This window comes from Bradyrhizobium sp. JYMT SZCCT0428, from assembly GCF_018131075.1.
GTDB lineage: Bacteria > Pseudomonadota > Alphaproteobacteria > Rhizobiales > Xanthobacteraceae > Bradyrhizobium.
In genome coordinates this window covers 1-55,793 of record NZ_JAFCLS010000051.1, presented here as the reverse complement: position 1 = coordinate 55,793, position 55,793 = coordinate 1, and the positions used below count along the sequence as shown (strand labels likewise).

Below are 55,793 nucleotides of genomic sequence, written 5' to 3'. Positions count from 1 at the left end.
ACACATGCCTTGAGCCGGCAAGCGCCTTGACAGTTGAAATGTTTCGCGCGCACATTCTTACACTAAGTAAGAATGACGACAGGGACGGAAATGCCGGAGCAGCCGAGAAGTCGGCGGCAAACGCGTGCGGCCATTCTGGGGCATCTGCTTCAGTCGGGCGGCATGTTTCGACCGCCTTTGGCCAGGGCCGTGCGCCTCTCCGAGGCGAGCCTGTCGCGCATCCTGTTTGATCTGAAGGCGGAGGGCCTGATCGAGGAAGTCAGGCGGCCGGTGCCTTACTTCGGTGGCCCGACCGCTTTGGTATCTCTCGACAGCTCGGTAAGGCTGGCCGCCATCGAGCTGACCGGCGAGCGGCTGACCGTTGGGGTCGGCGGGCTTTCCGGCGAGCTGCATTATACCGAACGTCTGCCTCTGCCGAAATCGCCGACCGTCAAATCCGTCAGCCGGCTGTTTCACCAGGCGCTGCAATCGCTGCAGGACTGGACGCGGCAGCATCGGGTTCAGCTGTCGCAGATCGGCGTTTCGGTCCCGGGGCTTGGCCGGTTGAGCGAGCTCGTCAATCCGATCATTCCGTGTGACGTCAAGCGCGTTCGCGGCATGCTTGGCGAGATGTTTGCGGACGTGCCGGTCGCGATCACCAATTCGGTCGTGGCGCATGCCACGTTTCATCGCTGCCGCACGGAAGATTATCCGTTTGCCGGCCCGCATCTGTTCGTCTTTGTCGGCCAGGGCGTCGCAGGCGCCTGGATGGACGACCCGATCGAGGCCGATGCGTTGCAGCCGGTCGAACTCGGCCACATGGTGTTCGGCGATGGCGGTCCGCCCTGCCGCTGCGGCCACCATGGCTGTATCGAGGCTTATACGTCGCTTCCGGCATTGGCCGGGCTTCTCGGTGTTGGCGAGCCGGAATTGCTGCAGCTCGGCGATGAGTGGGTGAATGCAATTTCGATCTCCGCCCGCGTGCGACAGGAACTGAGGCGCCGGCTGTTCCGGCTTGGCCTTGCGATCGGCAATACGCTGAACGTCAAGCCTTGTGCCGGCGTGGCCATCAGCGGCTGGCCGTCTGTTCTCGCGGAAGCAGATCGAAAGGCGTTGATCGACGGGATCGATGCCTGCGTGATGGGCGGGCGGAAGTTCGCCCAGGTATCACTCGCTTTCGTGCCGCCTTCGAGCGGCAATGATCCGAATGCCGCGCTGGCCTTTGCAGCCTGCTGTCTGGCTTGCCGCGGTGGCATGCCGGTCTCATCGGCGGAGGCCGCCTGACAAGCAATGAACGACGCGGCCAACGCGTCAAGGTTTTGAAACCGGGAGGAACGTACCATGCCAATGATCACAAGGCGTCGTCTGCTCGCTGGATCCGCTGCCACGCTCGCACTGCCGGCGTTTGCCCACGCGCAAGGGGCGACCAAGCCGCGCCTGACCGCGATCTCGCAATGGTCCGCGGGAAGCGATGGCGCGGCCATCACGGCGCTCGGCAAGAAATTCGAGGAGAGGGGCGGCGTCTGGCAACATTCGCCGGTTCCCGGGTTCACCACCGAAATGATGAACAAGCTGCGCGCCCAGATCATGGCCGGCGATCCGCCGGCCTGTTCGCAGCTCAAGGGACCCGAGATTGCGGCCTGGTCGAAGATCGCCCCGACGGTGAGCCTCGATGAGCTGGTCGCTGCCGCCGGCTACGAAAAGGTCGTTGCCCCGGACCTTGCGAAACTGCACAAGCCCGGCGGCAAGTGGATTGCGCTGCCGTTGCAGATCTACAGCACCAACATGCTGTTTCTGTCCAAGCGCGCGATGGACAAGGCCAAGGCCGACAAGATCCCCGTCACATGGGCAGACTTCAACGACCTGGCCGAAAAGATGAAAGCGGGCGGGGTCGCCTATCCCATCGCCAACGGCGGCACCCGCCCCGATGACGGGCAGAAGTTCGAGGCCTCCCTGGCAGGCATCAGTCCCGCCGCATACCGCGCAGCCATCATGAACCTCGACAAGAAGGCCCTCGAGGGCCCCGAGGTCAAAGCCGCCTTCGTGCAGGTACGCAAGATCGCCGACTGGATGGACCCCAACGTCGGCGCCCGGCACTTTTCGACCAACCTGAAGCGCTTCGTCGACGGCGACATGGGCATGATGATCATGGGCGGGTGGGCGCAGGGCGTGTTGCGCAATGCCGGTTTCAAGTTCGAGGACTTCATGATTGCGCCCGGCCCCAGCGACAACGGCAAGCCGGTGTTCCTGTTGAATGCCGACGCGTTCATATTCTGGCAGCGCAAGGAGCCCGACCTGCAAGCCGGCCAGGCGCTGATGGCGCAACTCGTCATGGATCCCGCCATCCAGACCATGTATTCGCAGATCACGGGATCGATACCCGTGCGCACCGATGTTGATCTTTCCGGCGAAGGCTGGTCGGACGGTCAACGCCGAACCGCAGCCGCGCTGAAAGACGCGATCGCCAGCAATCAGGCGGTTCTCAGCGTCGCGCACAACATGGCACAGGAAAACGGACTCACCGCTGCGTTGATCGACGTGATCACGGAGTATGTGAAGAACAAGACGATCAAGCCGGAGCAGGCGGTCACCCGCCTCGCCGAGGCCGTCGAGAGCGCGCGTTGACAGACGCCGCGGCACCGCGAGCAGGGCGGCCGACGACACCAGAAATGGTGCGCCGGCTGCCCGAGTATCTGACGATCTGGGTACCGCTGCTGTTATCGGCCGCGCACCTCGTTTCGTTTTCGCTGTGGACCATCTGGATCTCGTTCACGCCGTCCACGCTGGTCCCGGTGTCGGGCTGGGTCGGTTTGCGCAACTACACCTCGGTTCTGGCGTCGCGGAACTGGCAAGTCGCCTTCGACAATCTGCTGCTGTTCGGCAGTGCGTTCGTGCTGCTCAGCCTGGTGACGGGTCTCATACTCGCGATCCTGCTCGATCAGCGCATTCGCGGCGAGAACGTGCTGCGGTCCATCTTCCTCTACCCCCTGGCGGTGTCGTTCGTCGTCACCGGCACGGTCTGGAGCTGGCTGCTCAATCCCGGCATCGGGATCCAGAAGCTCGTCCACGATTTCGGCTGGACTTCCTTCCGGTTCGATTGGCTGATCGACCGCGACATGGCGATCTGGACGATCGTCATCGCTGCGATCTGGCAATCCTCGGGCTTCGCCATGGCGCTCTTCCTCGCCGGCCTCAGGTCCGTCGATGCCGACCTGATCAAGGCGGCGCAGATCGACGGCGCCGGACCGGTCCGGATGTACCGGCGCGTCATCCTGCCGACGCTCTGGCCGATCACCATAACTGTCATCGTGATCCAGCTGCAGTTCGCCATTTCGACCTTCGACCTCGTCCGCGCGCTGACCAACGGCGGCCCTGGAATCGCGACCCAGTTGCCGGCCCTTGTCGTCTACGACCTGATGTTCCAACGCAACCTGCTCGGCCGGGGGGCGGCCGCGGCCGTGCTGATGTTGCTGATTCTTCTCTCGGTGCTGCTGCCTTACGCGGCGTGGCAATATCTCCAGCGACGTCGGGCCCCCCATGCGTGATCGAACCTTCGCGCCGAGCCGCATGCTGATCTATCTCGTCGTTTCGCTGATCGCGGCGGCGTGGCTCGTACCACTAATCGTCGTCGTGCTGAATTCGCTGCGCAGCAACGAGGAAATCGTCCAGACCTCGATGATCGGCTGGCCGCGGCAGTGGGCCTTTGGCAACTACCTCACAGCCTGGTCCGACTTCTGCGTCGCGCAGACCTGTGTCGGCATCCGCCCCTACATGTTGAACTCCGCGCTCGTGACCATTCCCGCGACGATCTTTTCCACCCTGCTTGGTGCGGTCGCCGGTTACGCCGTTTCGCTCTGGCGCTTTCGCGGCGACAGCTGGATCTACGGCATCGTCACGCTGGGCATCTTCCTGCCGCAGCAGATGCGCTTGCTGCCCTGGACCATCGTGCTGCGCGATACCGGGCTGATGAACACGCTAACGGGCCTGGTGCTGATCCACACGATCCAGGGGCTCTCCTTTACCGTCCTGTTCTGCCGAAACTACTACGTTGCCATCCCGCAGGAGTTGATAAGGGCCGCGCGCATCGATGGCGCGGGGTTCTTTCGCATTTTCTGGCGCATCATTCTCCCACTCTCGCCGCCCATCCTGGTTGTCACCGTGATCTGGCAGTTCACCCATATCTGGAACGAGTTCCTCTATGGCGTGACATTCACGACCGGCCAACAGCAGCCGGTCACCGCTGCGCTGATCGCGCTCTCGGCCGCGGTCGCCGATATCCCGCATCATGGCGTGCAAAGCGCCGCGGTGATGATCGCGGCCCTGCCTACCCTGTTGATCTATCTGATCGGTGGCAAATACTTCGTACGCGGCCTTACCGCCGGCGCCGTGAAATGAAGGGAAAGTCATTGAAGGGGAAGTCATGGCAGCGTTGAGCATTCGTGGCCTATCGAAGCGGTACGCCAATCTGGAGGTGCTGAAGGGGATCGACCTCGACATCGAGAGCGGCGAATTCACCGTGCTGGTCGGACCATCCGGCTGCGGAAAATCCACCTTGCTCAACATCGTTGCCGGGCTGGACCGCCCCAGCGCCGGGACCGTGGAAATCGGCGGACGGGTCGTCAACGACATTGCACCAAAGGACCGCGACATCGCGATGGTGTTCCAGTCCTACGCGCTCTATCCGTCGATGACGGTGCGCCAGAACATCACCTTCGGCATGGAATGCCGCCATGTTCCGAAGGCGGAGCAGGAGAAGGCGCTGGCGAATGTCGCGCGCCTGCTGCAGATCGAGCCGTTGCTCGGCCGCAAGCCGTCGCAATTGTCCGGCGGCCAGCGTCAGCGCGTGGCGATGGGGCGGGCCCTGGTGCGCGATCCCCTGCTGTTCCTGTTCGACGAGCCGCTCTCCAACCTCGACGCCAAACTGCGCGTCGAGATGCGGATGGAGATCAAGCGGCTGCACCAGCGCATCGGCGCCACCATCGTCTACGTCACCCACGACCAGATCGAGGCGATGACGATGGCAACAAGGATCGCCGTCATGCATCACGGCGAGGTGCAGCAATTCGCCGATCCGGATACGGTGTACCGCTATCCGGCCAATTTGTTCGTGGCACGCTTCATGGGCTCGCCGCCGATGAACACGATGGCGGCGCGGCTCGAAGCAGAAGATGGCGGGCCGGTGGTGGTGATCGGCGCCGGGCGGCCGGACGAGGTCCGCCTTCGACTGCAGGGGTACGAGGCGGCGGCGGCCTTTGTCGGCCGCGACGTGGTGCTTGGCATCAGGCCGGAATGCATTGCCGAGGGCAGCCGCAGTTTTTCGGGCGCATCGGGCGCCCCGATCGTCGTCCAGGCGCCGGTCGAGATGGTCGAGCCCACCGGCGCAGAGACCATCGTGTTGCTGCGGCTCGGCGGGGAGCAGGTGCTGGCGCGCATCTCGCCGGACATCAGGCCTGAGCCCCGTAAGCTTGCCGCCTTCGCGCTCGACACGCGCCGGATTTGCCTGTTCGACCCGGTGACGGAGCGCCTGATCGCATGACCCATGCCCTTTACCCCAGCCTTGCAGGCCGTGTCGTGTTGATCACCGGCGGCGCCAGCGGCATCGGCGCCGCGTTCGTGCGGGCGTTCGCCGCACAACAGGCCCGCGTCGCGTTCCTCGACATCGACGCCGCCGCCGGCGAAGCGCTGGTGCGCGAGGTAACGGACGCATTCGGTTCGGCGCCGCTGTTCGTGCCCTGCGACCTGCTGGATATCGACGCCTTGCGCGCCGCGATGGCCAAGGTCCATGCCGCGTTCGGCGATGCCGCGGTGCTGGTCAACAACGCCGCCAACGACCAGCGCCAGGTGCTGTCAGAGGTGACGCCGGCGGAATTCGACTGGTCGATCGCCGTCAACCTCAAGCACGTTTTCTTCGCCGCACAGGCCGTGGTGCCGCAGATGCAGGCCCGCGGCGGCGGTTCGATCATCAACATGTCGTCCGTGGCATGGACGCGCGGCGCACCGGCGCTGCCGGTCTATGCGGCGGCGAAAGCGGCGATTGTCGGCTTCACCAATTCCCTGGCCCGGTCGGTCGGACCCGACCGCATCCGCGTCAACGCCATCGCGCCCGGCATGGTGATCACCGAGCGCCAGCGCCGGCTGTGGTATCCTGACGAGCAGAAGATCGCCGAGCTTCGCACGCGTCAGGATATTCCCGACGCAGTGACGCCCGACGACATCGCGTGCATGGCGCTGTTTCTGGCGTCCGACGAGAGCAGCCGAATTACGCGCCAGTGCTTCACGGTCGATGGCGGCCTGGGCTAGCAGGAGAAAACAGACATGGCAGGCATTCTTGAGCGCAAGGTGGCGCTGGTGACGGGCGGCGCTTCGGGCATCGGCCGGGCGACGGCGCTGGCAATGGCGCGCGAGGGCGCGCGGGTGGCGGTAGCCGACCGCACCGAGGAGAGCGCGGCCGGGACCGTCGCCCTGATCAACGCGGCCGGCGGTCAGGCCATTGCGATCGGCGGCGACGTCACCGCGGAAGCCGACGTGGCGGCGATGGTCGCGCGCACCGTGGCGGCCTATGGACGGATCGACTGCGCCTTCAACAATGCCGGCGTTGCCGGCGGATCGGTTGGCCCCGGACGCCAGCGCCTGCACGAACTCAGCCAGATCTCGTTCGACACCATGCTGGCGATCAACCTTACCGGCGTGTGGCTCTGCATGAAGCACGAGATCGCGCAGATGCTGGCGCAGGGCGGTGGCGGCGCCATCGTCAACACCGCCTCGATCGCCGGGCTGATTGGTCTGGCGACATCGGGGCACTATGTGGCGGCCAAGCACGGCGTGGTTGGGCTGACGAAGACCGCGGCGATCGAATATGCGCAGGACGGCATCCGCGTGAACTGCGTCAATCCCGGCTACATCACCACGCCGATGACCAAGGAGGTGGTGGAGACGCGGCTCGATGCCACCTTGGCGAAGGTGCCGATGAACCGCATGGGCGTGCCCGAGGAGATCGCCGAAGCCGTGGTCTGGATGTGTTCCGACAAGGCGTCGTTCATGACCGGCGCGTCGCAGGTCGTCGACGGCGGGTATTACGCGGCGTAGGATCGGCAAAATACCGGGAGGCTTCTTTGAAAGTCTGGCAAGTCGCACGCGAATGGTCGATCGACGCCTTGGAACTGGTCGATCGGCCGGAGCCGGAGCCCGGCCCCGGTCAGGTCGTCGTCCGGATGCGCGCGGCATCGCTGAACTATCGCGACCTGATAACCGTGCAGGGCCAGGGCGGCGCGTACAGGCTTCCGCTGATCCCGTTCTCCGACGGCGCCGGCGAAATTGCCGCCGTGGGACCGGGCGTGACCCGGGTCTCGGTCGGGAATCGCGTCTGCCCGATGTTCTTTCAATCCTGGTTCGACGGCGGACCTTCGGCCGCCGGCCGCCGCCTCGCGCTTGGCGGCACGCGCCCGGGTGTGCTGCAGGAATTGCTGCTGCTTGACGCCGAAGGCGTCAGCCGCATTCCCGATCATTTGAGTTTTGTGGAGGCCGCCACCTTGCCATGCGCGGGGCTCACCGCCTGGCGCGGGCTGTTCGATGAAGCCAATCTCCGGCCGGGCCAGACGGTCCTGGTGCAGGGCACCGGCGGGGTTTCGATTTTCGCGCTGCAGTTCGCCAAGCTGGCGGGCGCCACTGTGATCGTGACGTCGTCGAGCGACGAAAAGCTCGAACGCGCGAAAGCGCTGGGCGCGGACCATACGATCAACTATCGCAGCGTCGCCGAATGGGGCAAGGCTGCCGCGGACTGGACCGGCGGCGGCGTCGATCACATCGTGGAAGTCGGCGGCAAGGACACTTTTGCGCAATCGCTCGAGGCCGCGCGCGTCGGCGGCACCATCCTCGTGATCGGGGTGCTGTCGGGCTTTTCCCAGCAGGTCTCGATCCCTACCCTGTTCAGCAAGAATCTGCACGTGATCGGGCTCTCCGTCGGCAGCCGAAAAATGTTTGAGAACATGGCTGCCGCGATCGGGCAGAACCGCATGAAACCTGTGATCGACCGAACGCTTGGCTTCACCGAAGTGCCGGACGCGCTGCGGCTGATGCAGCTGGCCGGCCATTTCGGCAAGATCACGATCGCGTTTCCGTAAGCTGACGATCGTGGTGCTGCCCGAGAGTCTGCGGTCGAACCTGGCTTTGATCGTCGTCCTTTGCGTCGCGCCCGCCGGTTCACGCCGGCGGGCTTCTCCAATTGGACGGAACGGCTTTGCCTGTCACGCGGCAGTCTTTACCGCGCCAGAGGCACCGATCTGTGTGAGCATTGTCAGTAGGTCGAAGTAGTGCGCGGCGCTCTTGGCCTTACCACCCTCGACCTGGACGATCTGGCAGGCCGGCACCTCGATCCGCTTGTTCGAAGGCGGAATGGTACCTGCTGGTGTCTGCAGTGGGCCTGTGTGAGTGCCTCTCCACACAAGCTCGAGCACCGCGGTGTCCCCGCTGGCGAACTCGCGCACGAATGTGGCTTTCGAATCGGGGAAGGCCCTGGCCCAGCCCTGCCAGGCCTCGATGATCTCGCCGGCGCCCTTGATGCGACGGTTCGTTCCCTTCTCGTCGTACACGGCGTTGGCAGCCAGGATGTCCCTGGCCTTGCTCCAGTCCTTTTCGTTGTATGCGACGACTGCGGCCTTTGCGATATCGAGTACATTCGCCATGATCATGCTCCCTTATGAGTGAGCCGGCGCCGATCGGCGCTGAGCATTGCAAACCCCCAGCACGCCAAATTCTAGCACTTCGAGGCGAAGAGGCGAGCGAGAACCGGCTCGATTGAGCTGAAAAACGATAGCGCAATGTCCGCTGAGGGGAATAGCCGCTGCTGGCGCAAAGCAGTTGTTTCGCAAGCGAATCGGAAAAAGCCGCGCTGGACCGTGCACTTAGATTTGAATCGCCTCCCGCCAGCTCGCCGTCTATGGTGCTCGCATGTCTCGCTTCGTGTTTGCATTGATTGCTGTTGTCCTGTCACTCCTGCCGGTCGTCGCGCCGGCTGCCCCGGCTCATAAGCGGCCGGCGCCACGCTGGCAGGGCTACGGCTTCCTGCCGGGCTACCACCAGCCGCCGAACAACAGCCGCCCGGCCTACACCCAGAGGGCCGCGGTTTTGCGCGCCGCACGCCGCAACCAGCGTCCCTGGTATATCGATCCGGTCCCAAGTTATTACGGGCACGACGGCGCCTGGCACTATTTCGGCCGACCCGGCTTTTACGGCGGCCGCTACAATGGCGGCAGTTTTGGGCCTTGCTGGACACGGACGCCGGTCGGAGCGGTCTGGAACTGCGGCTGATCAAGTCATTGCCTGCAAACCCCGCCCGCTGTCGGTCAAGTGCCAGGGAATACACGTCCCCTGCCTTGAGTCGTCCACATTGACGATGGATAAGCAGCCGGATTATGGCGCCGGTTTATTGAACAATGGGCATTTGGGGGACAATGACGCGACGCGCCGTTGGCGGATTGGCCGCAGGCTTTCTGCTGCTGGCGGCGCCTGCGATGGCCGCCGAGTCGCCGGCTGACCTGATCTCCGGCTTTCGGCTCAAGCATGGCCAGGTCCGCGTCGTGCGCGATGCGACCCTCGATCGCATCGCGATGGATCAGGCGCGGGCGATGGCGGCGAAGAATGAGCTCAGCCACGATGTACTCGGCCCGTTCACCAAACGGGTCGCGCCGGCGGGTGCGGGTCGCGCCGCCGAGAACATTGCCTATGGATACGAGAGTTTCGAGAAGACGCTCGGCCAGTGGATCGACTCCTCCGGGCACCGCAAGAACCTGCTGTTGCAGAATGCGTCGCGCGTCGGAATCGCGAGCGCCAGGGATGCCAGCGGCAAGCGCACCTATTGGGCCATGGTGATCGCCGGCGATTACGAGCCAAAGCGCCCCAAGGGCAAGAACAAGAAAGAGACGGAGCCGCTCGTTGCTGTGAAACGGGATGCCGCACCCGCATCCAAGCCAAAATCAAGCGACTGCCGCATCAAGATACTCAGCCTTTGCATTTGAAGCGGAACGCGGCGGCGACAGCGTTGCCGCGAGCCTGGCACGGAGTGGAAATACTTCGAGCCGGCAGGGGAAGAAATCGTACCAGATCGCCTCAACAAACCGGCCGCTGAGCGATAGGATCGCCCGGTCATTCGAAGGCCACGTTCATGGCAATTTGTGCTTCCCCGCGTATCGCTCTCCGCTTCACGGCCGGAGCGATTTCGGCGATCTGGACGATTCACGCCGCGCTTGCGGCACCGGACCAAGTGTCGCTCAGTGAGCAGACGATCCATTGGAGCACCGTCAAATACGCGACCTCCGAACAGAACGGTTTCGTCAACGGATCGCTCGACAAGAACACCATCGTCGATCGTAAATTCAAGGGCCGGGTGCTCGAGAACCGTTATCTGAAGGTCGTGCTGTTACCTGAGTTCGGCGGGCGTATTCTTTCCATCATCTACAAGCCGACCGGCCACGAACAGCTGTATCGCACCGAAGTCGGCGTGCCCTACGGAATGGGCGAAGGCAACTTCTATTACGACTGGCTGATGGTGTATGGCGGCATCTTTCCCACCTTTCCGGATGCCGAGCACGGCAGGACGTGGGCAAAGCCGTGGGATTTCAGGGTTGTGAAAGAGAGCGCCGACGAGGTGACGGTGTCGATGTCGCTGACGGATAATTTCGAATATGCGGCGGCACCGGGGAAGTTCAGGAAGGGATCGAGCGGCATCGAAGCGACTTACTTTGTGACGCTGAAGGCCGATCGTGCCGCGGTCGATGCACGCCTGGTGCTGAAGAACCCAAGCGACAAGACAATCCCGTACGAGTACTGGACCTGCACGACGCTGGCGCCGGGATCGGATCCGAACAATCCGAGGACCACCGGGGGCGCCGAGATCATCGCGCCGGTCGCAGCCTACCGCACGCCCGCATGGTCGAAGAATATATCCGAGGGCGACGCGAGTGCCGGCGCAGGCACCAGCCGATTCGAAAAGCTGCGCCACTTCAGGAACTGGCCGACGATGGGAATCGCCTATGCGGCGCCGGACATGCAGGGCGGCAATTTCTGGCGTGATCAACCACGACAATGAAGAGGGAATCATCCGCATCGCCGACAACACGATCACGCGCGGCCTGAAAATGTGGACGTGGGGATTTGCATCGTTCACGAACGAAACCGACCAGCGCAGGGATCCAAACCCGGCGCGGCCTTATGTCGAATTATGGGCGGGGGTGTCGGACGAGTTTTTCCACAGCGCCGAATTTCCGGCGCGGAGCGAGGTGTCGATTCCGGAAACCTATAGCCCGACCATCGGCATGAGCAATGTGACGCATGCCAACGCGAGTATCCTGATCAATCTTGTCGCCGAGGCGTCCGGCGCCAGCCTTCAGTTCTTCAGCATTGAACCTGTGACGCCGCTGCGCATCATCATGAAACGCGGCGACGCTGTCTTGTTCGACGATGCCGTGACGGCCGACCCGAAAAACGGCAATCGCATTTTTGCGCCGATTCCTGCAGGCGGCAGCGCCGAACCGGTCCAGCTGACGATCAGGACCTCGGACGGCAAGGAGCTGATCGCGGCCGCGGCCGGGATAGAAGCAAGGACAAAATGACGCCGGTGGTCGTCGTGGGCGAAGCCGGGCTGGTTTTGCTACCGATGAGCGCTGCGCTCTGCTAACGATGGCCATCAACGCGATTGAAGCAGGCCGGCATCTTTGGGTACCGGCCTTCAGCAGTGGAGGCACTAAGCTATGATTGAAACGATTGGCATCATCGGGGCGGGAACGATGGGTAACGGCATCGCGCAGGTCTGCGCGGCGGCGGGACTGAAGGTGACGATGATCGACATCTCGGACGCCGCAGTGGCGCGGGGAATGGCGACGTTGACCGGCAGCCTGGAGCGCCTCGTCAACAAGCAGAAGATGACCGATGCCGATCGGCAGGCTGCGTTGGCGCGCATCACCGCGACGACGGACAATGCAAAGCTTGCCAATTGCGACCTCGTGATCGAGGCCGCGACCGAGCGGGAGGATTTGAAAATCAAGATCCTCAAGGACCTTTGCGCGACGCTGAATCCGCGCGCGATCGTCGCGACCAACACTTCCTCGATTTCGATCACCAAACTCGCTGCCGCGACCGACCGTCCGGACCGCTTCATCGGCATGCACTTCTTCAACCCGGTGCCGCTGATGGCGCTGCTGGAGTTGATCCGCGGTTTGCAGACCTCCGACGACACCCACGCCTTGGCTGAAGAGTTTGCAAAACGGGTCGGCAAGGTGCCGATCACGGCGAAGAACAGCCCGGGCTTTGCGGTCAACCGCATCCTGTGCCCGATGATCAACGAGGCGATCTTTGCGCTGCAGGAAGGCATCGCCACCGCCGAGGATCTCGACGCCGGCATGAAGCTCGGCTGCAACCACCCGATCGGTCCGCTGGCGCTGGCCGACATGGTCGGCCTCGACACCATGCTGTCGGTCATGGAGGTGTTCTACGAGGGCTTCAACGACCCGAAATACCGGCCAGCGCCGCTGCTGAAGGAAATGGTCGCCGCTGGCCATCTCGGCCGCAAGACCGGCAAGGGATTCTATAATTACGGCAAGTCCGCATAAGCGGTTCTTGCCTGCGTGATCGCCGATGGTCCGCCTGATCGCGGGCCATCGGCGGGGTTTGGTACGTCAGAAAATCTCCCAGGCCCCGTTTCAATGTGACTCGCGTCACTGCGACGATCCGTGCCGCCGCATAAGGTTTTGCGAACGGCAGCAAGTCCTTCGCCGGGACAAGGGAGAGACCGACATGATCGCGACCAACCACGAGACCCGCGAACTGAGCCTGCAGGAGCTCGATATCGTTGCCGGTGGCGGACTTGCGTCGCCCAAGGGCAGCATCATCATCTTCGGCTACGGCATCCAGTGGAACGATCGCAGCATCTGCATCGTCACGCCGACCCAGGACACCATCATCAACCGGCCCAAGTAACGAGTCGTTGACGCTGACTTCATCGCGGTGACGGTGGTTGCTAAAACTCCGAATGCCCCTGCGGATCGACCAGCCGGTTGATCCGTTGCGCCGCGGCCATCGCGAACCGCACGGTCATCAGTTTGCGGGTCGGCGCGGCCAGGCGATGCTCGGGCGCCTCGCAGTGCAGATGGGCGCCATAGGCATCGGCAACGATCAGGCCGGTGCCCTCAGGGAAAATCTCGCACGGCAGATCCTGCGTGAAGGCAAAGAACAGCCGGTCGCAATGCATCCGGTAGTCCTGCCATTTCTGGTCGGCGCGCAAATCCTCCACCGACGACTTGATCTCGATGATCCAGATCTCGCTTTTCTCGTTCAGCGCCACCAGATCGGCGCGCCGGCCGGACGGCAAAGGCAACTCGCTGATGCAGGAAAAACCCAGTGTTCGCAGCATCCTGGCGGTGCCGCGCGCGATCGCGAGCGCGGTCTCCGACTGGCGGCGGTCCGGCGGCGGTACGAGGCTGACCTGGCGGGCAGGCGATTCCATGCTCCCTAGCCTACCCGATTCCGTGACCGTCGCCATCCGGGCTGCGGCGCGGAATGCGCCGCAAATTCGTACCCAAGCCGCCTTGATTTGGACCACACGCCACCGCGAAGGCGATGGAACCTGAGTTCCGAGGGACGGAACACATGGAGGAGAAACCATGAAGCAACGCTTCAGGGCTCACGGCACCACGCTTCGCTCGCTCGCATTCGCTCTCGCTACCCTACCCCTTTCCGCCGGCCTGTCGCAGGCCATCGCCAAGCCCACGGTCGAAGTCGCCTTCGTTTTGGACACCACGGGCTCGATGGGCGGCCTGATCGAAGGCGCCAAGCGCAAGATCTGGTCGATCGCTACCGCAATCGTCGATTCCAATCCCGACGCCGAGATCCGTATGGGCCTCGTCGCCTACCGCGACATCGGCGATGACTACGTGACCAGGAAGGTCGAACTCACCGGTGACATCCAGGATCTCTACGCCAATCTCCTGGAGCTGAAGGCCCGCGGCGGCGGCGACTGGCCGGAAAGCGTCAACGAGGCGCTCGATGTCGCCGTCAACAAGATGCAATGGACCGATGGCGGCGACGTCAGGCGGATCGTGTTCCTGGTCGGCGACGCGCCGCCGCATATGGACTACGCGCAGGACACCAAATATCCGGTGACGCTGAAGGTGGCCAAGCAGAAGGACATCATCGTCAACGCGGTGCTCGCCGGCAACGCCGTCGACACCGAACGGGTGTGGCGCGATATCGCCCAGAACGGCAATGGCCGCTTCATTCCGATTCCGCAGGACGGCGGACAGGTGGTCGTGATCGAAACGCCGTATGATGAGGACATCATCATCCTGCAGCGCGAGATCAACGGCACCGTGATCCCCTATGGACCGCGCGCCATGCAGAAGCGCACCGAGGACAAGACAAAGCAATTGTCGCAGGTCGCCGCGGCAGCGCCCTCGCAGGCGTCTGAAATGGCGAGCTACATCAACAAGCGTTCCAAGGCGACGTCGGAAGCCGTCACCGGCGACGGCGACCTGGTCGCCGACGTTTCGGCCGGCCGCAGCAGCTTTTCCTCGATCAAGGAGGAAGACCTGCCGGACAATCTGCGCGCGATGAAGCCCGAGCAGCGCGTCGACGAAGTCAACAAGCAGATGAACCAGCGCAAGGCGCTCAACGAGAAACTCGGCGCATTGGTGGCGAAACGCGACAAGTATGTCGCCGATGCGCGCGCCAAGGTACCGCCGAAGGCGTCATCGTTCGACCGCGTCGTCGAGGATACGCTGAAGGCGCAGATCAAGCGGTAAGGCCGGCACCGTAACCCCTTGCGTGTCGTCGCGGCCTGGTGCCATCGCGCACCGGGCCGGGACGGCGGGCCTTCGGCGGGATACGCTGGCCGCAAAGGCCGCCGCCGCCCGCGCCGCGACGATTTGACCGGCGGCCGGTTCCGGCCGGAAGCACGATTCGCGCGCCCCTGCCCCGATAGGCTTGCGAATAGACTTGGGATCGTGGGCCCGCCCGGCTATCGTGATCCGCAGGGGGTAGAGCTCGTGGTCGAGTTCAGTTTTTTCTCGAACTCTTCGGGCTTGAGCGTGGCAGAGATTGCCGCGCTCACGAGAGCAAACCCGTGTGCGGGCGCCGACCTGTCCCGGATCATCACCGGCATCGCGCCGATCGACCGCGCTGGCGCTGATGATCTGACCTTTGTCAAAGACGCACAATATGCCGAAGCGCTCGCCACCAGCCGGGCCGGCGCCGTCCTGACCACCGAACGGTTCGCCCACCAGGCCCCGGCCGGGGTCGTCACATTGAACGTTCGCAAGCCCTATGAGGCCTTCGTCACGGTCGCGCGCCAAATGTATGGCAGCGCGCTGCGTCCGGTCTCGGCGTTCGGCACGCAGGGTATCGCGCCGAGCGCGGTGGTGCATCCCACGGCGCAGATCGGATCTGACGTGACGATCGATCCGTTCGCGGTGATCGGACCCTCCGTCACAATCGGCGCCGGCACGCTGATCGCTGCGCACGCCATGATCGGCGAACGGGTTCAGATCGGGACCGACTGCGCCATCGGCGCCGGCAGCACCATCACCCACGCCGAGGTCGGAGACCGGGTGGTGATCCACCCCGGGTGCCATATCGGCCAGGACGGCTTCGGCTACGTGTCGGACGGCAAGGGACACATCAAGATTCCGCAGATCGGGCGCGTCGTCATTCACAACGACGTCGAGGTCGGATCGGGCACCAAGATCGACCGCGGCGGATTGCGCGACACCATCATCGGCGAAGGAACCAAGATCGATAATCTGTGCCAGATCGGGCACAACTGCATGATCGGCCGCCATTGCATCATCGTTGCGCAATCGGGCTTGAGCGGCAGCGTCACAAGACCTGATCGGCGGCCCTGTTCGCCTGATGCGCAAATCCCCCGCCTAATCTTTTGCTTGGCGAGAGGCCAAAAATCGGCAATCTGGCGCCATGACCCAGGAAAACCAGAACCAAAATCAGAACCAAAATCAAGACCAGAATGAAACTCCGCCGAAGGCCGGCGCGATCATCGTTCCGGTGACGCTGTTCGAGCAGAACTGCACCATCATCTGGCATGAGCCTTCGAAGAAGGCCGTGGTGATCGACCCCGGCGGGGACGTGCCAAAAATCCAGGCCGCGATCCAGCAGACCGGCGTCACGGTCGAGAAGATCTGGCTGACGCACGGCCATATCGACCATGTCGGCGGCGCGGCCGAATTGCGCGACGCGCTGGGCGTGAAGATCGAGGGGCCGCACATCGCCGACAAATATCTGCTCGACAATGTCGTCTCGAGCGGCGAGCGTTTCGGCATGACCGGCGTGCGCAATTTCGGGCCCGACCGCTGGCTGGACGAGGGCGATCAGGTCTCGATCGGCGATCTGACCTTCGACATCCTGCATTGCCCCGGCCATTCGCCGGGCAGCGTGGTGTTCTACAACAAGGAATTGCGCTTCGCCCATGTCGGCGACGTCTTGTTCGCCGGTTCAGTCGGACGCACCGATCTGCCCGGCGGCAGCCATGCCACGCTGATCAGCTCGATCAGGGGAAAGCTGCTGCCGCTCGGCGACGATGTCGGCTTCGTCTGCGGCCATGGCGCCGGCTCCAGCATCGGCCAGGAGCGAATGACCAATCCGTTCCTCACCGGCGAGATGTGAACCGCAATTGATCGCTATTTCATCAGGCCCGCGGCGGTCAGCGCGCGGGTGATGACTTCACCGACATCAATGCCGCGGCGGCGCGGAGACTGCACCCTTTTGGCGTGGTGAATCCGCGTTGCGCGCGGCACCAAATCCGTGGCCAGTTCCGGCTCGGGTGCAGGCACCGGAACCGTCATCGCGATGACGCCGGCGCGTTCGCGCGAGATGCCCGTCGGGTCGACCGGAATGGCCTTGGAAACGGTCTTGGAAGCGGCCTTTGAAGCCGCATGAGGCGCTGTCCTGGGTTGACGAATTTGGTCGGTCAGGCCGAAGAAATTCGCAATGTGATAGGACGACGAGATGCCTGCCTCGATCAGGAAGGCACCTTGCTCGCCATAGCGCTCGTCATTGTCGGTCGCGCCAAGCGGCGTGCCGTGGGCCATATCGGTGATGGTGTAGGATTCGACAACGGTCTCACCGTCGGCATTCCACCAGACCTGACGCGGATAGCCGTCGACATCGCCCGTCGACATCGGCGCAAGCGGCAATTGATGCACATCGAGCCACTGCTTGACGATCTCATCGGCATTGCCCGGGCTCACCGTGCGATCGGCGCTGCCGTGCCACACCGACAATTTCGGCCACGGGCCTTTGTGCTTCGAGGCGTTGCGAACGAGGTCGCCCAATTCATCGGCAGGGCGCGACGGCGACTGCATCATGCCGCTCAACGCTTCACGGACATTGCCGGCAATGCCGTATGGCAGGCCGGCGATGACGGCACCGCCCGCGAACACGTCCGGATAGGTCGCGAGCATCACCGAGGTCATGGCGCCACCGGCGGAGAGCCCGGTCACATAGATGCGGCGTGAATCGATGTGGTGATCGCCGACCATGCGCGCGATCATTTGCCGGATCGAACCGGCTTCGCCACCATCGCGCGAAATGTCTTCCGGATTAAACCAGTTGAAACAGGTGTTGCCGTTGTTCGATGCCTGTTGTTCGGGCATCAGCAATGCAAAGCCGTAACGTTCCGCAAGCGTCGACCAGCCGGCGCCGCGATCGTAGCCGGCCGCGGTCTGGCCGCAGCCGTGCAGCACGACGACCAGCGCAGGCGCGCGCGGGAGGTGTTCAGGTACGAATGAAAACATCCGGAGCGCGCCCGGATTCGAGCCGAAATCGTTAATTTCGACCAGGGGGCTGTGCACAATGCTCCGGCCATACCCCGGCAAGCCATTGAAGGCACTCAGCTTAGGAAGATTGCGGAGAAAATCGACGTTCTTGGTAAGGGACAACTGGCAGCTCCTGGAGGTGATCGTCCATACAACGTCACCTCAACCAGATAGTTGCTGCAGTGCAAAATAAAAAGACCGTGCACTGTCGTTCCCCAGATTTGAATTTTCGTTATCGACGTTAATTTGTGATCCCGGAGTCGCGAGCCGCGATCCCATGGTCGCGCGCCGCATCCATGTCAGGAATGCGGCACATGCCATGATCGACAACGCGAACAGCGCGCACGCGACAAGAAGCGCCGGTCGCGCCTCGCCCGCAGCTTCGATCGCAAAGAACACCGCGCCGATCGCAGCAACGCCCGCGGCATTAGCGATCTGCGCCATGGTGCCGTACATGCCGGAGCCCGCCCCGGCACTCGAAGGTTTTACGGTCGAGAGTACCGCGCTCGACAACGGCGCCATGACCAATCCCTGGCCGTAGCCGAAGATCGTCAGCACCAATGCCAGCAGGGTGGCTGATGGCGCGCTGACCCATTCGATCACAGCCACCAGCGCGGCAAGACCTGCGAGCTGCACCGCGCAGCCTTCGATCAGCACCAGCGTGCCGCGATGCTTTGCGCGCACGCCGCTGTGGCGCGAAGCGATCACAAAGGTCAGGGCCAGCGGGATGAAGACGAGCCCGGCCTGCAGCGGCGGAATCTGCAACGCCTTCTGCATGAACATGGTCATGACCAGATAGAACGACAGATTGGCGAAGAAGAAAAAGAACACCGCTGCTAGCCCGCGCATGAAGGCCAAGTCCGACAGCAGCGAAAGATCGATCAGCGGCATGCCGCCGTTTCGCGCGACGAAGCGTTCGAGCCGCAGGAACGCGGCGATGATGACGACTCCGGCTGACATCCCCAGCCAGACCCAAGGCGACCAGTGCAGATCATGACCGAACAGCAGGGGACCGATCAGGCACAGCAGACCGACGAACAGCACGATCGCGCCAGGAATATCCAGCCGTGTGCCGGCGTGGCGCGGTACGGTCGGCATCAGCCGCAAAGCGGCGGCGATGATGATCGCGCCAAATGGCACGTTGACGAAAAACACCGCTCGCCAGCCGAGGCCGACAAGATCTGATGTCACCAGAATGCCGCCGAGCAGAAAGCCGGCGGCTCCCGCCAGCCCCAGCACGATGCCGTAGATGGCAAAGGCGCGGTCGCGCGAGCTGTCGGCAAACAGCAGATGAATGGTCGCAAGCACCTGCGGCACCATCAGCGCCGCGGTGGCACCCTGCGCCAGCCGCGCCAGGATGAGTTCGGGACCGGACTGCGCGAGCCCGCACCACAACGAGGTGACGGTAAAGCCGAACACGCCCGATATGAACACATTGCGCGTGCCGTAGATGTCGCCAAGCCGGCCGCCGTAACCACCAGCGTGGCGTAGGCGATCAGATAGACCGCAATCACCGCCTCGATCTGCGCTGCGCTCGCCTGCAGTTCGGCCGCAATGGTCGGGATCGCGACGTTGACGATGAAGGCATCGACCCCGAACATGAATTGCGCGGATACCACGATCGCCAGCACCCACCAGCGCCGCCAGGAATCGACTGAGTTATCGACGGGGTTTTGAACGATCTGATGCATCGGCGGCGGCCTTGTCCGAAATCTGTTGCACGCATCCGTTACAGCTTTCGGTCATGCGAGCGATTACCCCGGAGGTAAGGCCCCTCGGAATTTGGCCCGATTGCTGCATGGCGATCCGGGCTTCCTGCAGCTTTTTCAGGCGCTTGTGAGTTCGGGACGGCCTAGATGTACGACTATGACATGCTGGTGATCGGGTCCGGCCCTTCCGGGCGCCGGGCCGCCGTGCAATTCGCCAAGCTCGGCAAATCGGTGCTGGTGGTCGAGAAAGGCCGGCGGGTCGGCGGCGTTTCCGTCCATACCGGCACCATCCCCTCCAAAACCCTGCGCGAGACCGTGCTCAATCTGTCTGGCTGGCGCGAGCGCGGCTTTTACGGCCGCTCCTACCGGGTCAAACAGGATATCGCCGCCCAGGATCTGATCGTGCGGCTGCAGAAGACGCTCGATCACGAAGTCGAGGTGCTCGAACATCAGTTCAGCCGCAATCTGGTGCGCACCGCGGCCGGCGAAGGCCGCTTTGTCGGCCCGCACCAGATCGAGATAGCAGCCGCGAACGGCGAAACCAAAACCGTGTCCGCCGCCCACATCCTGATCGCCTGCGGCACACGCCCGTTCCGCCCCGATTACGTGCCGTTCGACAGCAAGACCGTGTTCGACTCGGACGAGATCATCGACCTGCCGAAACTGCCGCGCAGCCTCACCGTGATCGGCGCCGGCGTGATCGGGGTCGAATACGCCACGATCTTCTCGGCGCTCGACGTCGCCGTGACCTTGATCGAACCACGGCCGACCTTTCTGGATTTCATCGACAAGGAACTGATCGACGAGTTCATGCACGAATTGCGCGACCGCAACGTGGCGCTGCGGCTCGGCTCGGCGGTAAACTCGATCGAGCGCCACGCCGGCGGCGGCATCCAGACCAAGCTCGCCGATGGCCGCGTCGTGATGTCGGAGATGTTGCTGTTCGCGGCGGGACGCGTCGGCGCCACCGACCGGCTCAATCTCGGCTCCGCCGGGATCGAGGTCGACCATCGCGGCCGCATCACGGTCGATCCTTTGACGCTGCAGACCTGTGTGCCGCATATCTACGCCGCCGGTGACGTGATCGGCTTTCCGAGCCTGGCCTCGACCTCGATGGAGCAAGGCCGGGTCGCGGCCTGCCATGCGCTCGGCATGGAGCCTTTGGCGCCGCCGGAATTCTTCCCCTATGGCATCTATTCGGTGCCGGAGATTTCGACCACCGGGCTGACGGAAGAAGCGGTGCGCACGCGCGGCATTCCGTATGAGGTCGGTGTCGCGCGGTTTCGCGAGACCTCGCGCGGCCACATCATGGGACTGAACAGCGGCATGATGAAGATGATCTTCTCGACCAAGACCCGTCGCCTGCTCGGCGTGCACATCCTCGGCGAAGGCGCCACCGAGCTGATCCATATCGGCCAGGCCGTGCTCAATCTCAAAGGCACGATCGATTATTTCATCCAGAACACTTTTAATTACCCGACGCTGGCGGAAGCCTACAAGATCGCCGGGCTCGATGCGTGGAACAGGATGACGCGGTAACCACGGCACCCATCATTTCTTCGTCATGCCCGGGCTTGTCCCGGGCATCCACGTCTTTGGGCATCATAAGCAAGAAAGACGTGGATGGCCGGGCATAGGCGAGCGGAAGCGACGCCGTCCTTCGGACGGCTTTGCCCGGCCATGACGGAGCCATCGAACGCGAATCCCTTTGCGCGCGACCAAGCAGCGACGCTGCCGTTTCGCCAAGGATAATCCATGAAATTCGCATCGAAGCTGCTCCTTCCATTGATGGCCGGAGCGCTTTTCGTTTCATTCGCCGACGTCGCATCGGCAACAAAGCCGTGGCCGCCGGGCGTGGGGACGCCGGTCCCGATTGCCGAAGAGGGCCAGACCCCGCCCGCGCGCGCGCCCCGGCAGATCTTTCCGGAAAACGGCGTCCAGCCGCTGACGCCCGAGATCGAGCAGTCGCTCATGCCAAAGGACAGCTTCAAGGAATGCGATGTCTGTCCTGAAATGGTGGTGGTGCCGAAGGGCTCGTTCATGATGGGCACACCCGCGGATGAGCCGGACCGCTTCAAGGGCGAGGACCCGATTCATCGTGTCAGTTTTGCAAAACCGTTCGCGGTCGGCCGCTTCACCATTTCGTTCGACGAATGGGACGCCTGTCTCGCCGACGGCGGCTGCGGCGGCGACAAGGGCGACGACAAGGGCTTTGGGCGCGGCCGCATGCCGGCGCAGGGCATCAATTTCGTGGCTGCGAAATCCTATCTGGCGTGGCTGTCGAAGAAGGTCGGCCGCACCTACCGGCTGCCGAGCGAATCCGAGCGCGAATATTTTACCCGCGCCGGCACCTCGACACCGTTCTGGTTCGGCAACACCATCACCGCGCAGGACGCCAACTACAAGGCGTCGATCCCCTACGGTGCCGGGCCGCGTGGAGCGGACAGCAAGGGGCCCGTGGTGGTGGATTCCTACGCGCCCAATCCGTTCGGCCTGTATCAGGTGCACGGCAACGTGTTCGAATGGACCGAGGATTGCTTCAACAAGCGCTACAATGAAGATACGCCGGTCGACGGCTCGCCCTGGCTCGAGGGTAATTGCGAGCGGCGCATGCTGCGCGGCGGCACCTGGGACTGGATGGCCAACATGGTTCGCGCGGGCTATCGCGAAAACGGCATCGTCAACGGCGGCGGCTACAGTTTTCGCGTGGTGCGCTCGCTGAACGTGCCGGTGCAGTAAGGCAAGGGAGCGATCATGAAATAACAGGCGACGCCGCTGAGTACGGCGCCGCCTGCGGGTAACTGATTCATTGGAAGCAAGACCCCGGCTCGACCGCCACAGAAGGACCGGGACCTTCGCGTTCTGTTCTGGAATGCTGATGCTAGACCTAGTCAAAGTTCCTTAAGCCTTTATGCATCGCCCTCCGTAGAACTACGATGACACGGGCAGCCGGTCTCATCTTGTTCCGGCTAACGAAAACAAGCCCAAACCATCGCGCAATTCGTCGAAGGTGGATTGAGTTATCGCGCGCGCCCTGGCCGTACCGGAACGCAGCACATCGAGCACGTAGCCGAGATCATTGGACACAGCCTCGCGACGTTCGCGGATCGGCTTCAGCAGCTCTTGCAAGACGTCTTCAAGGCGGCGCTTGACCGTCACGTCGCCAAGCCCCCCGCGCCGATAGCGCGCTTTCAATTCATCAACGGCGGCGTGGTCGGTGTCGAACGCATCAAGGTATGCAAAGACAACATTGCCTTCAACGACCCCAGGATCGGATGCGCGCAAGTGATTCGGGTCCGTGTACATGCGATTTACAAAAGCCCTGATCTCGTTGGGCGAGGCTGAAAGCGAAATCGCATTCCCCTGGGATTTGCTCATTTTCGTTTTTCCATCGGCGCCGGGAAGTCGTCCCGTTGCCGGAATGAGCGCCTTTGCCTCCACCAACAGCTCACGACCGACCTGCCGATTGATCCGACGAACGATTTCATTCGTCTGTTCGATCATCGGAGCTTGATCCAACCCCACCGGCACGACCGTCGCCTTGAATGCCGTAATGTCTGCGGCCTGCGCTACCGGATAGCACAGGAAGCCCGCGGGAATGTCCCGCTCAAAGCCCCGCATCTGAATTTCATCCTTGATCGTCGGATTGCGCTCCAACCGGGCCACGGAAACAAAATTAAGATAAAGCTGAGCAAGTTCGGCAAGCGCGGGCAATGCGGATTGCACGCAAATGGTCGTTTCGCCCGGATCGATGCCGACGGCCAGGTAATCGAGGGCCACTTCCATCACGTTGCTGCGCACTTTTTCGGGATCGTCAATATTGTCCGTCAAGGCTTGGGCATCGGCCAGCAAAACGAACTGCCGATGCGTGCGCTGAAGCGCAACCCGATTTCTCAGCGAGCCTGCATAGTGGCCAAGGTGAAGGGGTCCGGTGGTGCGATCACCGGTGAGAATGATTGGTCGCGCCGTCTCGACAAGCATATGGCTTCTCCTGATTGGAGCCGCCGCGATTGGAGACTTGCCGGAACACGACCTTGGCTCACCCGATCACGGCGGCGAAGGTCGTTGAAAATAGTAACGCCATGCCGCTCCCTAAAAGGAGCGCCACCAAAGCGACTTGGGCGAAATGCATTTGGGCGTCATATGCCGAGCATGCCATCGATGGCTGCGCCCGGCAAGGCGATATCTGGCGACGCGTATCCCAAAATCTGCTGATGCGCCCTTCGGATCATCGTCACCAAAACCTATCCATGTGCAGGCGCGAGCGAACCGGTGAGCGAGGCGCGTTGCGACAGCTCGATCCAGTTGCCGTCGGGATCGCGCACCATCGAGATCCGCGCCGTGGTCCCCAGCGTCACCGGCGCGCGCGCTTCGCGGCCGCCATGGGCCAGCACATGGGCGTGCTCGCGATCGACCTCGAACACCTGGAACGTGATGTAGCGCCAACCCTTGCCTTCAAAAGCGGCATCATGCGGCGCGTCGGCCGCAGGCTCGACGATTAGCACCGTGTCGCCGGCAAGGAAGGTCAGCGCGCCATCGACGGAGGGTTCACCTAATGGCAATCCCAGCGCTTCGGTATAGAAGCGGCGATGCGCCGCGACATCGCGCACGCCGAGGCGAATGCCGATGCGCTCGATGCCGTACAGGCCGCGTGGCACCAGCACGACGCGGTTGCCTTCGGGATCGGCCATCGCCTGCGGCGCGGTCAGGCCATCACGTGCGATCAGCAGTTCGAGATAACCCGACGGCGGATTGTCCGGCAGCGGTTCATAGACCTGATTGATTTTCAGGACCGAGCCACAGAGATCGTGGCGGTGCTGCTTGTAGCCGCGGCGGATCGGCTGCGTGTGGTCGAACGGCAGGCCGATCTCGTTCTGCCAGAAGGCGAGCGCGGCCGGCGCGTGATTGGTGGCAAAGCCGATATCGATGCGGGGTTTTGCCAGATTCATCGGGCGAGGATGCGGTTCATGGTGGTCCCTGAGGCGAGTGGCCGTAATTCCGGGCGACGGTATGTCAGCCAAACCTGCGCGACAACCATGCGCCAGCGGCGGGCTTGGAGGATTGCCTTGCCCTGCCCCACCCCGTAGTTTGGCGCCGAGCAATTCCAAAGAACAATAAATCCGGAGAGAAAACCCCATGGCGCGCCTCAAATTCGGAGCCTTTCTCGCCCCGCATCACCCGATCGGCGAGAATCCGCTGCTGCAATTCCGCCGCGACCTTGATTTCGTCGAGCAGATCGACGCGCTCGGTTTCGACGAGTTCTGGTGCGGCGAACACCATTCCTCGGGCTGGGAAATGATCGCCTCGCCGGAAATGTTCCTGGCCGCCGCGGGCGAGCGCACCAAGCGCATCAAGCTCGGCACCGGCGTGGTGTCACTGCCGTATCACCATCCCTATAATGTCGCGCAGCGCATGGTGCAGCTCGACTGGATGACCGGCGGCCGCGCCATCTTCGGCTCCGGTCCGGGCGCGCTGGCCTCCGACGCGCATACGCTCGGCATCGATCCGATGACGCAGCGCGACCGCCAGGACGAAGCGATCGCGGTCATCCGCCGGCTGTTCAAGGGCGAGCGCGTCACCGCCAAGAGCGACTGGTTTCAAATGAACGACGCCGCGCTGCAATTGCTGCCACTGCAGGAAGACATGCCGTTCGTGGTGGCGTCGCAAATTTCGCCGTCGGGCATGACGCTGGCGGGCAAGTACGGCATCGGCATCATCTCGCTGGGTTCAATGTCGACGCAGGGCCTGATGGCGCTGCCGACGCAATGGGGCTTTGCGGAAGACGCCGCCAAGAAGGCCGGCACCACCGTGAGCCGCGCCGACTGGCGCGTACTCTTGAGCTGGCACATCGCCGAGACCCGCGAACAAGCCTATCGCGAGGCCGGCCCCGGGCTGATGAAGTGGCACAACGAATATAATGTCGGCACGCTGCAGCGGCCGGGCCTCGAGCCGTTCAAGTCGCCCGAGGACGCGCTCGAGAAGACCGCGGGCGGCGAAGCCGCCGCTTCCACCATCGGCACGCCTGACGACCTGATCAAGACCATCAAGAATCTGATGGCGGTTTCCGGCGGCGTCGGCACCATCGTCGGCTTCGTGCATGACTGGGCCAATCCGGAAAACACCCGCCGCAGCTGGGACATGGTGGCGCGCTACGTGATCCCGGAGATCAACGGCTACGTGAAGGGACTGCGCGAGTCGCAGAAATTCCTGGTCGAGAACCGCGCGGTGTTTGAGCGCGCCGGGCAAGCCGTGATGGCCAAGATCATGGAAAACGACAAGGCCGCAGCGGCGCTTGCGGTCACCGGCCCCGGACGTGTCGCGATCCCCACCATCAACGCGCCGGACCTGCAGAAGGAAGCCGCCAAACGCAAGGCGTAATCCTCAGAGTACTATCCTTCGTCATTGCGAGCGAAGTGAAGCAATCCATCTTGCGGCATACCGGGTAGATGGATTGCTTCGTCGTTGCGCTGCCTTGCGCAAACGCTTTGCGTTTGTCGCAGGCAATGACGGGCTCAGCCTATTGCCGGCGCCAAGAAGCCTACTTCGCGTAATAGCTCTGCACGGTTTCCCACGCCACGGTTTGCAGGAATTTCGCGGTCGGCGCATCGATCCCGGCGGTATAGGGGTTGCCGACCGGCGAGCGTCCGGTGAGCGACGCAAACACCACGCAAGTCGCGAGGTACGTGCCGGCCAACGACGGATGACGTTTGTCCGGCGCATAGAGGTTGAGCTCGGGCTGCTTGCTGATGGATCGTGCGAAGGCAAGGCCTGCGGGAATCACCAGCGCGTTGTTCTCGTTGCCGGCAATCGTGTAGGCCTCGGCCAATTGCGCCGTCATCTCCGGCTTGTCGGCATAGGCCCAGGACATGAAGAATGCGGGCTTGGCACCCTTGGCGCGCACGATGGTGCTGTTCTTCTTCGCATAGTCGGTGAATACGGTCTTGAGCGTGGGATGGATCGGGCACTGGCTGCAATCCATCATGACGGCGACGTCGAACAGCCGGTCGAGCTTGTTGAAGACGACGTTGTTGTTCGGGTCGAACGAATAGCTGCCGATCGCATTGGGCCGGAAATAGCTTTCGATATCATGCCAGTCGAAGCCGGAACCACCGATCGTCACCATGGTGTTGCGGTAGGCCTGCACGTTGTCGGGGTCGGCGGCCTTTTCCATCAACGACAGATGACCCGGCAGGCCGTTGTTGTAATAGAAGAAGCTGTTGCCGATGAAGATTCCGGTCTTGGGGAAATCCGGACCGAAGCTGGTGATGCGAGGGAGGGTCTGCGCCTGTGCGGCGATTGGTCCGGCGACGGCGGCCATCGCGGCAAGCGTGACGGCAATCACACCCAGTATTCTCGACATATCAGTTCTCCCTGCCCGGCTTGATTTTGCCGCACCCTAGCACGGCCCGCGGCTTTGTGGGCTAACGGCTTTGCACCGACGCAACAAAGCGTTATTTTCCCCGCCTTGGTTATGCCGATGATCCCACGCATACTGGGCCAGCGCCAAACCGGAGCAATCGCGATGTCGATGCAGAATGTGGCTTCCCCCGCGCTTCCCTTCACTCCGCCGAAGCGTAATTCACTCAAGCACATACCTGGCGACGAAGGCTGGCCGGTGATCGGAAAAACGCTGGAGGTGCTCGCCGATCCCAAAGGGCAGGTCGAGCGGATGCACGCCAAATATGGCCCGGTCTATCGCAGCCACGTGTTCGGCGAGACCAGCATCAACCTGCTCGGCCCCGAGGCCAACGAACTGCTGCTGTTCGACCAGGCCAAGCAATTTTCCTCCACCCATGGCTGGGGTCCGATCCTGGGCCGGCTGTTTCCGCGCGGGCTGATGCTGCTGGACTTCGAGGAACATCGTTTGCACCGCCGTGCGCTGTCGGTTGCGTTCAAATCGGGACCGATGAAATCCTACCTCACCGATCTCGATCGCGGCATTGCCGTGCGCGTCAAGCAGTGGAAGGCGCAACCCGGCGAGATGCTGGTCTATCCCGCGATGAAGCAGCTCACGCTCGATCTGGCGGCAACATCGTTTCTCGGCGCCGAGATCGGCCCCGAGGTGGACGAGATCACGCGCGCCTTTGTCGACATGGTGGCGGCGGCCGTGGCACCGATCCGGCGCCCGCTGCCGTTCACGCAGATGGGCCGCGGCGTCGCGGGGCGCAAGCGGATCGTCGCCTATTTCTCCGAGCAAATTCCGGTCCGCCGCGCGCGGGGCGGCGGCGACGATTTGTTCTCGCAACTTTGCCACGCCACTCATGAGGACGGCGCGCTGTTGTCGACCCAGGACGTCATCGATCATATGAGTTTCCTGATGATGGCGGCGCATGACACGCTGACGTCGTCGTTGACTTCCTTTGTCGGCGAGCTTGCCGCGCATCCAGAGTGGCAGGCGCGGCTGCGCCAGGAAGTCAAAGGGCTCGGCATCGAGGCCAACGACCCCTCCAGCATCGACAATCTTGAGAAAATGCCGCTGAGCGAGATGGCGTTCAAGGAGGCGTTGCGGAAGAAGCCGCCGGTGCCCTCGATGCCGCGCCGCGCCGTCCGCGATTTCACCTTCAAGGGCTATGCGATCCCGGCCGGCACCCTGGTCGGCGTCAATCCGCTGTTCACCCATCACATGGCCGATATCTGGCCCGATCCGGACAAATTCGATCCGATGCGTTTCAGCGACGAGGCGCAGCGCAACCGTCATCGCTTCGCCTGGGTGCCGTTCGGCGGCGGCGCGCATATGTGCCTCGGGCTGCATTTTGCCTATATGCAGGCGAAATGCTTCGCCCGGCATTTCCTGCAGAATCTCAGCGTATCGCTGGAGCCCGGCTACAAGCCGGACTGGCAGATGTGGCCGATCCCAAAACCGCGGGACGGATTGAAGGTCGTGCTGAAGGCGGTGTGAGGTTTCGCTGCTGTCATTGCCGGGCTTGACCCGGCAATCCATCACTCTTGAATGACTTTTTCAGATGGATGCGCGGGAGTGCAGACAAGTTTACTACGTAGTCTGCACAAGGCAGACTACTATGCCCGCGCATGACAAGTCGGGATTACTCCACAAACGTCGTGAGCTGCGCGCCTTCATCGGCGACGAATACCGCGATCAATTCCGCGGGCTCTGTCATGCTGGCATTGGCCGAGACCAGGTGCACGGCACCGGGCGGCTCGAAGAACGATTGCCCCACCTTGAACGTCTCGACCACGCCGCCGGCAAGCTGCGAGCGGATTTCGCCCTTGGTGACATAGGCGGTGACCGAGCCCGCATGCCGGTGCGCGCGGGTAAACCCGCCGGGCCCGTAGAACACGCGCACGATCGTCACCCGTTTGCCCGGCACGTTCGGCAGCGCGTACGAACCGATCGGCTCGACGGTATCGAGCGGCGAGCCTGCGGCCGCAGCGTTCGAACACAGCGGCTCGATGATCGCCGAGATCACATCCATCGTCGATGGCAGCGTCTTTCCGATCACGAAGGCACAGGCGAGGCCGGCTATCACGGCGAGATAAAACGGCCGCCCCTGCGGGCTGGCGGGTGACAAACCAAGTGTTGCAGACATGTTTTCTCCCTTTGTCTATCTTCGCGTCATTGCGAGCGAAGCGAAGCAATCCATTCTTTCCTGTTGTGGCGCGATGGATTGCTTCGCTTCGCTCGCAATGACGGAAGTCCCCTATCCCTGATCGAATGCCTTGCGCAGCGCGACATAGCCCTGCTGCTGCTGGGTCCAGTTGCGGCCGCCGGTGATGGCGCCGTCCACGACGAGATCGTGGCCGTTGATGAACGAGGATTCGTCGCTGGCGAGGAACACCGCGGCATGCGCGATATCCTCAGGCAATCCGGCGCGCGGGATCGGCTGCGCGGTCTTGTAGACCTCACGCATCACACCAGGGGTCTTTTCGGCGGCTTCCACCGAAAGGCCCAGCGCCTTGCCGAAGATGCCGGTCGCGATTGCACCCGGCGAGATCGAATTGACGCGGATGTTGGATTCGCCGAGCTCCATCGCCGTGCATTTGGTGAGGTGGATGACGGCGGCCTTGGCCGCGCCGTAGACCATCGATGACGAGAAGCCGGCAAGCCTGCCTGCGATACTGCCATTGTTGATAATGCTGCCGGAGCCTTGCTTGCGCATCTGGGGTGCTGCGTGCTTCATGCCGAGCATCACGCTGCGCACCAGCGTCGTCATCGCCGCATCGAAGCGATCGACCTCAAGGCTTTCGATGCCGCCGGTCTGAGCCGGGCCGCCGGCGTTGTTGAACAGACAATCGATCCTGCCGAACTTTTTCACGCAAAGCGCGATCAACGCCTTCATCTGCTCCTCGACCGTGACATCGGTCTGACGAAAGACGCAGGCAGCACCGAGTTTTTTGGCCAGCGCCTCGCCCTCCGGCGCGCGGCGTCCGGCGATGACGATCTTCGCGCCCTCGGCGACGAAAATTTCCGCCGTATGCAGCCCGATGCCGCTGGTCGCGCCCGTGATCACCGCGACCTTGCCGTCCAGCCGTCCCATTTCACTATCCCCTTTTGATACCTGAGAAATCCTAGTCGATGATCGCGGACTGGACCATGGTCCGGAACTGATTGCGCAGCATGATTCGCACGCCGTCATCGACCTGCACCATATAGATCGCGATCAACTGTTCCTTGGGATCGATCCAGAACAGCGTGCCGGCGTTGCCGGCCCAGCCATATTCCCCGAGCGAGCCCGGCAAGGCGGCGTCGCCTACGCTGGTGCGAACCTCGAAGCCAAGACCAAAACCCAACCCCGGCGGCCGGCCCGGCCGCGCCAAAGTATGATCGGCCGTCATGAAATCGACGGTCTTGTTGCCGAGCAGGCGCTTGCCGGCGAATTCGCCGCTATCGGCGAGCATGATCGCAAAGCGCAGGTAGTCGTCCATCGTGCTGGTAAGGCCGCCGCCGCCGGATTCGAAACGGGGCTTTTGGGCCACGTCGAAGCGCGGCGTCATCGGCGGTGATTCGGGCATTTGCCAGGGCTGGGCGGCGCGATTGAGCTTGTCTGATGGCACCGAGAAGCCCGTGTCGGTCATGCCGAGCGGCGTCAGGATGCGCTCGTTCAGGAATTCGCCCAGCGTCTTGCCCGAGACGACTTCGACCACGCGTCCCAGCACGTCGGTCGACACCCCGTATTCCCAGCGCTCGCCGGGGGAGAATCGCAGCGGCAGCTTCGATAATTTCGCGACAAACTCCTCATTGCTGGCATCACGGCCGCCGATCCTGGCCTCGATATAGGCCGCATTGATCAGCGATTTGCCGCGCGTGCCGTAGATCAGCCCGGAGGTGTGCCGCAACAGGTCCTGCACCGTCATCTCGCGGGCGGGATCGGTCAATTGCAGCACCGCTTTGTCGTTCTCGGTAGTCTCCTTGCCCACCTTCATGCGGCCGATTTCAGGAATGAATTTCGAGACGGGATCGCTGACCTGCATCTTTCCTTCCTCGACCAGCATCATGGCCGCGACCGAAACGATCGGCTTGGTCATGGAATAGATGCGGAAGATCGAGTCCGGTCGCATCGGGTCTTTCGCAGCGCGGTCGCGGAAACCCATGGTCTTGTGTCAGGCGATCTTGCCGCGCCGCGCCACCAGCATCACGGCGCCCGGCACCAGCCCGGTTTCGACGTGTTTCTGGGTCACCGCCTCGATGCGCGCCAGCTGACTGGAGGACAGGCCGACGTCTTCGGGCGTCACCGCCATGGGGAGCACCGGGTCAGCCCAACTGTTCCCGGTCGCCGCAAGGACAAAGAGAGCCGAGGCGCCGAACGCGCGAATGAGACGGTTCATCCATTCCTCCCGTTTTTGTTGACGCCAATTTTCCCGCCCGCCGGGAACAACGCAAGCGAGCTTATCGCGCTGACATCATCTTGGCAGAACCGTCTTATCGTTGCCGGCGGGCTCGAAATCCCCGGTTTCCGTCAGGGTCGGCCTTATTTTGGATTCGCTGATCACGTGAAGTGACAACACCGATGACGAAATTGATCGACGAGTTCAGGCGCGGCTGGCAGGGAATTTCCCAGCCCTCACTGCTATTCAGCACCGGCTTTGCGGTCTGTTGCCTGGTTTTGGCGACCCTGGCGCGGTGGGGACTGGCCCAGATCCGCCCCGACGTGTTCTTCACGCCGTATTTTCCGGCCGTGTTCTTTGCCACCGCCTTTGGCGGCTTCCGGATCGGGATCGCGACGGCGCTTGCCGGCGGCACGCTGGGCGTCGCCGTCAATTTCAGCGACGCCGTGGCCGATTCCGCGCGCCTGGCCCTGCTGCTGATTTTCTGGGCGGTCTGCGGCATCACGATATGGGGTGTCGAGCACTACCGGACCATCGTCGCGCAACAGCGGCAGATCGCCAAGCGCCTGATCGAGGAAGAAGAATACCGCAAACTGATCGTCGAAGAGCTGCAGCACCGGCTGAAGAACAAGACATCGACAATCCACGCCGTTCTGCATCAGGTCCTGCACGAAGAACCGCAGGCCTGGAACAGCATCGATCACCGGATCCGCGCGCTGTCGGCAACCGACGATCTGATCGCACGGATCGATGGCAGCGGTTGCGATATCAAGGACTTGCTGCGCTCCGAACTCGGGCCTTACGGCCATGTCCGGTTCAACCTGAACGGCGATCCGCTATTCCTTCCGGCCAAGCTGGCGGTCAGCCTGGCGCTGATCTTCCACGAACTGGCCACCAATGCCGGAAAGTACGGCGCGTTTTCCGCTGCGAATGGCATGTTGCAGGTGTCGTGGACGGTGTCAGACGACAAGCTCAATGTGGCCTGGCTCAAGATCACCTGGGACGAAACCGAGGGGCCCGCGGTCGAAAAAATCGGAGCGCCAGGCTTCGGCACCAAGCTGTTGCAATCGGCACTGCGCTCGTTCGACGGCAAGACCGAAGTCAGTTTCCTGAAAACGGGCGTTCATTGCACGATGCAGTGTCGCATCCCCGCGAGCTGAACGCGGCTGCACAACCTAAAGGCACAATTTGCAATTACCGCAAGCGGCCGCATTCCGAATTGAGATTCTGTTAATGACGATTGCGGCCGTGTGGTCCGAAAACGCCAACTTGTAGGAGTGTCGCGGTTTTTCACAGTTCCACTTAACCAAAATTAGAAGGGACTTTGGCAAGCTCCGCTGCATGCATAGTCCCTACAAACATGACCTTCAGACGGCCGCGACCGAGGCCGGTAATGAAGGCGCTTTTGATACCGAATTGAGCATTCTGCGGGATATCCTCAGATTGCTTCCGACCGGCGTAACGGTTCAGGACGAGCATGGCGAGTTCCTGCTGGTGAATGACGCCGCCGCGGCGTTACTGCAGATGGCCGCGGCAGCGCCTGCGCCCTCGCAATTGAGCGATCGCCAGGAGACCTGTCTCGAATTGCTCCGCAGCGGCCACGCGGCCACACTGGAAGAGGCCGTCACCTCCGGTCCGGCCAAGCAGGTATTTCTCACCTCACACCGGCCGATCCAGATCGCCGGACGCAATTTGCTGCTCTCGAGTTCCGTCGATATCACCGAACAAAAGGCGTTCGAGGATGCGTTGTTTCGCTCGGCGTATTATGACGAACTAACGGGATTGCCGACCCGGCGGGTGATCGAACACCGGGTAAACACGCTGCTCGCGCGCGACAGCGCCCAGGGTCATTTGCAACAAGGCCATTTGCAACAAGGCAATGTCCACGGCCACTTCGCGCTCGCGTTTCTCGACGTCGACAATTTCAAGCACATCAACGACTATTACGGCCACGCGATCGGCGACGCCTTGCTGGTCGAAATGGCCAAGCGGCTGGGCATGGATTTGCGCGAATCCGACATCCTGTCGCGGATCAGCGGCGACGAGTTCATGCTGCTGCTCAATCCGGTCCAGAGCGAGAGCGAAGTCGCCGAATACATCCATTTCATCCTGCAACGGCTGAAGGCGCCGTTCTTCATCGACGAATCGGAGATATTCGCCTCGACGTCGATCGGCGTCAGCCTTTATCCCGAGCACGGCAAGACTTACGACGCGCTGCGCCAGAATGCCGATATCGCGATGTACCGCGTCAAGAACGGCAGCAAAGGCGGGGCAGCGTTTTTCGACGCCAGCATGGAGCGCGAGGCGCTGGCGCGGATGAAGGTCGAACAATCGCTGCGGCTGGCGATCCTGGAAAAGCGCTTTTGCTGCGCGTTCCAGACCAAAGTCGATATCCGCACCAAGGCGATCACGGGCATCGAAGCGCTGGTGCGGCTCAGGGACGATGAGGGCGTGATTCAGGCTCCCGGCACCTTCATCAACCTCGCCGTCGAACTGGGGTTGATCGACGAACTGACCCATCTGGTGCTGGCGGAGATCGTCAAGTCGATCGACCTGATCAACGAGACGTTCGGGCCCGATACCACGATCAGCATCAACGTCGCGGCCAAGCAGGCCGGCAATCCCGAATTCATGCGGCCGTTCGCGCAGGCGCTGGAGGCCACCGGATTCCCGAAGCGCTTCATGATCGAGGTGACCGAAGACGCTTTCGTCACCAAGACGCATTTCCAGGATGAAATCCTGCCGATCTTCCGCAAGCTCGGCGTCGGCATCTCGATCGACGATTTCGGCATCGGCTATTCGTCGCTTTCGGCGCTGGCCGACATCACCGCCGATGAAATCAAGATCGATCGTTCCTTCATCACCGACATCCATCTGCGGCCGCGCAGCCAGGGCATCTTGCGGGCGATCGAATCGCTGAGCGAAGCGCTCGGCATGACCGTGATCGCCGAAGGCCTCGAAACCTTCGAGGAACTGGCCTATCTGCAGGCCGCGACCAAGATCCGCTATGCGCAGGGCTATTACTTCTCCAAGCCGATCTTCCTGGAAGACCTCAGGCCGGCCGCACCGCTCGCCAGCGAAACGCGCGCCAGCCTGTCGAGCCGCCCGGCACAGGAAACCCGCCCGGCCCTTTCCCGCGCCGGCGGCTATCGCCGCTGAGGCAGCCTGCGCCAGTGCCCACGCAACGTCTCCGACCACCCAAATCCCGAAAGTTGCAGAACGATTCTATGCAATCTTTCGCTGCAGACGGCCAGCCACGCCCGTAGCGCTGCCGTAAAACGGCATTCAGGGGCGCGATTAAACCTTAGGTAACCGGATTTCCTAACGGCTTATGACATGAGCGCATCGTATGTAGTTCCCCGGGGAGAAGGGGGAATGCGCGTTCTGTTTCGCGACCTGAATAGCATGGTGTCCCGAGCCGCGGCGGCCAGCCGGCGTCTCGGCACGACGATCCGTGGTCCGGTGCTGTGGCTGACCGTTTGCGGGGCGCTGCTGGTTGCCGCGATTTTCGCCGGCACGATCATGATGGTCGCGGAGTTTCGCGAGCGTGCGCTGGCCAACAGCGAACGCGAACTGCAAAACACCGTCCTGCTGCTCACCCGTCACTTCGACCAGCAATTCGAGGACTCCGACACCATCGCCGCTGACGTGATAGCGCGGTTGCACGTTCCCGGCATCGCTTCGCCGCAGGCGTTCCGGAAATTGATGTCGAGTTCGGAAGCGCACGAAACCCTCAGATCCAAAGCCGGCGTCCTGTCCTATCTCGGCGACATTTCGATTTACGATGCCGACGGCGACATCATCAACTGGTCGCGGCCGTTACCGACTCCGGCCCTCAACATCGCCGAGCGCGCCTACTTCAAGTCCTTCAAATTCGACCCGCGATCGCCGTCGATCCAGACCGAGGCGCTTCGCAGCCTTATCAGCGGCAGCCTGAACACGGTGGTTGCTCATCGACTGACCGGCGAAGATGGTGTCTTTCTCGGCGTGATGACGCGGCGCATCGATCCTTCCAATTACGTGAAGTTCTTTGCTTCCGTCGCGATCGGAGCGGACGCCGCCGTTTCGATGTTTCACACCGACGGCACCTTGCTGGCGCGACATCCGCGCGCCGAGCACCTGGTCGGACAGAAATTCAGTTCGGCGCCGCTGTTGCAGCGTGTCCTGACGCAGGGCGGTCAGCAGACGCTGCGCGTCAAAAGCCCGATCGACAGCAAGGACAGGCTCGGATCCGCGGCCCAGTTGAGCCGCTTCCCGATCATCGTCGTCGCGACAAATTCGATAACCGCCGCGCTGGCCGATTGGGAGGCCCAGACCAGGTTCCTGGTCAGCGCCGCCATCTTGTCGGCATCGACGATCGCATTGATCCTGTTCCTCATCATCCGGCAGATGACCCGGCAAAGCCGCGAGGCGCAGCAACGGCTGGAATCGGAACGGCACCGGCTCGACACCGCGCTCAACAACATGATCCAGGGCCTGGTGATGTACGACGCGTCCGCGCGCATCGTCACCGTCAACCAGCGCTACATCGACATGTTCAACCTGTCGCCGGACATCGTGAAGCCCGGCTGCTATTTCTACGACCTGATCCAGCACCGCAAGGACAAGGGAGCCTTTAGCGGCGACGTCAAGGAGTTCTGCTCCAATGTTTTGCGGAATATCGCACAGGGCCAGATCGATCAGAGCATGATGCAGTGCCCGGACGGGCGAAGCTTCCTGGCCATCAGCCGGCCGCTGGCGCATGGCTGCTGGATCGCCACCATCGAAGACGTCACCGAGCGTCGCAAACTCGAGCAGGAACGCGACCGCAACCATGCTTTCCTGAGCCAGATCATCGATCACATCCCCTCGCAGATCACCGTGAAGGGCGCCCAGGATCGCCGCTACCTTCTGGCCAACCGCGTGGCCGAGACTCAATTCGGCATTTCCCGCGACAGCATCATCGGCAGGACCGCCTTCGACATATTTCCGCAGGCGTCCGCCGAGATCGTCACGGCCGACGACGACAAGGCGCTGCGATCCGCCGACGGCCTGTTCAAGGACGAGCATCTCTGGGAAACCCAGGCGATGGGCCGTCGCTACATCACCTCCAGACGGCTCGGAATTCGCAATCAGGCCGGCGAGCCCAGCTACATCGTCCATGTCGTCGAGGATGTTACCGAGCGCCGCCGCGCCGATGAAAAGATCGCCCATCTCGCGCACTACGACGCACTTACCGACCTGCCGAACCGGGTGCTGTTTCGCGAACAGATCGAGCGCGAGCTGCAGAAGGCCGTCGGCGGCGAACAATTCGCGCTGCTCTATATCGATATCGACGAATTCAAGGGCATCAACGACTCGCTCGGACATCATGTCGGCGACGAACTGTTGAAGGCCGTCGCCTCCCGAATCAAGGACTGCCTCAAGCCGACCGACCTGATTGCGCGGCTCGGCGGTGACGAATTCGCCGTGATCCAGACCGCGGCCGGAGACCGCGACGACGTCGTCGAATTCGTGACGCGGATCCACGAGGCGATCCGGCAACCCCATTACTGCCTCGGCCATCAACTCTCGACCGACGCCAGCATCGGCATCGCGCTGGCCCCGCAGGACGGCACCGATCTCGACCAGCTGATCAAGAACGCCGATCTGGCGATGTACGGCGCCAAGGCCGGAGGACGCCGCACCCATCGTTTCTTCGAGCCGGTCATGGATGCCCGCGCCAAGGCGCGGCTGACCATGGAGCAGGACCTGCGGCAGGCGATGGTCGATGGCGGCTTCGAAATCCATTATCAGCCGCTGCTCGACCTCGGCAGCAACGAGGTGGCGGGCTGCGAGGCGCTGCTGCGCTGGCGCCATCCCGAGCGCGGCATGATTTCGCCGGCCGAATTCATCCCGCTGGCGGAAGATATCGGCCTGATCAACGAGCTCGGGGATTGGGTGCTGCAGACGGCGTGCATCGAGGCCGCCAGCTGGCCGGCTCACGTCCGGCTGGCCGTCAACGTCTCGCCGGTCCAGTTGAAATCCCAGACGCTCGCACTTCGGATCATGGGCGCACTCGCGACCTCCCGTCTGCCGCCGGAACGGCTGGAGATCGAAATCACCGAAGCCGTGTTGATCCATGACGACGAGACCGCGCTGGCGATCCTGCATCAGCTCCGCGACATCGGCGTGCGCATCGCGCTTGACGATTTCGGCACCGGCTTCTCCTCGCTGAGCTATCTGAAGCGCTTCCCGTTCGACAAGATCAAGATCGACCGCTGCTTTGTCAGCGACATCGAGGTCGACGGCTCGGAGACGATCGTGCAGGCGGTGGTGAACATTGCGACTTCGCGCAACATGATCACGACCGCCGAGGGTGTCGAAACCGAACAGCAGAAGGCCTTGCTGAAGAGGCTCGGTTGCACCCAGATGCAGGGCTATCTGTTCAGCAAGCCGCTGCGGGCCTCTGACGTGCGGCCATTGCTCGGCGTTGGCGGCGAAGCCGCGCTTGCCTCGGCCTGACCGCGATGTCTGCTCCCGCAGCCCTACGCAGCCAAGCGGCCCCGATTGTTCTCGGCGAGGATGGGGCGGATCATCCGGCCGAAACGCTCGGCCTCCTCGTCGTGCAAATAGCCGGACAGGCAGAACGAATGGCAGCCAGCATCGATGAATTGCTGCAGCGTATCCGCGCATTGCGCGGGATTGCCGACGACGGCGATGCCGGCGCCGGGGCGGACTTTTGTGATACCAGTCCATAGATGCGGCAGCAGCAGGTCGCCATGTTCGCGGGCCAGCTGCTGCACGCGCAGGTTCGCCTCTGACTTGTTGTAGAGCGTCTTCATCTCCTGCTTCTGCCGTTCGGTGGCATGACGCACCAGCTGATCCGCGGCCTCCCAGGCGTCCGCTTCGTTTTCACGGCAGATCACCTGCAGCCGCATCCCGAAGCCGATGTCATTCTCGCGGTCGTGGGCGCGGGCCATCTGCCTGATCTCGGCGATATTGCCGGCGATCCGCTCCGGCAGGTCGCCCCAGAACAGATGCACGTCGGAATGTTTCGCCGACAATTCCCAGGCCTGGCGCGAGCCGCCGCCGAGGTAGAATTTTGGAAACGGCTGTTGCAGGGGACGCGGCCTGATATGCGCGCCCGACAGTTTGTGGAACTTGCCTTCGAAGGTCACCGGGCCCCGCGTGGTCCATAGCGCCTTGAGGATCGAGACCTCCTCCTCCATCAGCGCGTAGCGCTCCTCCTTGGCGTAACGCACGCCCTCGCCTTCGACCTCGCTCTCGTTCTGGCCCGCGATCAGATTGATGCAGATGCGCCCGCCCGACATCTGGTCGAAGGTCGAAATCATCTTGGCCAGCAGCACCGGATTGATGTAGCCGGGCCTTGCTGCAATCAGCGGCTTGATCGCCCGCGAGCGCGCCGCCATGAACGCGCCCGTGATCCACGCCTCCCAGCACACCGAGCCCACTGGTATCAGCAAATATTCGAAGCCGGCCGCTTCCGCCGCCTGCACCACGCGATCACAGAGTTCAGGGGAACCTGCGACCTGCGCCTCCATCAGCCCATAGGCCGTGGTGTCGCCATGCGTGGGCAGATACCAGCCGAATTCGAGCGGGCGCATCGACGCTTCTCCCTGCAAACGCCGGTCTATCCGGCTCGTGTTGCGCGACAGTCTAGCGTCCCCCGGGCGCACACCGCAAATCGGGTTCCGGACGACGCATCGTGATTTGAATCAATTCAGCTGATGGCTTTTTTGATACCAATGACTTCAACGGCACGCTACAGATGGCGCCCATGTCACCGGTTTCACTCCTTCTGAATATTGTCTGGATCGTGCTTGGCGGCGCGTGGATGGCATTCGGCTGGCTGGTGGCCGCCGTGATCATGGCCATCACCATCATCGGCCTGCCCTGGGCACGGGCGGCGTTCAATATCGCGGCCTACACGCTGTTTCCGTTCGGGTTCAGGGCGGTGTCGCGCGATCTCTATACCGGTGAGGAGGATATCGGCACCGGACCGCTCGGCGTCGTCGGCAACATCATCTGGCTGGTGCTGGCGGGATGGTGGCTGGCGCTCGCGCATGTCGTCACGGCGGTCGTGCTGGCCGTGACCATCATCGGCATTCCCTTTGCCTGGGCACACCTCAAACTCGCCGGCATCGCACTCTGGCCGATCGGCAAGATCATCGTTCCGGCGTAACGATCTGTCCGATCGATCCGGCGCGGTGCAAACCTGAGCCTAGGCTGCCGTCTCGGCCGGCGGCTTTAGCCGCTCGAACTCATCGTCGCTGATCTCGGTCTGGGCGACCAGCACGCTGCAGCGCAGCCGCTTGACCAGATAGCTGCCGACGGAACCGAACCAGCGCGCCAGCGGTCCCTGCGGACGATGCCCGACGACCACGAGATGCGCGCCGATTTCCTCGGCCACCTCCGCGATCTTTTGCCCGGCATCCCCCACCTCCAGCCGCGAGGTCGGCGCAAAGCCCACCGCTTTCAGCCGCTCCGTGCCTTCGGCCAGGATCGCCTTGTAGTCTTCGGTCTGCAGCTCGATCGGAATGGTGAGCCCGGCCTCCGGCGTCATGATCGAGGAAACCTCGACAACCGCCAGCAGGAAGACCTCGGCACGGCACATTTGTGCGAGCTTGGCGCCCTCCCGCAGGGCGCGCCGGCCCTCTACAGACCCATCATAGGCCAGAAGAACCTTCTTATACATCGGACGTCCCCATCGATGGTCGAGAAGATCAACGAACCAAGACTAGCACCAATCCGGCAGAACGGATCAGATTTTTGACGGGGGATGAGGGTCCGCGCCTTGCCACCTTAGTCTCAGCCGGTCCCCGCAAGGCGCCAACCCCCGTGCACCCGCAGTTCGGCTGGATAGAACCTTGTCATCCGAAGCTGGATCGGCGAGCCGGATACTCCCTCAAGAAACGGCGCCTGTTGCAGGGCGGCACATCATTTCGGATCAGAAGAACACCCCGGGCAGGTTTGGCGGTACCCGCCGGCCGGCCGAACAACCGGAAATTGGTAGCCCCTCCGAGGCAATCAATGTCCGACCACACCTTTCAATCCGGCATAGATCGATCCAATTGCAGTAGCAGCCGCACCGGCGAGGGGTCCGACGGTCCGCAACAAATCCTGCATGAGACGCGCTCTTCGACGAAGCTGCTCCTCCCCAACGTGAGGTCCGAGAAGGCGAGCAAGCCTGAATGCGGCTGGGTTTGGACGGCCACCACGCAACAGCGTGTTTGGCAGCACCTGGAACACCAGAACACTCAAGATGTTTCCGGTGACGAATGCCAGGCAGATGCTGGCCATATACTCCGCAACTTCACGCCACTCCACTTGCGAAGCTGGAAGGATGGGTACGCCGTCGTTGACACCCGTTATGACAAGCATGAGAGCGACGCTGACCGCCGCAGCGAGTATTCCTAACGGGAATGCTCCACGTAGTCCCAGCCGACTTATCGTATAGGCGAGAAAACCAAAAGGAACAGGAATGATGACGGACGCCAGGCGCAAATAGATTGGCTGGATGTTGAATACGATCGTTACAAGGACATGAGAGATGACCAGCAAGAAGACCGGAGCGAGGATATATAGAACTGAATAGGTAACAAAGCAGCGAAAAGGATGCTTGATTCGCTCGAGCTTGGCGCCCGTTCGATCAAGCTCTTGCTGCAACTTGTCAAACTCGAAGACGAGTTCTTGAATTTCCTGGAGTACCGGGCGAGCGATTCGAAGATCTCGTGAGCAATGCTTGCAAACGATCGCTTCGTGTTTGACGGTTTCGGCGCAGAAGGGACATTCCATCAGCTTCGGCTACGCTTCTTGGCGCGCGTAAGGGAGTCAATTTCTTCCCTCATCCTGAAAAGCTGGTCGCGCGCGCCATCTATTTTTCGTGCGAGGTCATCTCGCTCCGCGATCAACGACGCCGGCACGCCGACGTCACGGGAGCAGGAGCTGCAAACAAGAACGGAAGGCTCAATTTCGAACGCGCAATATGGACAATTCATTTTCATCCAATCGAATGTTGAATTCAAATGTAGCCACGAAGCCGATACGTTCCCTGCGCCCGTCAGGGCATGACCTTGAGCTTGATGATTTTGGAGAACGCTCGGCCATCCGAGTCTTTGATCCCAAACTGTATAAAGTGCTCGCCCGGCGGCAGCTGCGCGTCAGGAATGTCTATGCCCGATTGTTGAACGAAGGGCCTAATTCGAGGGGTCAGGTCAACTGTTGGATTCTTGATATACGTTGCCCGAAATGCATCCAGGTCAATGGCCGAACCGCCGAACGTTCTAAACTTCAACTTTAGATGCATGGGCGCGTGAAGCGCAGCCTTTTCTTCCATATCAAGCTCGATCTTCGGACCGCGCGTAATGCCGCGGTCAGACGGAGGGGGCATTTCTTTCGGAGGGGGCAGTTTCGCTTCTTCCTCCGTGACAATTACAGTTTTGGCGAAACTTGGCTGCCCCGTCATCGCCACAAGGCAACTTACCATTGCGGCAGCGGCAAGCGCAGCTCGCAGGGTCATCTGACAAGGCATTTCCAAACCTTTCTCCGGTCGCTGATCCCTGGCTAGCCTCGAAGGAGCCGGCTCCCGAACGGCCCCACGGGTATCATAACACTGCCGCCGTAAGGATTGTCGCGCGCTTTGAGGAGAACAATCTAGCTGATAGCATTGGTCTATAGTTGCTGTTGTAAGAGGTGGGCACACCATGTCGGCCAGCAATAATCGTTTGATAGAAGTTTTTTCTCGCGCAATCGCTTTTTCAATTCTTGCATTGGTAGCATTGTTTGCCAATCCCGCTCTTTCACAATCGGGAAATCCAGCGCTCGAAAGATGCCGAGAAACGGTTGGGAGACCAATCGTAATGCCCTGCATGAGAGCGGGTGGAAACCTTGAATCATGTCGAGCTCTCGCAACTCCAAAGGTCAGAGCATGCGTTCAAGCCGCCATGGGCAATGCAGCAGGACGACCACAAGGCTCTCCTCCAGGACAAAAGCGCTCAGCAGCGGGGCCGGCGGTCGGGCGGGCGAGAGCACTCATCGAACAAGGAAAGTTTGCGGCGGCAATCACTGAGCTTGATCAGGCGGTCAAACAGGATCCCCAATTTGCATTTGCGTTCGCTTGGCGCGGCACGGCCAAGAGCCGAATGGGACAGTTCAGCGAAGCAATGCCAGATCTGAACGAGGCGTTGCGACTTGATCCTCGAAACGTGCTCGCGCTCGTCCAGCGCGGATACGCCTTTTTCTTGTTGAGGGATAATGGAAAGGCGCTGGCCGACCTAAACGCCGCTGGAGAAATTGACCCCGCCGCGCCTGGGCCTTACGCCTTTCGAGGCTTGGTCTACTCGGATATGGGAGAACAGGAGCGAGCTCTTACAGACCTCAACAAAGCTTTGAAACTGAATCCGGACTTTGCGGTGGCCCACGGGGGAATCGGAGGCGTCTACAACAAGCAACAGGAATACGAGAAGGCTTTGTTGGCATTCAACAAGGCCCTCGCGCTCGCTCCGCGACACGTGCCGAGCCTTAGCGGAAGAGGCTTCACCTATTTCAGCCTTGGCGAATATGATCGAGCAATCGCTGACTTGAATGAATCGATCAAACTCCTTTCCAAGTTTTCGAGACCCTACGTAAATCGCGGCCGATCCTATCTTGCCGTTGGCAATTTGCCGGCTGCGATAGCGGATTTTAATGAAGCGCTCAGGCTGGAACCAAAAAATCTGACGGCTTTGCTTCAACGCTCTCTTGCGTTCGAGCGCTCGCGAGAGCTGGAGAAGGCGCGTACTGATCTTCAGGCTGCACTCAGCATCGCCCCATCGCATCCTGTAGCTGTGGCGGGCCTCGAGCGGATCGATACGAAGCTCGGTGCGACCCGTCCATCCAATGAGCGGTCGGGCGGCCGCATCGCTTTGGTAATCGGCAATTCCAAATACGAAAGTTTCGATTCGCTAGCGAATCCGAAACGGGACGCGGCACTGGTGGCGGATGCGCTTGAAAAATCAGGCTTTCAGAACGTGAAACTGTTGACCGACGCAAGCCGGGAGACGCTTTCGGCCGCGCTCCAGGCTTTTTCCAATGATAGCAAGAATGCCAACTGGGCCGTCATTTATTTTGCCGGGCACGGCATTGAGCTCGATGGCAGCAATTATCTTGTCCCCGTTGATGCAAAGTTTGAAACCGACGCCGACATTCCAAAGGAAAGCGTGGCCCTCGATCAAATCCTCAACGCCGTCAGCTCGGCTGATAAGATGCGCCTTGTGGTCCTGGATGCATGCCGGGAAAATCCCTTTGCTGAAAAGAAGTCACTTTCCGTGGGGAGAGGTTTAGCGAGGATCGAGCCCGAAAGCGGAACACTCGTCGCATTCGCGACGAAGCACGGCCATCTCGCGACAGATGGCGCAGGGGACAACAGCCCGTTTACGACTTCGCTCATTCAACGAATGGATGCTCCCGGACTGGAGATCGCCCAATTGTTTCGTATGGTCCATGATGACGTTTACACAAGCACGGGAAAGAAGCAGGAACCTTTTACGTATGGGCAATTGTCGGCGCAGGGCTTCTATTTCAAGGCGAGATAGATCCAATTCGCGCTGCAACGCAGCCGGCCATCCGCAGGCCCGATGAGCGATTGGAGTATCCAAGAACCGGATAATCGAGCCGCCGCGGTCCCGGCCGGTTTGGCGCGCTCGCGGAATGGTTGCCTTAGGGCCTTGCTTCCCGAAATAGCCCCAAAGGCCGTTGCCGATGCCGGACCAATCGGCTAAATGAAGCCCACTGCACCCGTAGCTCAGCTGGATAGAGCGTTGCCCTCCGAAGGCAAAGGTCACACGTTCGAATCGTGTCGGGTGCGCCAATAAAGTGCACCCCAATATCCTGTTCCCGGGGTCACATAGCGGAGTGATGAGTGACCCGGAATGGCTGAAGCTGATCTAGACGCCGTAATCCGGCAACTCGCCAAAGCACAGAACAAGAGCCTGATGGCCGCCGCCAAAAAGCGGCAGGGCCTGTTTATGGCCAAGGCCGCCTCGGCCAAGGACAAGGAAGCCAAGGCGCGGTTCAAGCTGCTCGCCCAGAGCGCGATGCTGCATGGCACGGCGGCGGCGAAACGGCTGCAGAACTCCGCCGACAATGCCGCCGACAGCTACGCGCGGGCGGTCAAGAACGCCGCGGAAGAAATCGCGGCGATGAAGCTCGCCAAGAAGGTTGAGAAGAAGGCCGAGAAGCAGCCTGCGAAGGGCGCGAAGAAGGCCAAGAAAGCAGCCAAAAAGGCCGCCTAGCTTCTTCATCTAGCCGCGCAGCATTTCCTTCAGCTTCAGCACCGCGCTGTCAGGCGTGGTGACGACCGGTCGGCCCGAGGCCTCAGCGACCATCTCGGCGGCAGGCGCCATGCTGTACTGCGCCAGCGCGATCAGGTCGCAATCACGCAAATCTTTGGACGCCTCAACGACCAGCCGGTCATGCGTCGCGCGGTCGCCGCGGTCGAGGGCTGCCATGGCACCATCAGCCAGTTTCGGCACCAGCTCGATCGAAGCCGGAAATTCCCGCGGCATCGACATCAGCGTCGGCGGGAACGAGGACAGCAGGCCGATTTTGCGGCCCCTGGTGACAGCCTGCTCGATCATCGCCTCGTTGGGCTTGAGCACCGGCATCGGCGCATGCGCGCGTGCCACCGCTTCGATGCACGGACCGAAGGCCGAACAAGTAAACAGGATCGCATCCGAACCAGTACCCGCCGCGTAGCGCCCAAGTTGCAGGAAGCGCTCGGTCATGGCCTCGGTGAGCCCGCCATCGCGCGCCAGATCGGTCGACAGGCTGTCGTCCAGCAAATTCATCAGCCGCGCGTCGGGCCAAAGTTTTGCAAACGAGGTCTCGATCGGCACAATCGAGTGCTTTAAGGCGTGGATGAGGGTAATGCGCATGCCGGTCAGTGTGGCTGCGGCGCGATCGGTGTCAACCCGGTGCGCCGGCATTGTCCCCGCCAGTGCCGGGGCGAGAGGCGATCAACGCCGATTCGACCTTGCCGGAAGCCCCGCCGATTGCACCCGCAAGCTCATTGAACCTGTTGCGGACGGTTTCCGACCAAGAGGCTCGTTCGGAGACAATGCGATGGCACTCGCCCAATCAATCGACGCCTGCATGACTTTCGCCGCTGGGATTCTCGCGGCCTATTATGGCTGGCGTCCGGTGCCGGCCGGCCCGAAGCATCTCGAATGGATCGCCTGGCAGGAACGGTTGGGCATGCCCTGCCGCATCGCCGGCGTCTTCCTAATTGTCACATCGCTGATACAGATCGCGGCAAAAGCATTGTGATCCGCGCGACGCCACGGTCACACGTTTGAATCGTGGCGCGGACGCCGGCGCTGATCGCGCAGTGGCTGGGCGGCATCACGATCCCTGCGGATACGATTCTTGAAACGGTGACCGACGACGACGAGGGCGCCTTGACGACGCCCGGCGCCATCGGCTGCGGGCGATGCAGGCAAATCCGTTTCAGCCGGCTGGTTATCCTGACTCACGGCTTCGAGCGCCTTGAGAAAATCGCGGCCCGCTTGTGTGATTTGCCATCCCTCGTCGTCGCGCAGCACATAGCCGGCGCCAAAGATGTCGATCGCCGGAACGCGTCGGGCCAGGCGCTTGATGCGCGCGTCCCAGTCCGGGCCGCTGGCGGAGAGAATGACGACGTCTCGCCTGAGCGAAGCAAGCGTGGCCCGGCCGCTGCCGTGGCTGGCCAGGACCTTCAGAATAGCAACCTGTATGCTCACGCCAACGCCTCGGACCGCGACGGTTCTTTTTGCTCTTTGCGATCGGGTGCGAAAGTATGTGGTTCGCGGGCCGGCCGTCCAGCCGGCAGGGCCAGTTATCCGCAGTCTTGAGAAAGGCTTAGGCCTTGCTTTCGCAAGCAACCGCCTCTGCAATTCCGCGCAACGGCATGCGCGGGCTTTCACGCAGCCTCGCGCACGCCGACGCGGCGCTCGGGCCGCGCTGCCGACATCGACTCCTCCTCACTGTCCTGCGGCGCGCCCCAGAACTCTGACAGCGGCGGCAAATGGTCATCGGGAATCCGGCTGCCGATCGAAGGGTGCGGCACGTTGATAAGAAGAATGCGCATGGACGTCGCTCCGCTCTGTTGGCGCCATCGTTCGTCCCCGCATGTTGTGAAAAAGCCCGGCCCCCCGGCCGGCGCTTGGTGCTGTACGTTGGTGACGTCCTAGAGGCTCGGCACCTCTTCCGGCGCGATCGCCTGCAGGCCGCCGAAGCGGCGCTCGCGGCTATGGAACGCGCCGAGCGCTTCGGCAAGATCCTGCGCCTCGAATTCCGGCCACATCCGTTCGGTGAAGTGCAGCTCGGCGTAGGCGCCTTCCCAGAGCAGAAAGTCCGATAACCGCTTTTCTCCGCTGGTGCGGATGATGAGGTCGACGTCGCGAAGGTTTTTTTCGCCGGTGATGAGTTCGGCTAGCCTCTCGCGGGTGAGATCGACAATGCCCGCCGCGCGCGTTGCGGCATTAAGGATGGCGTCGCGGGCCGAGTAATCGATCGCGATGCGCAGATGCAACGCGTTGCCCGCGGCGGTGGCCGCTTCCGCGCGGGTGATGGCGTGGGCGATGCCTTCGGGAATGCGATCGCGGCGTCCGATCACGGTGAGACGGACGCCGTTGCGGACCAGCGCCTCGACCTCGTTGGCGAGATAGAATCGCAACAGCGCCATCAGCGCAGAGACCTCGGTCGTCGGCCGACGCCAATTATCGCTGGAGAAGGCATACAGCGTCAGCGCACCGACGCCCTGCCCTGGCGCCGCCTCGACCACGCGCCGGATCGCTTCGACGCCGGCCTCGTGGCCGCGCAACCGCGACATCCCGCGCCGCGTCGCCCATCGGCCATTGCCATCCATGATGATGCCGACATGCAGCCGCGCGTCCGGTGTGGCTTCAAGTTTGGGCGAGAGATTACTTTGCATCACAAAGTCTCCGATTAAAAAAGGAGATGGCGGTCAGACCGGCAGGATGCCGAGCCGGGCGATGGCGGTGTCTTCCTTGCCGGCGGCCTTGGCGGCGTCGCGCACCAGGCGCTCCAGCACGGCAAGGTAATCGAGGAAACGGCGGCGGCCGCTCTTGGTCAGGCGGCAGGTGGTGTGAGGACGGTTGCCTTCGTAACCTTTGGTGACCTCGACCAGGCCCGCCTCCTGCAGAACCTGCAGATGCCTAGAGAGATTGCCGTCGGTGAGGCCGCAGAGTTGCTTGAGGTCGGCGAAGGCCAATCCCTTGGGATGCGCCATCAGCGAGGTCAGCAGCCCGAGCCGCGCCTTCTCGTGGATCACGCGATCGAGCCCGTCATAGGAGAACGGCGCGCTGTTGGCTTCAGTCTTCGGCATCATTCTCTCCGGACGCAAAATGCAGCAGCGCGGCCATCAGGAGCTGCCCGACCGCGAATGGCACGCCCATCATCCAGGGCGACAGCAGATGGTTTTGGCTCGCGAGCAGCAGGACCGTAAAGCCCGACAGGAAATACCAGGCACCGCCGAAGGCGATGCTGCGCGGCAGCGTGCGCACCGAGGCGAACACGCCAAGGCTGACCAGCACCTGGCACAGGCCCGGCAGCATCCAGAGCGTTTCGGGCGCGAACTTCCACAGCATGATCCCGAGCAAAAGCCCGGCGACGCCGGGCGGGAGAAATTGCTCGAACGCCTGCTGGATCATGGCGTCGGCGAGGCCCGAATGATGCCGGCGCGAGCGCGCCAGCATCTCGATCCAGATCAACGTGCCGGACAACAACGCGGCCGCCGCCCAGCCGGCAAAGAACGTGACCGGTTGCCCGGTCGGATCATTCAGCCAGAGGAATTGCAGGATCGCGGTGAGCAAGGCGATGCCGCCGGTGGCGGCCACCGTCGCCGGACCATAGCCGCGAAACGCGGTGCCGGCCGCGATCTGGCTGCGGATCGCCAGGATATCGGCCAGCGCCTTGTCGAGGTCGCGCATCGTTCACCTCACTTTGTATCGCAAAGTATACCGGATTACAAAGTAGATGCAAGAGGGACGCGCCAAGCCGCGATTACACGGTTAACGCAACGGTTTATTACGCGTGACGCCTGGCGGCGGCTTCAGACCTTCACCAGACTCTCGAAGCCGCCATAGATCATCCGCTTGGGGTCAAACGGCATCGATTTAATATCGCCCAACGAGTTGAGCCTGGGATCCGCCATGACCTTGGCATTGATCTTGTCGCGTTGCGCGCGAGACTTGTAGGTGATCCAGGCGAACACCACGGTCTCGCCCGGCTTCTGCTTGACGCTGCGCGGAAACGACGTGAGCTTGCCGACCTTGACGTCGTCCGCAACCCATTCGCGGTAATCCAGCGCGCCGTATTCACGCCAGATCTTGCCGGCCTTGGTGGACATTTTGCGATAGGCCGCGATGTTCTTCTTTGGAACTGCGACGATGAATCCGTCGACATAGGCCATGGGTTTTGTTCCCTCTGTTTGTTCGCGTCATTGCGAGGAACGCAAGCGACGACGTCTGTTAGGAGTCACAGCAGGATGCCTGAACCGGCGCCGGTGTGTATTGGTCACGTAGCCGCACCCAGTCCATCGGATATGGCAGTCCGTCCTCGTGACGACCGAGCGGCGTCAGGTCGAGATAATGATAGGCCGCATTCATCATATCGAGGCCGCGCGCGAAGCAGGAATAGGTGTGGAAGATGTTCCCGGCCTCGTCGCGACAGAACACGCTGATGCCGGGCGCTTCCTCCATGCCGATGCGGGTGGTGCCGAAATTATACCTGTTGTCGCCTGACTTGAGCGCCTCCGGCGTGAACGACACCTCATAATCGTAGTTGAAATCGTTGTTCTCCGACGACAGCCAGTCGAAGGTCCAGCCCATCCGCGCCTTGAACACCGCAAGCTTATCAACCGGCGCCCGCGAGATCGCGACCAGCGTGGTGTCGCGCGCGGCAAGATGCGGGATGATGCGTTCGAATCCGTCAGCCCAGAACGAGCAGTGCTTGCAACCTTCGTTCCAGTCCGGCGCGTACATGAAATGCTGCACCACGAGCTGGCTGCGCCCCTGGAACAGCTCGGCCAGCGTTATCCGGCCGCCGGGCCCGTCGAACACATAATCCTTTTCGACCTTGACCCAGGGCAACGCGCGACGTTCCTCGCTCAGGCGCTCGCGGGCCTGGGTCAGCTCCTTCTCATGCGCAAGATGCGCTTTGCGCGCGGCGATCCACGCTTCGCGCGAGACGACACTATGCGGCTGCATGGGCGGCTCCCGTGTTGATCGTTCAGCTGACAAATTGTTCGAGCTTGCCGAGCAGTTCGGTCCAGCCCTTCTCATGGCCGTCGCGCGCAGCCTCGTTGAAGAACTGCTCGTGATGCAGCGTCAGCAGCGTGCCGGCGCCGTCCGGCTTGAGCGAGATGGAGAGCTGCGATTCGCGTTCCGGTGTCGAATGCCAGGCCCAACTCATCACCAATAGCTCGTTCGGCACGATTTCGCGATAAACGCCGCCAGCCTGAAAATACTCGCCGTCGATGGCATAGAAGCTGATGCGGTAGCGGCCGCCGACGCGCAGATCGGTCTCCGCCTGCACCGAACCTTCCCTGACCTTCGAGGGCCCGAACCACGCCGCTAGTTTTTCCGGGTTGGTCCACGCGGCGTAGATTTTCGCCGGCGCCGCAGCGATACGACGCTTGAGGGTGAGGCTTGGGCTGGTTGCGGGACCGGTGTCGCGGCGAGAATCTGGCTGGATGCTTGACTGGGTGGCCATGGGTCTTCCTCCACAAAAGCTGCAAGTCGGTCGAGATTGTCGGACCAGAAGCGCTGGTAGCGGTTCAACCAGTCCATCGCCTGCTCCATAGGCTTGGCGGTCAACCGGCACGCCACGGTGCGGCCGGTCTTCTCGCGCGCGATCAGGCCGGCATCCGACAACACGTCGAGATGCTTCATGATCGCGGGCAGCGACATCGCAAAGGGCTGCGCCAGTTCGCTCACGGAAAGGCTTTCGCGGTCGCCGAGCCGCGCCACCAGTGCGCGCCTCGTCGGATCGGCGAGGGCTGCGAAGGTACGGTCCAGGACGTCTTCTTGATACTTAACCATATGGTTTAGTATATGCGCAAAACATCAGGCGTCAAGCGCCTGCTGCCGATTTTCCTGATCAGTAATCCCGATAGACCCGGCCGCGCCGCGGCTGCTGGTTCAAGGCCGCGCGTGGATTGACGTTGCAATAAACGCCGCGGCCGGCGGCCGAGGCCATGCACTGCTGATAGGTCTGGTAAGAACAGTCGCCGGGAATGCCGACGCCCCGGCCCTGAACACAATAGGGGTAATCGTAAGCGGCGGCGGGGGTCGAACCAGCCATCGTGGCCGATCCAGCCGCCAGCAAAACCAACATTGCCAGCTTCGCGTTGTGCATGATCGAATCCTCCTGCGCGGCAATCATACCGCATCGCCGGGTCGCCTCAGGTTCAAAACCTCGCGACCCGGAGCAGGTTCCCGAGAGGCGCGTTACTGCACCTTCTCGATATTGGCGCTGTCGATCACCTTCTTCCACTTGTCGGTTTCTTCCACGATCATCTTGCCGAACGCGTCGGGCGGCCCGATCAGCGGCTCACCGCCGAGATCGATCAGCTTGGCCTTGATCGCGGGCTCCGCCAGCACCGCGTTCACTTCCTTGTTCAGCTTCTCGATGATCTCCTTGGGCGTGTTCTTCGGAGCCCCCATGCCGAACAGCGCGCTCGCCTCGTAGCCCGGAATGGTGTCGGCGAGAACCGGCACGTCGGGCAACAGGCCGGACCGCACCGTCGAGGTCACCGCCAGCGCGCGCAGCGAACCGGCACGGATGTGCTGCAGGATCGAAGGCATGTTGTCGAAGATCACCTGAACCTGACCGCCGAGCAGGTCGGTGATCGCAGGCGCGGCGCCGCGGTAAGGCACGTGCTGCATCTTGGCGCCCGACATCATCATGAACATTTCGCCTGACAGATGCACCGAGGTGCCGTTGCCCGAGGACGCCAGGTTCACCTTGCCGGGGTTGGCCTTCACATAGGCGATGAACTCGGCAACCGTCTTCGCCGGCACGTTGTTGTTGACGGTCATCACGTTCGGCACGCGATTGAACGCGGCGACCGGCGCGATGTCGCGAACGACGTTGAACTTCAGGTTGGCGTACAGCGATGCGTTGATGTAGTTCGCCGGATTGACCAGCAGAAGCGTGTAGCCGTCGGGCTCGGCGTTGATCACCGATTCGGTGGCGATGTTGTTGCCGGCGCCGGGCTTGTTTTCGATCACGAATTGCTGGCCAAGCCGCTCCGACAGGCGCTGGCCGATCAGGCGCGCAATGATGTCGGTGGCGCCACCGGGCGGATATCCGACCACCCATTTGACCGGCCGCGTCGGATAATCCGCCGCCAAGGCAGTGCCGATCGAAGCGGTCATCGAAAGGCCGATTGCCGTCAGGCAGATCGCGGTACGGCGTGAAATCATGAGTTATTCTCCCTGGGGCCCGGGTTCACCCGGTCCGTTTCTATTGAACTGAGCAAGGGCCGCGTTGTAACAAACAAACATCCATGCGACCAGTGCGACGCAACGCCCTCAAGGCGCGACCAAAGGATTAGGCATGTCCGTCAAGGTGAATGCGCTCGATCATCTTGTCATCAATGTCTCCGACGTGGCACGTTCCGCCGAGTGGTACCGGAACATCCTCGGCATGGAGATCAAGGTGTTCGATCCCGGCCCGGGCAAAACGCCGCGGACGTCGCTGGTGTTCGGGAACCAGAAGATCAACGTGCGGCCGCGCGATGCCGACAAGGTCGACTGGTTCACGGCCGATCATGAGACCGCCGGCAGCGACGATCTGTGCTTCCTGACCGCGAGCACGCCGGACCAGGTGGTCGCGCACCTCAAGGCCAACGGCGTCGCGATCGAGGAAGGCCCGGTCGCCAAGCAGGGCGCGCGCGGCACGCTGCGTTCGGTCTATTGCCGGGATCCGGACGGGAGCTTGATTGAAATTTCGTCGTATGAGGGGGATGCCTAGCTCTCTCCTCCGTCATTGCGAGCGCAGCGAAGCAATCCATACCTCCGCGAAGGACAGCATGGATTGCTTCGCTTCGCTCGCAATGACGTGGAGACAGATTGCCCATAATCACAATTTGCGCACCGCGCCATCCAATGGCAGAACTGCTCCCAAGCAATAACCAAGGCAGCGGTCGAAGCTGCACCGGGAGGACATATGTCTATTTCACAGGCAGCACCGGGCGTCGTTGGACCATTCGCCGGCCTCGACGTGCCGTGGCTGCTGCGGATGCGGGCCGAGAGCCGCCGCAACCATCCGTTCCTGATCTGGGCGCCGTTCGAGGCCCCGGCGCGGAGCTGGTCCTACGGCGAATTTCACGAACGCGTCGGCGCGCTGGCGGCGGGTCTGGTCAAGCGCGGCATCAAGCCGGGCGACTATGTGCTTGTTCATCTCGACAATTGCATCGAGGCCATGCTGGCCTGGTTCGCCTGTGTCGAGCTCGGCGCCATCGCCGTTACCACCAACACCCGCTCAGCCGCCGCCGAAATGGAATATTTCGCCGGCCATTGCGGCGCGGTCGCCGCGATCACCCAGCCGGCCTATGCCGAACTGATTTCGGCCCATTGCCGCGACCTGCGCTGGATCGCCGTAATCTCGCATGACGCCGGCGCCGTGCCGGCGCAGGGCGCCGCACGCGGCGATCGTTTTGAATCGTTGTTCGCCGACAGTGCCGACCGGCCGCGCCGCGCCACCGATCCGTTCGCGCCCTGCAGCGTGCAATATACCTCCGGCACCACGTCGCGCCCGAAGGCGGTGCTGTGGACGCATGCCAACGCGCTGTGGGGCGGCAAGATCAACGCTGCCCATGAGGACCTGCATCAGGGCGACGTGCACCAGACCTATCTGCCGCTGTTTCATACCAACGCGCTGGCCTATTCGATGCTGGCTTCGCTGTGGGTCGGCGCAACCTGCGTGATCCAGCCGCGGTTTTCCGCAAGCCGGTTCTGGAACGTCGCGCTGGAACATGGCTGCACCTGGACCTCGACGATCCCGTTCTGCCTGAAGGCGCTGCTGGAGCACGAGATTCCGAAGCATCACAAATTCCGGCTCTGGGGCACGGCGGTGAACGATCCGCCGCCTTTCGCCGGCTTCGGCGTCAAGACCATGGGCTGGTGGGGCATGACCGAGACCATCACCCACGGCATCGTCGGCGAAGTCGATCAGCCCAACACGCCGATGTCGATCGGCCGCGCCGCGCCGGAATACGAGATCCGCATTACCGATGACGATGGCCGGCCGACCGAAGTCGGCGACACCGGCAATCTCCTGATCAAGGGCATTCCAGGCCTGTCGCTGTTTGCCGAATATCTGCATAACGACAAGGCGACGCGCGAGAGCTTTGACGAGCACGGCTATTTCATCACCGGCGACCGCGTCACGCTGCTGGACAACGGCTTCATCAAGTTCGGCGACCGCGCCAAGGACATGCTGAAGGTCGGCGGCGAGAATGTCGCGGCCTCCGAGATCGAACAGGTGGTCGCGCTGGTGCCCGGCGTGCGCGAGGCCGCGGTGGTGGCGAAAAAGCATCCGATGCTGGACGAGGTGCCGGTCGTGTTCATCATTCCGCTGGCGGGCGTCGCGGCAGCTCCAGCCGATCTGCAGGACAAGGTGATGGCGGCCTGTCGCAATGCGCTGGCCGACTTCAAGGTGCCGCGCGAGATCATCTTCGTCGACGAGATGCCGCGCTCGACGCTGGAGAAGGTGGCGAAGGCGGAATTGCGGAAGTTGCTGGAGTGACGGCTTGCTGTCTCGTCCGTCATTGCGAGGAGCGTAAGCGACGAAGCAATCCATTCATCCGTTATGCCGCACGATGGATTGCTTCGCTTCGCTCGCAATGACGCGGTGAGATTAGGGCCTAGCCATACCCGAACGCGATCGGGCGGAAGGCCTGCAGCAGGTGCTGGTCGAGCTTGTCGCCCATCTCTTCCATCACCCCGAACGCCTTGACGTGGGTGAACTGCAGCCGGTAGGCGCGCTTCTCGACGAGTGCCGCGTAGATGTCGACGATCGTGGTCAGCCGCACGATGTCGCTGATCTCCTTGCCGGAGAGGCCGTCGGGATAGCCGGTGCCGTCGAGGAATTCATGGTGGTGCAGCACCACGTCGAGCATTTCCGGCGGAAAACCACCTTGCGCTGCCAGCGCCTCATAGCCGCGGCGCGGATGCTGGCGCATCTCGTGCATTTCCTCGGGCGTCAGCGGATCCGGCTTGTCGAGGATCGCAACCGGGATGAACGCCTTGCCGACGTCGTGCAGCAATGCAGCGCGGGCGAGACGGCGCTGGTCGTCCTCGCGCATGCCAAGGTGCTGCGCGAAGGCGACCGCAAAGCCGGTCACGAACAGGCAGTGCCGATAGCTGTCGGTGTGGTGGCAGCCGACCGTCGTCAGCCATTCACGCAGCGAGGTGTGCTTGATGGCTTTCAGAATCTTGTTTTCGGCCTGCACGATGTCGCTGTATTTCAGTGGCTCGCCGGCCCGCATGCCGTTGAAAATCCTGACCATGACGCTGTGCGCGGCTTCGACGCCGCGGTTCAGCGCCTTGCCGCGGTCGGTCTCGTTGTAGGAACTGTCGTCGGGGAACGCGGCCCGGATGCGCTGCAGGATGCCCTGCGCGTCGAACGGTCGCGCGATGGTGTCGGTAGCGCCGAGCGCCCAGGCCTGCATCGATCCATGATGCAGCGCGTCCGCCAGCACGAACAGCCGCGGCATTTCGCGATAGGCCTCGGTGCGCAGCTTGTTGCGCACCATCTGCACGCTCTCGGCCGAGCGCAAATTGATGTCGACCACGATGCCGGAGAGATCCCGCGCCGGCGCGTCGGGAATATCCGTGGTGGCGATCATGTCGACCTGGCCGACCGACTGCAGAATGCTGGCCAGTTCGCTGCTTTGATCGCTCCGATCCGACGCCAGCAGCAGCCGGCGCTTGGACGGAGTCTTGTTGGTTAATGCTGTCATAGGACCCCAGGGCCTTGCGGTGATGACCGTCCGCCAAGCTACCGGATAAGGAGTTCCCTGTGGCTTAAGACGTATCGTGAATGTTGATTGATCGGGATCGATAGAATTTTAGGGATCGTCGAGCTACCTCCGTCGTCCCGGCGAACGCCGGGACCCATACTCCGCAGCGGACATTGTTGTAGAAGGTATCTAACACCAGCGTTCTCACCGATGGGCCGCGGCGTATGGGTCCCGGCTCAAGGCCGGGACGACGCCATCATTTGCGGCTACGGCCTTCCAACACGCCTTCGCATTCCCGCGACGCATTGCGCCCGAGCTGTTGAAAATTCTTCACCCCCCAAATTCAGAGGGCGCAGGGAATGCCGGATGCGCGCTGCACCCGCGGTCTCATGTGCGATTGTGCATAAGAATGCTGCACATGAGCATACAGGGCAGCGGAGAACATCCGACATTCCCTGCGCAATGGCTTTACGGCTTATAACGCGCTCTCCCCGGTGAGACGGCCTCTATTGCCACCGT

General features: G+C 62.3%; 58 protein-coding genes, 1 tRNA gene and 1 pseudogene (1 of these 60 running past the window's edge). 32 read left to right on the top strand and 28 right to left on the bottom strand.

Annotation, left to right across the window (positions count from 1 at the left end; all coding sequences use genetic code 11):
* The 9 genes from JQ575_RS35870 to JQ575_RS35830 form a co-directional block, all read left to right on the top strand.
* Positions 1-13, top strand: the 3' portion of a protein-coding gene (locus JQ575_RS35870) for a hypothetical protein (protein WP_212037928.1). 251 nt of this gene lie to the left of the window's left edge; only the last 13 of its 264 coding nucleotides appear in the window; its start codon lies beyond the left edge, outside the window; it ends in the stop codon at positions 11-13.
* A 77-nt stretch (positions 14-90) separates the two neighbouring features.
* Positions 91-1,263: an ROK family transcriptional regulator gene (locus JQ575_RS35865; RefSeq protein ID WP_212037926.1), complete on the top strand. Its 1,173-nt coding sequence runs from the start codon at positions 91-93 to the stop codon at positions 1,261-1,263.
* A gap of 57 nt (positions 1,264-1,320) precedes the next feature.
* On the top strand, positions 1,321-2,604 hold the full coding sequence (locus JQ575_RS35860) for an ABC transporter substrate-binding protein (RefSeq protein ID WP_212037917.1): 1,284 nt from the start codon (positions 1,321-1,323) through the stop codon (positions 2,602-2,604).
* A gap of 44 nt (positions 2,605-2,648) precedes the next feature.
* On the top strand, positions 2,649-3,524 hold the full coding sequence (locus tag JQ575_RS35855) for a carbohydrate ABC transporter permease (protein ID WP_212037925.1): 876 nt from the start codon (positions 2,649-2,651) through the stop codon (positions 3,522-3,524).
* Positions 3,517-4,374 carry a carbohydrate ABC transporter permease gene (locus tag JQ575_RS35850; protein WP_212037916.1) on the top strand — a complete coding sequence of 286 codons (858 nt, stop codon included), beginning with the start codon at positions 3,517-3,519 and terminating at the stop codon, positions 4,372-4,374. The genes JQ575_RS35855 and JQ575_RS35850 overlap by 8 nt, the downstream gene beginning before the upstream one ends.
* Before the next feature lie 25 nt (positions 4,375-4,399).
* The gene (locus JQ575_RS35845; protein WP_212037915.1) at positions 4,400-5,515 is read left to right on the top strand and encodes an ABC transporter ATP-binding protein; all 1,116 of its coding nucleotides are present in this window, start codon (positions 4,400-4,402) and stop codon (positions 5,513-5,515) included.
* A complete protein-coding gene (locus tag JQ575_RS35840; RefSeq protein ID WP_212037914.1) occupies positions 5,512-6,279 on the top strand; it encodes an SDR family NAD(P)-dependent oxidoreductase in 768 nt (255 codons plus the stop codon). The genes JQ575_RS35845 and JQ575_RS35840 overlap by 4 nt, the downstream gene beginning before the upstream one ends.
* Positions 6,280-6,294: 15 nt before the next feature.
* Positions 6,295-7,065 (top strand): glucose 1-dehydrogenase, encoded by a 771-nt coding sequence (locus JQ575_RS35835; RefSeq protein WP_212037913.1) that lies wholly within the window; start codon positions 6,295-6,297, stop codon positions 7,063-7,065.
* Positions 7,066-7,091: 26 nt separating this feature from the next.
* Complete coding sequence (locus JQ575_RS35830; protein ID WP_212037912.1) at positions 7,092-8,099, top strand: NAD(P)-dependent alcohol dehydrogenase; 1,008 nt, start codon at positions 7,092-7,094, stop codon at positions 8,097-8,099.
* Between the two features lie 123 nt (positions 8,100-8,222).
* On the opposite strand, the gene JQ575_RS35825 is transcribed toward JQ575_RS35830, so the two are convergent.
* Complete coding sequence (locus JQ575_RS35825) at positions 8,223-8,660, bottom strand: ester cyclase (protein WP_212037911.1); 438 nt, start codon at positions 8,658-8,660, stop codon at positions 8,223-8,225.
* A gap of 265 nt (positions 8,661-8,925) precedes the next feature.
* On the opposite strand from JQ575_RS35825, the gene JQ575_RS35820 reads away from it, so the two are divergent.
* From JQ575_RS35820 to JQ575_RS35795, 6 genes are all read left to right on the top strand, one after another.
* Entirely contained in the window at positions 8,926-9,285 is a 360-nt protein-coding gene (locus JQ575_RS35820) for a hypothetical protein (RefSeq protein ID WP_212037910.1), read from the top strand.
* A gap of 125 nt (positions 9,286-9,410) precedes the next feature.
* A complete protein-coding gene (locus JQ575_RS35815; RefSeq protein WP_192736369.1) occupies positions 9,411-9,992 on the top strand; it encodes a CAP domain-containing protein in 582 nt (193 codons plus the stop codon).
* A gap of 146 nt (positions 9,993-10,138) precedes the next feature.
* Positions 10,139-11,062, top strand: coding sequence for a DUF5107 domain-containing protein (locus JQ575_RS35810; RefSeq protein WP_212037909.1), 924 nt, complete (start codon positions 10,139-10,141; stop codon positions 11,060-11,062).
* Positions 11,043-11,585 (top strand): hypothetical protein, encoded by a 543-nt coding sequence (locus JQ575_RS35805; protein ID WP_212037908.1) that lies wholly within the window; start codon positions 11,043-11,045, stop codon positions 11,583-11,585. The genes JQ575_RS35810 and JQ575_RS35805 overlap by 20 nt, the downstream gene beginning before the upstream one ends.
* Positions 11,586-11,723: 138 nt before the next feature.
* A complete protein-coding gene (locus JQ575_RS35800; protein WP_212037907.1) occupies positions 11,724-12,581 on the top strand; it encodes a 3-hydroxybutyryl-CoA dehydrogenase in 858 nt (285 codons plus the stop codon).
* A gap of 184 nt (positions 12,582-12,765) precedes the next feature.
* Positions 12,766-12,948 (top strand): hypothetical protein, encoded by a 183-nt coding sequence (locus JQ575_RS35795; RefSeq protein ID WP_212037906.1) that lies wholly within the window; start codon positions 12,766-12,768, stop codon positions 12,946-12,948.
* A gap of 40 nt (positions 12,949-12,988) precedes the next feature.
* Here the strand turns inward: JQ575_RS35795 and JQ575_RS35790 are convergent, their stop codons facing one another.
* Entirely contained in the window at positions 12,989-13,474 is a 486-nt protein-coding gene (locus JQ575_RS35790) for an MmcB family DNA repair protein (RefSeq protein ID WP_212037905.1), read from the bottom strand.
* A 157-nt stretch (positions 13,475-13,631) separates the two neighbouring features.
* Here JQ575_RS35790 and JQ575_RS35785 point away from each other — a divergent pair, with 157 nt between their 5' ends.
* The 3 genes from JQ575_RS35785 (at position 13,632) to JQ575_RS35775 (ending at position 16,641) form a co-directional block, all read left to right on the top strand.
* The gene (locus JQ575_RS35785) at positions 13,632-14,768 is read left to right on the top strand and encodes a VWA domain-containing protein (protein WP_212037904.1); all 1,137 of its coding nucleotides are present in this window, start codon (positions 13,632-13,634) and stop codon (positions 14,766-14,768) included.
* Positions 14,769-15,053: 285 nt separating this feature from the next.
* Positions 15,054-15,989, top strand: coding sequence for a UDP-3-O-(3-hydroxymyristoyl)glucosamine N-acyltransferase (gene lpxD / locus JQ575_RS35780; protein ID WP_312016078.1), 936 nt, complete (start codon positions 15,054-15,056; stop codon positions 15,987-15,989).
* Entirely contained in the window at positions 15,937-16,641 is a 705-nt protein-coding gene (locus tag JQ575_RS35775) for an MBL fold metallo-hydrolase (protein ID WP_212037902.1), read from the top strand. The genes lpxD and JQ575_RS35775 overlap by 53 nt, the downstream gene beginning before the upstream one ends.
* A gap of 14 nt (positions 16,642-16,655) precedes the next feature.
* Here JQ575_RS35775 and JQ575_RS35770 read toward each other — a convergent pair whose 3' ends face one another.
* Positions 16,656-17,915 (bottom strand): PHB depolymerase family esterase, encoded by a 1,260-nt coding sequence (locus tag JQ575_RS35770; protein ID WP_212037901.1) that lies wholly within the window; start codon positions 17,913-17,915, stop codon positions 16,656-16,658.
* A gap of 147 nt (positions 17,916-18,062) precedes the next feature.
* Positions 18,063-19,483: pseudogene (locus JQ575_RS35765) on the bottom strand (MFS transporter); the annotation flags it as partial.
* A gap of 165 nt (positions 19,484-19,648) precedes the next feature.
* Between JQ575_RS35765 and sthA the strand changes: the two are divergent.
* Positions 19,649-21,040: a Si-specific NAD(P)(+) transhydrogenase gene (sthA, locus tag JQ575_RS35760; protein WP_212037900.1), complete on the top strand. Its 1,392-nt coding sequence runs from the start codon at positions 19,649-19,651 to the stop codon at positions 21,038-21,040.
* A 216-nt stretch (positions 21,041-21,256) separates the two neighbouring features.
* Positions 21,257-22,240: an SUMF1/EgtB/PvdO family nonheme iron enzyme gene (locus tag JQ575_RS35755; RefSeq protein WP_212037899.1), complete on the top strand. Its 984-nt coding sequence runs from the start codon at positions 21,257-21,259 to the stop codon at positions 22,238-22,240.
* A gap of 216 nt (positions 22,241-22,456) precedes the next feature.
* On the opposite strand, the gene trpS is transcribed toward JQ575_RS35755, so the two are convergent.
* Together trpS and JQ575_RS35745 are read right to left on the bottom strand one after the other, a co-directional pair.
* Positions 22,457-23,482, bottom strand: coding sequence for a tryptophan--tRNA ligase (trpS, locus tag JQ575_RS35750; protein ID WP_212037898.1), 1,026 nt, complete (start codon positions 23,480-23,482; stop codon positions 22,457-22,459).
* A gap of 263 nt (positions 23,483-23,745) precedes the next feature.
* Positions 23,746-24,450 carry a VOC family protein gene (locus JQ575_RS35745; protein ID WP_212037897.1) on the bottom strand — a complete coding sequence of 235 codons (705 nt, stop codon included), beginning with the start codon at positions 24,448-24,450 and terminating at the stop codon, positions 23,746-23,748.
* A gap of 187 nt (positions 24,451-24,637) precedes the next feature.
* Between JQ575_RS35745 and JQ575_RS35740 the strand changes: the two genes are divergently transcribed.
* On the top strand, positions 24,638-25,879 hold the full coding sequence (locus tag JQ575_RS35740; RefSeq protein ID WP_212037896.1) for an LLM class flavin-dependent oxidoreductase: 1,242 nt from the start codon (positions 24,638-24,640) through the stop codon (positions 25,877-25,879).
* Between the two features lie 160 nt (positions 25,880-26,039).
* On the opposite strand, the gene JQ575_RS35735 is transcribed toward JQ575_RS35740, so the two are convergent.
* Positions 26,040-26,861 (bottom strand): hypothetical protein, encoded by an 822-nt coding sequence (locus JQ575_RS35735; protein ID WP_212037895.1) that lies wholly within the window; start codon positions 26,859-26,861, stop codon positions 26,040-26,042.
* A gap of 162 nt (positions 26,862-27,023) precedes the next feature.
* Between JQ575_RS35735 and JQ575_RS35730 the strand changes: the two genes are divergently transcribed.
* The gene (locus JQ575_RS35730) at positions 27,024-28,400 is read left to right on the top strand and encodes a cytochrome P450 (RefSeq protein WP_212037894.1); all 1,377 of its coding nucleotides are present in this window, start codon (positions 27,024-27,026) and stop codon (positions 28,398-28,400) included.
* 145 nt (positions 28,401-28,545) lie between these two features.
* Here the strand turns inward: JQ575_RS35730 and JQ575_RS35725 are convergent, their stop codons facing one another.
* The 4 genes from JQ575_RS35725 to JQ575_RS35710 form a co-directional block, all read right to left on the bottom strand.
* Entirely contained in the window at positions 28,546-29,049 is a 504-nt protein-coding gene (locus JQ575_RS35725; RefSeq protein ID WP_212037893.1) for a cupin domain-containing protein, read from the bottom strand.
* Positions 29,050-29,160: 111 nt separating this feature from the next.
* Positions 29,161-29,997 (bottom strand): SDR family NAD(P)-dependent oxidoreductase, encoded by an 837-nt coding sequence (locus tag JQ575_RS35720; protein WP_212037892.1) that lies wholly within the window; start codon positions 29,995-29,997, stop codon positions 29,161-29,163.
* 31 nt (positions 29,998-30,028) lie between these two features.
* Complete coding sequence (locus JQ575_RS35715; RefSeq protein WP_212037891.1) at positions 30,029-31,051, bottom strand: serine hydrolase; 1,023 nt, start codon at positions 31,049-31,051, stop codon at positions 30,029-30,031.
* A 9-nt stretch (positions 31,052-31,060) separates the two neighbouring features.
* Positions 31,061-31,285 (bottom strand): hypothetical protein, encoded by a 225-nt coding sequence (locus tag JQ575_RS35710; RefSeq protein ID WP_212037890.1) that lies wholly within the window; start codon positions 31,283-31,285, stop codon positions 31,061-31,063.
* Between the two features lie 182 nt (positions 31,286-31,467).
* Here JQ575_RS35710 and JQ575_RS35705 point away from each other — a divergent pair, with 182 nt between their 5' ends.
* From JQ575_RS35705 to JQ575_RS35695, 3 genes are all read left to right on the top strand, one after another.
* Positions 31,468-32,445 (top strand): sensor histidine kinase, encoded by a 978-nt coding sequence (locus JQ575_RS35705; RefSeq protein ID WP_212037889.1) that lies wholly within the window; start codon positions 31,468-31,470, stop codon positions 32,443-32,445.
* Between the two features lie 181 nt (positions 32,446-32,626).
* A complete protein-coding gene (locus JQ575_RS35700) occupies positions 32,627-34,444 on the top strand; it encodes a bifunctional diguanylate cyclase/phosphodiesterase (protein ID WP_212037888.1) in 1,818 nt (605 codons plus the stop codon).
* Between the two features lie 216 nt (positions 34,445-34,660).
* A complete protein-coding gene (locus JQ575_RS35695) occupies positions 34,661-37,768 on the top strand; it encodes an EAL domain-containing protein (RefSeq protein ID WP_212037887.1) in 3,108 nt (1,035 codons plus the stop codon).
* A 23-nt stretch (positions 37,769-37,791) separates the two neighbouring features.
* Here JQ575_RS35695 and JQ575_RS35690 read toward each other — a convergent pair whose 3' ends face one another.
* On the bottom strand, positions 37,792-38,871 hold the full coding sequence (locus tag JQ575_RS35690; protein WP_212037886.1) for an LLM class flavin-dependent oxidoreductase: 1,080 nt from the start codon (positions 38,869-38,871) through the stop codon (positions 37,792-37,794).
* Positions 38,872-39,044: 173 nt separating this feature from the next.
* On the opposite strand from JQ575_RS35690, the gene JQ575_RS35685 reads away from it, so the two are divergent.
* Complete coding sequence (locus JQ575_RS35685) at positions 39,045-39,449, top strand: YccF domain-containing protein (RefSeq protein ID WP_211995477.1); 405 nt, start codon at positions 39,045-39,047, stop codon at positions 39,447-39,449.
* A 39-nt stretch (positions 39,450-39,488) separates the two neighbouring features.
* Here JQ575_RS35685 and JQ575_RS35680 read toward each other — a convergent pair whose 3' ends face one another.
* The 3 genes from JQ575_RS35680 to JQ575_RS35670 all read right to left on the bottom strand — a co-directional run bounded on the left by JQ575_RS35680 (position 39,489) and on the right by JQ575_RS35670 (position 41,786).
* Positions 39,489-39,962, bottom strand: coding sequence for a universal stress protein (locus JQ575_RS35680; protein ID WP_212037885.1), 474 nt, complete (start codon positions 39,960-39,962; stop codon positions 39,489-39,491).
* Positions 39,963-40,294: 332 nt separating this feature from the next.
* Positions 40,295-41,062, bottom strand: coding sequence for a hypothetical protein (locus tag JQ575_RS35675; protein ID WP_212037884.1), 768 nt, complete (start codon positions 41,060-41,062; stop codon positions 40,295-40,297).
* A 265-nt stretch (positions 41,063-41,327) separates the two neighbouring features.
* Positions 41,328-41,786: a hypothetical protein gene (locus JQ575_RS35670; protein ID WP_212037883.1), complete on the bottom strand. Its 459-nt coding sequence runs from the start codon at positions 41,784-41,786 to the stop codon at positions 41,328-41,330.
* Between the two features lie 424 nt (positions 41,787-42,210).
* Between JQ575_RS35670 and JQ575_RS35665 the strand changes: the two genes are divergently transcribed.
* The 3 genes from JQ575_RS35665 to JQ575_RS35655 all read left to right on the top strand — a co-directional run bounded on the left by JQ575_RS35665 (position 42,211) and on the right by JQ575_RS35655 (position 44,538).
* Positions 42,211-43,839: a tetratricopeptide repeat protein gene (locus JQ575_RS35665; protein ID WP_212037882.1), complete on the top strand. Its 1,629-nt coding sequence runs from the start codon at positions 42,211-42,213 to the stop codon at positions 43,837-43,839.
* A 198-nt stretch (positions 43,840-44,037) separates the two neighbouring features.
* Positions 44,038-44,114 (top strand) — tRNA-Arg (locus tag JQ575_RS35660).
* 61 nt (positions 44,115-44,175) lie between these two features.
* Positions 44,176-44,538 (top strand): hypothetical protein, encoded by a 363-nt coding sequence (locus tag JQ575_RS35655; protein WP_212037881.1) that lies wholly within the window; start codon positions 44,176-44,178, stop codon positions 44,536-44,538.
* A gap of 9 nt (positions 44,539-44,547) precedes the next feature.
* On the opposite strand, the gene JQ575_RS35650 is transcribed toward JQ575_RS35655, so the two are convergent.
* Positions 44,548-45,180 (bottom strand): aspartate/glutamate racemase family protein, encoded by a 633-nt coding sequence (locus JQ575_RS35650; protein WP_212037924.1) that lies wholly within the window; start codon positions 45,178-45,180, stop codon positions 44,548-44,550.
* A 187-nt stretch (positions 45,181-45,367) separates the two neighbouring features.
* Between JQ575_RS35650 and JQ575_RS35645 the strand changes: the two genes are divergently transcribed.
* Positions 45,368-45,571, top strand: a complete 204-nt coding sequence (locus JQ575_RS35645; protein WP_212037880.1) for a hypothetical protein — start codon at positions 45,368-45,370, stop codon at positions 45,569-45,571.
* Positions 45,572-45,588: 17 nt separating this feature from the next.
* Here JQ575_RS35645 and JQ575_RS35640 read toward each other — a convergent pair whose 3' ends face one another.
* The 11 genes from JQ575_RS35640 to JQ575_RS35590 form a co-directional block, all read right to left on the bottom strand.
* Positions 45,589-46,023, bottom strand: a complete 435-nt coding sequence (locus tag JQ575_RS35640; RefSeq protein ID WP_312016077.1) for an aminoacyl-tRNA deacylase — start codon at positions 46,021-46,023, stop codon at positions 45,589-45,591.
* Between the two features lie 179 nt (positions 46,024-46,202).
* Positions 46,203-46,370 (bottom strand): hypothetical protein, encoded by a 168-nt coding sequence (locus JQ575_RS35635; RefSeq protein ID WP_212037927.1) that lies wholly within the window; start codon positions 46,368-46,370, stop codon positions 46,203-46,205.
* Between the two features lie 99 nt (positions 46,371-46,469).
* Positions 46,470-47,216: a di-trans,poly-cis-decaprenylcistransferase gene (locus JQ575_RS35630; protein ID WP_212037879.1), complete on the bottom strand. Its 747-nt coding sequence runs from the start codon at positions 47,214-47,216 to the stop codon at positions 46,470-46,472.
* 33 nt (positions 47,217-47,249) lie between these two features.
* Positions 47,250-47,630: a transcriptional regulator gene (locus JQ575_RS35625; protein WP_192736339.1), complete on the bottom strand. Its 381-nt coding sequence runs from the start codon at positions 47,628-47,630 to the stop codon at positions 47,250-47,252.
* The gene (locus JQ575_RS35620) at positions 47,617-48,234 is read right to left on the bottom strand and encodes a hypothetical protein (RefSeq protein WP_212037878.1); all 618 of its coding nucleotides are present in this window, start codon (positions 48,232-48,234) and stop codon (positions 47,617-47,619) included. The genes JQ575_RS35625 and JQ575_RS35620 overlap by 14 nt, the downstream gene beginning before the upstream one ends.
* Positions 48,235-48,356: 122 nt before the next feature.
* A complete protein-coding gene (locus JQ575_RS35615; RefSeq protein WP_212037877.1) occupies positions 48,357-48,716 on the bottom strand; it encodes a DUF1428 domain-containing protein in 360 nt (119 codons plus the stop codon).
* Positions 48,717-48,774: 58 nt separating this feature from the next.
* Positions 48,775-49,512 (bottom strand): thioredoxin family protein, encoded by a 738-nt coding sequence (locus JQ575_RS35610; RefSeq protein ID WP_212037876.1) that lies wholly within the window; start codon positions 49,510-49,512, stop codon positions 48,775-48,777.
* Positions 49,513-49,534: 22 nt separating this feature from the next.
* Positions 49,535-49,912: an SRPBCC domain-containing protein gene (locus JQ575_RS35605; RefSeq protein WP_212037922.1), complete on the bottom strand. Its 378-nt coding sequence runs from the start codon at positions 49,910-49,912 to the stop codon at positions 49,535-49,537.
* Positions 49,879-50,346 carry a helix-turn-helix transcriptional regulator gene (locus tag JQ575_RS35600; RefSeq protein ID WP_212037875.1) on the bottom strand — a complete coding sequence of 156 codons (468 nt, stop codon included), beginning with the start codon at positions 50,344-50,346 and terminating at the stop codon, positions 49,879-49,881. Before JQ575_RS35600 ends, JQ575_RS35605 begins: the two co-directional genes overlap by 34 nt.
* Before the next feature lie 58 nt (positions 50,347-50,404).
* The gene (locus JQ575_RS35595) at positions 50,405-50,689 is read right to left on the bottom strand and encodes a DUF3551 domain-containing protein (protein WP_409364856.1); all 285 of its coding nucleotides are present in this window, start codon (positions 50,687-50,689) and stop codon (positions 50,405-50,407) included.
* Positions 50,690-50,754: 65 nt separating this feature from the next.
* Positions 50,755-51,732: a tripartite tricarboxylate transporter substrate binding protein gene (locus JQ575_RS35590; RefSeq protein ID WP_212037874.1), complete on the bottom strand. Its 978-nt coding sequence runs from the start codon at positions 51,730-51,732 to the stop codon at positions 50,755-50,757.
* A 133-nt stretch (positions 51,733-51,865) separates the two neighbouring features.
* Here JQ575_RS35590 and JQ575_RS35585 point away from each other — a divergent pair, with 133 nt between their 5' ends.
* Both JQ575_RS35585 and JQ575_RS35580 read left to right on the top strand, forming a co-directional pair.
* Positions 51,866-52,282: a VOC family protein gene (locus JQ575_RS35585; protein ID WP_212037873.1), complete on the top strand. Its 417-nt coding sequence runs from the start codon at positions 51,866-51,868 to the stop codon at positions 52,280-52,282.
* Between the two features lie 195 nt (positions 52,283-52,477).
* Positions 52,478-54,058 (top strand): AMP-binding protein, encoded by a 1,581-nt coding sequence (locus tag JQ575_RS35580; RefSeq protein WP_212037872.1) that lies wholly within the window; start codon positions 52,478-52,480, stop codon positions 54,056-54,058.
* Positions 54,059-54,176: 118 nt separating this feature from the next.
* Here JQ575_RS35580 and JQ575_RS35575 read toward each other — a convergent pair whose 3' ends face one another.
* Positions 54,177-55,274, bottom strand: coding sequence for an HD-GYP domain-containing protein (locus JQ575_RS35575; RefSeq protein WP_212037871.1), 1,098 nt, complete (start codon positions 55,272-55,274; stop codon positions 54,177-54,179).
* Positions 55,275-55,793: the final 519 nt, after the last annotated feature.

Coding starts and splice junctions, on each gene's coding strand:
- JQ575_RS35700 (WP_212037888.1), top strand. CDS start 32,627: ATGCATAGTCCCTACAAACATGACCTTCAGACGGCCGCGACCGAGGCC.
- JQ575_RS35600 (WP_212037875.1), bottom strand. CDS start 50,346: ATGGTTAAGTATCAAGAAGACGTCCTGGACCGTACCTTCGCAGCCCTC.
- JQ575_RS35590 (WP_212037874.1), bottom strand. CDS start 51,732: ATGATTTCACGCCGTACCGCGATCTGCCTGACGGCAATCGGCCTTTCG.
- JQ575_RS35755 (WP_212037899.1), top strand. CDS start 21,257: ATGAAATTCGCATCGAAGCTGCTCCTTCCATTGATGGCCGGAGCGCTT.
- JQ575_RS35575 (WP_212037871.1), bottom strand. CDS start 55,274: ATGACAGCATTAACCAACAAGACTCCGTCCAAGCGCCGGCTGCTGCTG.
- JQ575_RS35705 (WP_212037889.1), top strand. CDS start 31,468: ATGACGAAATTGATCGACGAGTTCAGGCGCGGCTGGCAGGGAATTTCC.
- JQ575_RS35610 (WP_212037876.1), bottom strand. CDS start 49,512: ATGCAGCCGCATAGTGTCGTCTCGCGCGAAGCGTGGATCGCCGCGCGC.
- JQ575_RS35645 (WP_212037880.1), top strand. CDS start 45,368: ATGGCACTCGCCCAATCAATCGACGCCTGCATGACTTTCGCCGCTGGG.
- JQ575_RS35685 (WP_211995477.1), top strand. CDS start 39,045: ATGTCACCGGTTTCACTCCTTCTGAATATTGTCTGGATCGTGCTTGGC.
- JQ575_RS35720 (WP_212037892.1), bottom strand. CDS start 29,997: ATGGGACGGCTGGACGGCAAGGTCGCGGTGATCACGGGCGCGACCAGC.
- JQ575_RS35730 (WP_212037894.1), top strand. CDS start 27,024: ATGTCGATGCAGAATGTGGCTTCCCCCGCGCTTCCCTTCACTCCGCCG.
- JQ575_RS35615 (WP_212037877.1), bottom strand. CDS start 48,716: ATGGCCTATGTCGACGGATTCATCGTCGCAGTTCCAAAGAAGAACATC.
- JQ575_RS35865 (WP_212037926.1), top strand. CDS start 91: ATGCCGGAGCAGCCGAGAAGTCGGCGGCAAACGCGTGCGGCCATTCTG.
- JQ575_RS35790 (WP_212037905.1), bottom strand. CDS start 13,474: ATGGAATCGCCTGCCCGCCAGGTCAGCCTCGTACCGCCGCCGGACCGC.
- JQ575_RS35595 (WP_409364856.1), bottom strand. CDS start 50,689: ATGATTGCCGCGCAGGAGGATTCGATCATGCACAACGCGAAGCTGGCA.
- JQ575_RS35815 (WP_192736369.1), top strand. CDS start 9,411: ATGGGCATTTGGGGGACAATGACGCGACGCGCCGTTGGCGGATTGGCC.
- JQ575_RS35785 (WP_212037904.1), top strand. CDS start 13,632: ATGAAGCAACGCTTCAGGGCTCACGGCACCACGCTTCGCTCGCTCGCA.
- JQ575_RS35670 (WP_212037883.1), bottom strand. CDS start 41,786: ATGACCCTGCGAGCTGCGCTTGCCGCTGCCGCAATGGTAAGTTGCCTT.
- JQ575_RS35825 (WP_212037911.1), bottom strand. CDS start 8,660: ATGGCGAATGTACTCGATATCGCAAAGGCCGCAGTCGTCGCATACAAC.
- JQ575_RS35845 (WP_212037915.1), top strand. CDS start 4,400: ATGGCAGCGTTGAGCATTCGTGGCCTATCGAAGCGGTACGCCAATCTG.
- JQ575_RS35800 (WP_212037907.1), top strand. CDS start 11,724: ATGATTGAAACGATTGGCATCATCGGGGCGGGAACGATGGGTAACGGC.
- JQ575_RS35695 (WP_212037887.1), top strand. CDS start 34,661: ATGCGCGTTCTGTTTCGCGACCTGAATAGCATGGTGTCCCGAGCCGCG.
- JQ575_RS35655 (WP_212037881.1), top strand. CDS start 44,176: ATGGCTGAAGCTGATCTAGACGCCGTAATCCGGCAACTCGCCAAAGCA.
- trpS (WP_212037898.1), bottom strand. CDS start 23,482: ATGCTTGTCGAGACGGCGCGACCAATCATTCTCACCGGTGATCGCACC.
- JQ575_RS35775 (WP_212037902.1), top strand. CDS start 15,937: ATGACCCAGGAAAACCAGAACCAAAATCAGAACCAAAATCAAGACCAG.
- JQ575_RS35580 (WP_212037872.1), top strand. CDS start 52,478: ATGTCTATTTCACAGGCAGCACCGGGCGTCGTTGGACCATTCGCCGGC.
- JQ575_RS35585 (WP_212037873.1), top strand. CDS start 51,866: ATGTCCGTCAAGGTGAATGCGCTCGATCATCTTGTCATCAATGTCTCC.
- JQ575_RS35745 (WP_212037897.1), bottom strand. CDS start 24,450: ATGAATCTGGCAAAACCCCGCATCGATATCGGCTTTGCCACCAATCAC.
- JQ575_RS35625 (WP_192736339.1), bottom strand. CDS start 47,630: ATGCCGAAGACTGAAGCCAACAGCGCGCCGTTCTCCTATGACGGGCTC.
- JQ575_RS35860 (WP_212037917.1), top strand. CDS start 1,321: ATGCCAATGATCACAAGGCGTCGTCTGCTCGCTGGATCCGCTGCCACG.
- JQ575_RS35725 (WP_212037893.1), bottom strand. CDS start 29,049: ATGTCTGCAACACTTGGTTTGTCACCCGCCAGCCCGCAGGGGCGGCCG.
- JQ575_RS35840 (WP_212037914.1), top strand. CDS start 5,512: ATGACCCATGCCCTTTACCCCAGCCTTGCAGGCCGTGTCGTGTTGATC.
- JQ575_RS35635 (WP_212037927.1), bottom strand. CDS start 46,370: ATGCGCATTCTTCTTATCAACGTGCCGCACCCTTCGATCGGCAGCCGG.
- JQ575_RS35810 (WP_212037909.1), top strand. CDS start 10,139: ATGGCAATTTGTGCTTCCCCGCGTATCGCTCTCCGCTTCACGGCCGGA.
- sthA (WP_212037900.1), top strand. CDS start 19,649: ATGTACGACTATGACATGCTGGTGATCGGGTCCGGCCCTTCCGGGCGC.
- JQ575_RS35710 (WP_212037890.1), bottom strand. CDS start 31,285: ATGAACCGTCTCATTCGCGCGTTCGGCGCCTCGGCTCTCTTTGTCCTT.
- JQ575_RS35675 (WP_212037884.1), bottom strand. CDS start 41,062: ATGGAATGTCCCTTCTGCGCCGAAACCGTCAAACACGAAGCGATCGTT.
- JQ575_RS35850 (WP_212037916.1), top strand. CDS start 3,517: ATGCGTGATCGAACCTTCGCGCCGAGCCGCATGCTGATCTATCTCGTC.
- JQ575_RS35650 (WP_212037924.1), bottom strand. CDS start 45,180: ATGCGCATTACCCTCATCCACGCCTTAAAGCACTCGATTGTGCCGATC.
- JQ575_RS35715 (WP_212037891.1), bottom strand. CDS start 31,051: ATGGGTTTCCGCGACCGCGCTGCGAAAGACCCGATGCGACCGGACTCG.
- JQ575_RS35735 (WP_212037895.1), bottom strand. CDS start 26,861: ATGTCGAGAATACTGGGTGTGATTGCCGTCACGCTTGCCGCGATGGCC.
- JQ575_RS35835 (WP_212037913.1), top strand. CDS start 6,295: ATGGCAGGCATTCTTGAGCGCAAGGTGGCGCTGGTGACGGGCGGCGCT.
- JQ575_RS35855 (WP_212037925.1), top strand. CDS start 2,649: ATGGTGCGCCGGCTGCCCGAGTATCTGACGATCTGGGTACCGCTGCTG.
- JQ575_RS35795 (WP_212037906.1), top strand. CDS start 12,766: ATGATCGCGACCAACCACGAGACCCGCGAACTGAGCCTGCAGGAGCTC.
- JQ575_RS35620 (WP_212037878.1), bottom strand. CDS start 48,234: ATGCGCGACCTCGACAAGGCGCTGGCCGATATCCTGGCGATCCGCAGC.
- JQ575_RS35630 (WP_212037879.1), bottom strand. CDS start 47,216: ATGCAAAGTAATCTCTCGCCCAAACTTGAAGCCACACCGGACGCGCGG.
- JQ575_RS35690 (WP_212037886.1), bottom strand. CDS start 38,871: ATGCGCCCGCTCGAATTCGGCTGGTATCTGCCCACGCATGGCGACACC.
- JQ575_RS35680 (WP_212037885.1), bottom strand. CDS start 39,962: ATGTATAAGAAGGTTCTTCTGGCCTATGATGGGTCTGTAGAGGGCCGG.
- JQ575_RS35740 (WP_212037896.1), top strand. CDS start 24,638: ATGGCGCGCCTCAAATTCGGAGCCTTTCTCGCCCCGCATCACCCGATC.
- JQ575_RS35665 (WP_212037882.1), top strand. CDS start 42,211: ATGGGCAATGCAGCAGGACGACCACAAGGCTCTCCTCCAGGACAAAAG.
- JQ575_RS35820 (WP_212037910.1), top strand. CDS start 8,926: ATGTCTCGCTTCGTGTTTGCATTGATTGCTGTTGTCCTGTCACTCCTG.